At 37.7% G+C, this 57,671-nt stretch carries 46 protein-coding genes, 1 tRNA gene and 1 pseudogene (1 of these 48 running past the window's edge); 5 read left to right on the forward strand and 43 right to left on the reverse strand.

What is annotated here, in order from left to right:
• Window positions 1-271 precede the first annotated feature (271 nt).
• A pseudogene (locus tag GQR54_RS13905) lies at window positions 272-1,653 on the forward strand (MBL fold metallo-hydrolase).
• 503 nt (window positions 1,654-2,156) lie between these two features.
• Here the strand turns inward: GQR54_RS13905 and GQR54_RS19775 are convergent.
• The 21 genes from GQR54_RS19775 to GQR54_RS14010 form a co-directional block, all read right to left on the reverse strand.
• Window positions 2,157-4,106 (reverse strand): SGNH hydrolase domain-containing protein, encoded by a 1,950-nt coding sequence (locus tag GQR54_RS19775; RefSeq protein ID WP_166378361.1) that lies wholly within the window; start codon window positions 4,104-4,106, stop codon window positions 2,157-2,159.
• Between the two features lie 849 nt (window positions 4,107-4,955).
• A complete protein-coding gene (locus tag GQR54_RS13915) occupies window positions 4,956-5,807 on the reverse strand; it encodes a hypothetical protein (protein WP_166378363.1) in 852 nt (283 codons plus the stop codon).
• Between the two features lie 31 nt (window positions 5,808-5,838).
• Entirely contained in the window at window positions 5,839-7,029 is a 1,191-nt protein-coding gene (locus GQR54_RS13920) for a hypothetical protein (RefSeq protein ID WP_166378365.1), read from the reverse strand.
• Window positions 6,989-8,185 (reverse strand): oligosaccharide flippase family protein, encoded by a 1,197-nt coding sequence (locus tag GQR54_RS13925; protein WP_166378367.1) that lies wholly within the window; start codon window positions 8,183-8,185, stop codon window positions 6,989-6,991. Before GQR54_RS13925 ends, GQR54_RS13920 begins: the two co-directional genes overlap by 41 nt.
• Window positions 8,186-8,224: 39 nt before the next feature.
• Window positions 8,225-9,523, reverse strand: coding sequence for a cytidyltransferase (locus GQR54_RS13930; RefSeq protein WP_166378368.1), 1,299 nt, complete (start codon window positions 9,521-9,523; stop codon window positions 8,225-8,227).
• A gap of 1 nt (window position 9,524) precedes the next feature.
• The gene (locus GQR54_RS13935) at window positions 9,525-10,463 is read right to left on the reverse strand and encodes a KpsF/GutQ family sugar-phosphate isomerase (RefSeq protein ID WP_166378369.1); all 939 of its coding nucleotides are present in this window, start codon (window positions 10,461-10,463) and stop codon (window positions 9,525-9,527) included.
• Window positions 10,464-10,656: 193 nt separating this feature from the next.
• Window positions 10,657-11,208, reverse strand: a complete 552-nt coding sequence (rfbC, locus tag GQR54_RS13940) for a dTDP-4-dehydrorhamnose 3,5-epimerase (protein WP_166378370.1) — start codon at window positions 11,206-11,208, stop codon at window positions 10,657-10,659.
• Between the two features lie 13 nt (window positions 11,209-11,221).
• Window positions 11,222-12,097, reverse strand: coding sequence for a dTDP-4-dehydrorhamnose reductase (gene rfbD / locus GQR54_RS13945; RefSeq protein ID WP_166378372.1), 876 nt, complete (start codon window positions 12,095-12,097; stop codon window positions 11,222-11,224).
• A complete protein-coding gene (gene rfbA / locus GQR54_RS13950; protein ID WP_166378374.1) occupies window positions 12,097-12,969 on the reverse strand; it encodes a glucose-1-phosphate thymidylyltransferase RfbA in 873 nt (290 codons plus the stop codon). The genes rfbD and rfbA overlap by 1 nt, the downstream gene beginning before the upstream one ends.
• Before the next feature lies 1 nt (window position 12,970).
• Complete coding sequence (gene rfbB / locus GQR54_RS13955) at window positions 12,971-14,071, reverse strand: dTDP-glucose 4,6-dehydratase (protein ID WP_166378376.1); 1,101 nt, start codon at window positions 14,069-14,071, stop codon at window positions 12,971-12,973.
• 63 nt (window positions 14,072-14,134) lie between these two features.
• Window positions 14,135-16,069: a nucleoside-diphosphate sugar epimerase/dehydratase gene (locus GQR54_RS13960; protein ID WP_166378378.1), complete on the reverse strand. Its 1,935-nt coding sequence runs from the start codon at window positions 16,067-16,069 to the stop codon at window positions 14,135-14,137.
• A gap of 165 nt (window positions 16,070-16,234) precedes the next feature.
• Window positions 16,235-16,783, reverse strand: a complete 549-nt coding sequence (locus tag GQR54_RS13965; protein ID WP_166378380.1) for a sugar transferase — start codon at window positions 16,781-16,783, stop codon at window positions 16,235-16,237.
• Window positions 16,776-17,687, reverse strand: coding sequence for an NAD-dependent epimerase/dehydratase family protein (locus tag GQR54_RS13970; protein ID WP_166378382.1), 912 nt, complete (start codon window positions 17,685-17,687; stop codon window positions 16,776-16,778). Before GQR54_RS13970 ends, GQR54_RS13965 begins: the two co-directional genes overlap by 8 nt.
• 31 nt (window positions 17,688-17,718) lie before the next feature.
• Window positions 17,719-18,534, reverse strand: coding sequence for a glycosyltransferase (locus GQR54_RS13975; protein WP_166378384.1), 816 nt, complete (start codon window positions 18,532-18,534; stop codon window positions 17,719-17,721).
• 57 nt (window positions 18,535-18,591) lie between these two features.
• Window positions 18,592-19,803, reverse strand: a complete 1,212-nt coding sequence (locus GQR54_RS13980) for a hypothetical protein (RefSeq protein ID WP_166378386.1) — start codon at window positions 19,801-19,803, stop codon at window positions 18,592-18,594.
• Between the two features lie 11 nt (window positions 19,804-19,814).
• Entirely contained in the window at window positions 19,815-20,897 is a 1,083-nt protein-coding gene (locus GQR54_RS13985) for an EpsG family protein (RefSeq protein WP_166378388.1), read from the reverse strand.
• Window positions 20,898-21,057: 160 nt separating this feature from the next.
• Window positions 21,058-21,909, reverse strand: a complete 852-nt coding sequence (locus GQR54_RS13990; protein WP_166378390.1) for a glycosyltransferase family 2 protein — start codon at window positions 21,907-21,909, stop codon at window positions 21,058-21,060.
• Between the two features lie 83 nt (window positions 21,910-21,992).
• Window positions 21,993-22,940, reverse strand: coding sequence for a Wzz/FepE/Etk N-terminal domain-containing protein (locus tag GQR54_RS13995; protein ID WP_166378392.1), 948 nt, complete (start codon window positions 22,938-22,940; stop codon window positions 21,993-21,995).
• Between the two features lie 258 nt (window positions 22,941-23,198).
• Window positions 23,199-25,877: an SLBB domain-containing protein gene (locus GQR54_RS14000; RefSeq protein ID WP_166378394.1), complete on the reverse strand. Its 2,679-nt coding sequence runs from the start codon at window positions 25,875-25,877 to the stop codon at window positions 23,199-23,201.
• Between the two features lie 123 nt (window positions 25,878-26,000).
• Window positions 26,001-26,786, reverse strand: a complete 786-nt coding sequence (locus GQR54_RS14005; RefSeq protein WP_166378396.1) for a DUF481 domain-containing protein — start codon at window positions 26,784-26,786, stop codon at window positions 26,001-26,003.
• Window positions 26,787-26,814: 28 nt separating this feature from the next.
• Entirely contained in the window at window positions 26,815-27,633 is an 819-nt protein-coding gene (locus GQR54_RS14010) for a mechanosensitive ion channel domain-containing protein (protein ID WP_166378398.1), read from the reverse strand.
• 263 nt (window positions 27,634-27,896) lie between these two features.
• Here GQR54_RS14010 and GQR54_RS14015 point away from each other — a divergent pair.
• A tRNA-His gene (locus tag GQR54_RS14015) sits at window positions 27,897-27,972 on the forward strand.
• Window positions 27,973-29,017: 1,045 nt separating this feature from the next.
• On the opposite strand, the gene GQR54_RS14020 is transcribed toward GQR54_RS14015, so the two are convergent.
• From GQR54_RS14020 to GQR54_RS14075, 12 genes are all read right to left on the reverse strand, one after another.
• Window positions 29,018-30,445: an NAD-dependent succinate-semialdehyde dehydrogenase gene (locus GQR54_RS14020; RefSeq protein ID WP_166378400.1), complete on the reverse strand. Its 1,428-nt coding sequence runs from the start codon at window positions 30,443-30,445 to the stop codon at window positions 29,018-29,020.
• Window positions 30,446-30,693: 248 nt separating this feature from the next.
• Complete coding sequence (gene fdx / locus GQR54_RS14025; protein WP_007586379.1) at window positions 30,694-31,032, reverse strand: ISC system 2Fe-2S type ferredoxin; 339 nt, start codon at window positions 31,030-31,032, stop codon at window positions 30,694-30,696.
• Window positions 31,033-31,043: 11 nt separating this feature from the next.
• Entirely contained in the window at window positions 31,044-32,906 is a 1,863-nt protein-coding gene (gene hscA, locus GQR54_RS14030; protein WP_166378402.1) for a Fe-S protein assembly chaperone HscA, read from the reverse strand.
• A gap of 41 nt (window positions 32,907-32,947) precedes the next feature.
• Window positions 32,948-33,475: a co-chaperone HscB gene (hscB, locus tag GQR54_RS14035; RefSeq protein WP_166378404.1), complete on the reverse strand. Its 528-nt coding sequence runs from the start codon at window positions 33,473-33,475 to the stop codon at window positions 32,948-32,950.
• 95 nt (window positions 33,476-33,570) lie between these two features.
• Window positions 33,571-33,894: an iron-sulfur cluster assembly protein IscA gene (iscA, locus tag GQR54_RS14040; protein WP_007377674.1), complete on the reverse strand. Its 324-nt coding sequence runs from the start codon at window positions 33,892-33,894 to the stop codon at window positions 33,571-33,573.
• A 12-nt stretch (window positions 33,895-33,906) separates the two neighbouring features.
• On the reverse strand, window positions 33,907-34,290 hold the full coding sequence (gene iscU, locus GQR54_RS14045) for a Fe-S cluster assembly scaffold IscU (RefSeq protein ID WP_007377675.1): 384 nt from the start codon (window positions 34,288-34,290) through the stop codon (window positions 33,907-33,909).
• Window positions 34,291-34,331: 41 nt separating this feature from the next.
• Window positions 34,332-35,549, reverse strand: coding sequence for an IscS subfamily cysteine desulfurase (locus GQR54_RS14050; protein WP_002958425.1), 1,218 nt, complete (start codon window positions 35,547-35,549; stop codon window positions 34,332-34,334).
• A gap of 24 nt (window positions 35,550-35,573) precedes the next feature.
• Window positions 35,574-36,065, reverse strand: coding sequence for a Fe-S cluster assembly transcriptional regulator IscR (iscR, locus tag GQR54_RS14055; RefSeq protein ID WP_008170963.1), 492 nt, complete (start codon window positions 36,063-36,065; stop codon window positions 35,574-35,576).
• Between the two features lie 237 nt (window positions 36,066-36,302).
• Window positions 36,303-37,028: a tRNA (cytosine(32)/uridine(32)-2'-O)-methyltransferase TrmJ gene (trmJ, locus tag GQR54_RS14060; RefSeq protein WP_002958423.1), complete on the reverse strand. Its 726-nt coding sequence runs from the start codon at window positions 37,026-37,028 to the stop codon at window positions 36,303-36,305.
• Between the two features lie 161 nt (window positions 37,029-37,189).
• A complete protein-coding gene (locus GQR54_RS14065; protein WP_166378406.1) occupies window positions 37,190-37,945 on the reverse strand; it encodes a class I SAM-dependent methyltransferase in 756 nt (251 codons plus the stop codon).
• A gap of 141 nt (window positions 37,946-38,086) precedes the next feature.
• Window positions 38,087-40,126: an oligopeptidase A gene (prlC, locus tag GQR54_RS14070; protein WP_166378408.1), complete on the reverse strand. Its 2,040-nt coding sequence runs from the start codon at window positions 40,124-40,126 to the stop codon at window positions 38,087-38,089.
• An 86-nt stretch (window positions 40,127-40,212) separates the two neighbouring features.
• The gene (locus GQR54_RS14075) at window positions 40,213-40,887 is read right to left on the reverse strand and encodes a DUF2461 domain-containing protein (RefSeq protein ID WP_002958413.1); all 675 of its coding nucleotides are present in this window, start codon (window positions 40,885-40,887) and stop codon (window positions 40,213-40,215) included.
• Window positions 40,888-40,965: 78 nt separating this feature from the next.
• On the opposite strand from GQR54_RS14075, the gene gorA reads away from it, so the two are divergent.
• From gorA to GQR54_RS14090, 3 genes are all read left to right on the forward strand, one after another.
• Complete coding sequence (gorA, locus tag GQR54_RS14080) at window positions 40,966-42,327, forward strand: glutathione-disulfide reductase (RefSeq protein ID WP_166378410.1); 1,362 nt, start codon at window positions 40,966-40,968, stop codon at window positions 42,325-42,327.
• A 261-nt stretch (window positions 42,328-42,588) separates the two neighbouring features.
• Window positions 42,589-43,221: a hypothetical protein gene (locus tag GQR54_RS14085; protein ID WP_166378412.1), complete on the forward strand. Its 633-nt coding sequence runs from the start codon at window positions 42,589-42,591 to the stop codon at window positions 43,219-43,221.
• 107 nt (window positions 43,222-43,328) lie between these two features.
• The gene (locus GQR54_RS14090; protein WP_166378414.1) at window positions 43,329-44,165 is read left to right on the forward strand and encodes a mechanosensitive ion channel family protein; all 837 of its coding nucleotides are present in this window, start codon (window positions 43,329-43,331) and stop codon (window positions 44,163-44,165) included.
• A 52-nt stretch (window positions 44,166-44,217) separates the two neighbouring features.
• On the opposite strand, the gene tldD is transcribed toward GQR54_RS14090, so the two are convergent.
• The 10 genes from tldD to GQR54_RS14140 form a co-directional block, all read right to left on the reverse strand.
• Window positions 44,218-45,657 (reverse strand): metalloprotease TldD, encoded by a 1,440-nt coding sequence (gene tldD, locus GQR54_RS14095; protein ID WP_165739311.1) that lies wholly within the window; start codon window positions 45,655-45,657, stop codon window positions 44,218-44,220.
• Window positions 45,654-46,493 (reverse strand): carbon-nitrogen hydrolase family protein, encoded by an 840-nt coding sequence (locus tag GQR54_RS14100; protein ID WP_166378416.1) that lies wholly within the window; start codon window positions 46,491-46,493, stop codon window positions 45,654-45,656. The genes tldD and GQR54_RS14100 overlap by 4 nt, the downstream gene beginning before the upstream one ends.
• Window positions 46,490-50,347, reverse strand: coding sequence for a YhdP family protein (locus GQR54_RS14105; RefSeq protein WP_166378418.1), 3,858 nt, complete (start codon window positions 50,345-50,347; stop codon window positions 46,490-46,492). The genes GQR54_RS14100 and GQR54_RS14105 overlap by 4 nt, the downstream gene beginning before the upstream one ends.
• The gene (rng, locus tag GQR54_RS14110) at window positions 50,347-51,819 is read right to left on the reverse strand and encodes a ribonuclease G (protein WP_166378420.1); all 1,473 of its coding nucleotides are present in this window, start codon (window positions 51,817-51,819) and stop codon (window positions 50,347-50,349) included. The genes GQR54_RS14105 and rng overlap by 1 nt, the downstream gene beginning before the upstream one ends.
• A gap of 1 nt (window position 51,820) precedes the next feature.
• Window positions 51,821-52,390 carry a Maf family protein gene (locus GQR54_RS14115; RefSeq protein ID WP_166378422.1) on the reverse strand — a complete coding sequence of 190 codons (570 nt, stop codon included), beginning with the start codon at window positions 52,388-52,390 and terminating at the stop codon, window positions 51,821-51,823.
• Window positions 52,390-52,869, reverse strand: a complete 480-nt coding sequence (gene mreD, locus GQR54_RS14120) for a rod shape-determining protein MreD (RefSeq protein ID WP_166378424.1) — start codon at window positions 52,867-52,869, stop codon at window positions 52,390-52,392. The genes GQR54_RS14115 and mreD overlap by 1 nt, the downstream gene beginning before the upstream one ends.
• The gene (mreC, locus tag GQR54_RS14125; protein WP_197192527.1) at window positions 52,862-53,704 is read right to left on the reverse strand and encodes a rod shape-determining protein MreC; all 843 of its coding nucleotides are present in this window, start codon (window positions 53,702-53,704) and stop codon (window positions 52,862-52,864) included. The genes mreD and mreC overlap by 8 nt, the downstream gene beginning before the upstream one ends.
• Window positions 53,704-54,747 (reverse strand): rod shape-determining protein, encoded by a 1,044-nt coding sequence (locus GQR54_RS14130; protein ID WP_007586338.1) that lies wholly within the window; start codon window positions 54,745-54,747, stop codon window positions 53,704-53,706. Before GQR54_RS14130 ends, mreC begins: the two co-directional genes overlap by 1 nt.
• 133 nt (window positions 54,748-54,880) lie before the next feature.
• Complete coding sequence (locus tag GQR54_RS14135) at window positions 54,881-56,926, reverse strand: formylglycine-generating enzyme family protein (RefSeq protein ID WP_166378426.1); 2,046 nt, start codon at window positions 56,924-56,926, stop codon at window positions 54,881-54,883.
• A 120-nt stretch (window positions 56,927-57,046) separates the two neighbouring features.
• Window positions 57,047-57,671, reverse strand: the final stretch of a protein-coding gene (locus GQR54_RS14140; protein ID WP_166378428.1) for an H-type lectin domain-containing protein. Its footprint extends 3,116 nt past the window's final position; only the last 625 of its 3,741 coding nucleotides appear in the window; its start codon lies beyond the right edge, outside the window — the gene reads right to left on this strand; the stop codon is at window positions 57,047-57,049.

Here is a 57,671-nt window from a genome sequence, read left to right on the forward strand (position 1 = left end):
ACCCTCATAATCAAAAGATGATAAGGGTATTGTGAAGCAACCAAAAGATCGGTCAACCGATCAAAAATACCTTAACTGATCGGTGTTACCCCCGTAGGCGGGAGTTTACCTCGCGCAGCTCTTATCATTATGCCGCACCAATAAAGCAACTCAACAAGCGCGGCGTAAACCCCGCCTACAAATATAACCCCCCCCCACCCGTTCTTGAATCTTGAACGGTTTGCTTCTACCTTAAACTTACAAGGTAAATTAATAATATAAGGCAATGAAAATGCAAATACTTCATCACGGAGCTGTTAATGGTGTAACTGGCTCCTGCCACGAGCTGGCAATTAATAAGCACACAAGCATACTAATTGATTGCGGATTATTTCAAGGTGAAAACTCTAAAGCTGATTTATCAATCGAGTTTAATATTACTAACATCACAGCGCTTATTGTTACTCATTGCCATATTGATCACGTTGGGCGAATTCCTTACTTATTAGCCGCTGGCTTTAAAGGGCCAATTTTTACCACTCTAGCGTCAGCTAGTTTATTACCACTGGTGATTGAAGACGCATTAAAAGTAGGCGTTACTCGCGATCCTAAAATTATAAAAGCGTGTTTAAGCTTATTAAAAAAACGTATTATTGCTGTAGATTATAAAAGCTGGTTTGAATTACCATGTAAAGGTGAACAAACGGCTAAAGCGAGGTTTCAACGTGCGGGGCATATATTAGGCTCAGCCTATGTCGAAATTGATATTATAAATAAAACAAGCTCGAGCAAAAACACACATCGAGTCGTTTTTTCAGGCGATTTAGGCGCACCTTACACTCCCCTTTTACCTGCACCAAAGCCACCTTACAAAGCCGACACTCTAGTTATAGAATCGACCTATGGCGACAAAAACCATCAAGGCCGCAAAGAACGCACACAAACTTTAAAATCAGTCATAGAGCATGCAGTTGCCGACAATGGGGTTGTGTGGTTCCTGCTTTTAGTATTGGCCGCACACAAGAATTACTTTACGAACTTGAGCAACTAATTCATAAGGCGCCTAAAAATTCTAAGTGGCGAGACATTCACGTAATACTCGATTCCCCCATGGCGGCAAATTTTACCGAGCAGTACAAAAAATTTAAACACCTATGGGATAGTGAGGCAAAGCGCAAGGTTGCTAAAGGGCGCCACCCACTCGATTTTAAAAACCTAACAACAATTGATACGCATCACGAGCACAAAGCTATTATTAATTACTTAGCCACGCACCAAACCCCCGCCATTATTTTAGCCGCTAGCGGCATGTGTAGCGGCGGCCGAATAGTTAATTATCTTGAGCAGTTTTTGGGAGATAAAACAACAGATGTAGTATTTGTAGGTTACCAAGGCAGAGGTACATTAGGGCGCAATATACAAAAATACGGCCCAAGTGGTGGCTATGTGATTATTAACAATACACGTATTACCATAAACGCAAAAATACACACTATAAGCGGTTACAGCGCACATGCAGATCAAAATGGATTAATTAAATTTGTAACAGGTATGCATAAAAAACCAAGTCACATAAAAATAGTGCACGGCGACAATGAAGCAAAAAATGTATTGGCTACCAAGTATAAAGAAATATTGGGAAATGAAGTAAAAGTTGAAGTTGCTAAAGAATAAGTTCGGGCTTCGCCACACGCCGTTTTGGGCTTGAACCGTCAATCACGTGTTGAACCTCATACTCTAAAAGGTAAGAAACGCCTACATAGTTTTTCCAATCACAGAATACATAGGCGCGCTACTTAGAAATATTTAGGTTAAATTAATATCTAGTACCGTTCTGCAATAGTACCTAATCAATTTTAGGGATTGAAGATAACGCTAACTGCGTTAAAAGTCTCTTATCTAAAACAAGTAAATAACGGAATTTCACTTTGTTATCAACACGATTTCCTTACCCCTAAATAGACTGCTTAATTGAGCAGGTTGGTATAAAATCTTTGCTTTTGGTCTCTTTCTTCGAGAGTAGTTTACCCACCGCGGTAATTAAATTGCTTAGTAATCCGATATTAAATTAATACTACGCAGTTTAAAGTTAAAGACTACAACTATCCTTACACTTAGCAATATTGTTTCGAAAGTAATAAGTAAGCCAGCGTCCATAAAAAACTCTCACCTACCACCTACCACACACTATCAAAATAGTGTGAAATAACATTAGCACCTAATGCATTCAAGTGGTTATCGTCGACATACAAAGGCAAGCCATCCCTTTCGCCGTAGTACTTCTCATTTTGTAAAAACTCATTATTAGCATTTATGATGACTACACTACATTGATTTCTAACCTCGTTAAGCAAGTGTTCAGAAAATAAATTACGATTTAGGTACTCTGGTTCGGTGATATAATTATTACTAGAAATGGACAGTAAAGAATTTTCCGCCATTCTTTTAGGTATTGAGAAACCAAATTCAGGTAGCGGCTTTAATATGAATACGGGGTTATTTTTGGATAAAGAGCATATGCTTTTTATGAAGTTTTTTTCATACTCTGCTTTATAAGCTTCATTAAACTCGATTTCATTTAAAAACATGTATGGTTTATTAACATCTCCTTTTTCATTAAACCCTAATGTATATAAATTAAAGCGCGATAGTATTATTATTGGCACCTTTTGATAATGCTTTTTTATCTCTTTATATATATATTTATTATATGTTTTACAGCGATCCCGGCTCTGATCGCTATGATTCATATTCAATAAAGGTACACAGCCATAAGCTCCAGCATTTAGGATTTCCCCATTACCTTTTATTCGTATCAATGATTCATAGACCCCTGTTGCGATTGCTCCTGCATGGCTATCTCCAAGTATTATGGCAGATGGCTTATAGTTAATACTATCTAACTGGGTACAAGCAGGACTCGAATCCATAGCTCTTAAGTCACATCCATTTTTCAATGCTTTTTCTTTATCACTCAATCCATTAACAAGAATCTTATCATAATTTATTATTCTTAATTGTTCCTTCGTCAATCTCTGCGGAAAACCATTGTTAAAAAAAACAAAACTTCCTATACAAAAAATACTAATAGATATATATAGCGGTTTACACTTTAGGTAACCTATTAGATTAGTAAAATCATTCTTAAATCGAATTAATTCAATAAAATTATAGCTAATAAACCCTAAAATAAGAGAGAGAGCCAAACCTAAATAAGTATATACATAATCAAGTGATAAGTAATAAATGGCAACAACAATAGGCCAATGCCATAGATAAATAGAATATGACCAAGTTCCAATTTTTTGAAAAACCATATTTGCGGTTATAAAGCTATTTTCTTGTTGGGCTTGAATAATGAAAAAAGCACCCAAGCTAGGGATTAAAGCTAAATACCCAGGCCAAGGGGCCTCTTTTGATATAAATAAATATGAATAAATCATTAATATCAAACCCGAAATTTCTAATGCTTTTTTATATTTTTGCTTCAATCGAAAAGGGTAAAGGTAAGCGACCCCACCTAACAACATCTCCCAGGCCCTTGAAGGTAAAAGGTAATATGAAGACGTAGGCCAATTGTAAGTAGTAAAAACACACAGAAGAAAGAAAAAAACAGTGCTTAGCAAAACCAATAATTTCATTTTTTTTATAGAAACAAATCTATATGTAAAAGTTAATAATAATGGATAAATAATATAAAATTGCCACTCGACAGATAAAGACCAAGTATGAAGCAACCATTTACTATGTGATGAACTATCAAAATAACCTGCCTCTCTCCAGTAAGTCACATTAGATAAAAAAGCTAGGCTACTTAAAACATGTTTACCTAACTGCATATAATCCGATGGTGTAAAGTAAAACCATCCAAAAAGAAGTAACACAAAACACAATATTGCTAATGCTGGAATTATCCTATTAGCCCTAGCTATATAAAATTTAAGAATAGAAAAATCGGAACTTTCAAGTCCTCTAAAAATTATCCCCGTCATTAAAAAGCCGGAAATAACAAAAAAAACATCTACCCCCGCAAAACCACCAGGCATCCACGATGAATTAAAGTGAAATAATACGACTGCAATCACTGCAAAAGCCCTTAATCCATTGATATCTAATCTAAATCTCACTTAATTTCCTTTTCTAAATTTTGTTAAATGATTACACATATTTTCAACCATTGATAAATATCAGGGCAATATCAATCATAGACGAACGACAAATAACCATGAACTGTCCCAGTGTATAGATCTAAATCCCATACCTTGGATACCTTGCTTAACGTTGGATGCTTTACCGTGGCTATATAGCTCATAAAAAAAGCAATGCACATAAACTTAATAGCCTCTGTTTATGTCTAGTCATTAAATGACGCATCAAATTTTTAAAGCATAATACAAAAGCAACTCAGAAACACGCTGGCGCGTCCGTTTTTCAGTTCTAAAACAATAAGCGGTGGATGCAAATATTATACAGCGACTTACCCCCACATAAAATTCAAGCGAGAATATAATATTCTTTCTATTAAGGTTTTTAAGTGACCACATTAACTCAATGAAAACCATTGACTTGATAATCACGCAACTAGAAAAATAAACTTCCCGGCATTAATTAGCGCTTAAGCTTAGATTGTACTAATGTAATACCTTTTAACATGATAATCTTTAAGCATTAAGAGCATACTAATATCATTAGAAAACATGCTCATTCTATCGCATTAAATAGCTTACTCACTGCGTTAAAAACTATTCTTATAAAACAATTAAATGTCATAATTTCACCTTGTTATTACGCTAATTTCTTAGCGCTATGATAGCTCACTAATTTAATATAATTGGTGTAATAAACATATGATAAAAAAATAAACCTGTACGTATTAAAAAATAAAATTTAACATTTATATTGAAAGTTTAACCTTATTGCATTGTGATAACATAGCATTTTCAAGGTTCCCCCTATATATGGAGCTCTACAGCTCTCTATATTTTATTTTTATAGTGGCGACCTGTAAGGAAAGCTTTAAATATAATTGATAAATAAAGACCATTTTTTTTATTTATTAAGTAATTAGACATATGTCTTATAGTGAATTTAGTTAATTTCAATAAAGCTATACTTTTCGTATTGTAATACCTCAATTGCAAGCCAAAATCATAAGATCTTTCAAGTTTACGAAAATGCTTTTTTACATCGCTTTCTTTCTCTAGTTTAGATAATTTATGGTTAAAACCCGCAATAACTTTAACTTTTGAATTTAATTTTAATAAATTTAATCTATAGCAAAAAGTAAAATCAACGCCGTAGAAATAAAAATTTTCATCAAAAATATTATCGAATTTATTTTTTATTTTTTCCCCAACTTTAGAGCCAACAACCAAACCACTCCCTATAGTTAATATATATTCATCACTTAGTACAAGTTTAGATGTTTTCTTATCTACAGGAACACCATTAATGATGGGGTAAATAACATCTGAATTACATGTAATAATAGGCATACCAACTTCATTGTCACGTAAAGCAAGTACCCTTTGTATATAAGCTAATGAGATTTCTGAGTCATCATCAAGAATTATGTACTTTTTAGCATCAATACCTGATATAAACTCATTATAAATTTCAGAGAGTGATTTATTATTAATTGTTTCTATAAAATCAAATTGAAACTCTAGGTTTATTAGCTCAGTACCATAAAGAGATTTAGGTCCATTATTCCAAATTACCACTTTCGAATCATACAAATGAACACTCAGATCATTTAAGGAATTAACAGTTGACGAGTCTCTAATCTCTTTCCCATACAACAATACTAAAAAAGCACAGTCAATCATTTTGCCACCTTATTATAAGCATTGTTGAGTATTATAATACCCAATTTAAACCTTCAAACTCTTTATAATAACTTAATTTACTAGAATTATTTTTAATCTCTTTTCCTAGTAAATTATTCAATTCACCTACGCTTTTAAACGAATTAAAACCCGCTAAATCAAGTTCAGTATTACGCTCAAAACATAATAGCTTCTGTTCTTGATGCACTGCTTGGAAAACCATTGTAGAATTAAAAGCTATCACGGCTCGAAATGTCAATTTACTCATCATTTCAATACCAGATTCACTAGTATCAAGTGTCATGTTCTTTGAAGACAAAACACATTCTTCAATATTTTCCTTGATACTTGGATGTGGCCTTATTAAGTATTTAAAATTATCAGGCAGCATAGACAGCAACTCTAATGACTCAGTTAAATATATAAGTCTTGGTAATAATACATAGATCGATTCAGATTCATGATTCCTTTTCAGTGGAGGGCAAACCAAGGGGTTACCTACAACAATAGATTTGGTATCACTATACTTAAATTTATCAATAACATTTTGGCTATATTCACCCCAACAAAAAATATACTGGGAACAAATATTCTCATAATTGATTATATCTTTCGGTACATTGTCTATGGGGTAATTAAAATACATCCCATGTTGTAAGCTATACGTAGGGATGTGTCTTTTCCTGAAATAAAAAGATAGAAATGATTCAAGTTTATATGAGCTATTAAAGGCAATATATCGCTTACATTTTATTTCTTTTTTCTCCAAGTTATCAATAACTCTTATACTATAAGCAAGTAAGAGCAATTCTTTATAATTAAACTTTAAAAAGCAATTATTTCTTTTAAGAAAAACAAAAGTAGAAAAAAAAGACATCATGATAGGCATATAGTATTTTTTAAGTTGAGCCTTTAATGAAGTAGAACTTGATAAACATTGAAAGCGTCCTTCTGGGAAGTACGCCTTCATCAACATTTGGTAATCTATTCGTTCCGTCGTGTAAGTAATTAATAAGTCATCGTTAGTTAAATTAACTTCAGCATTTGAAAATAATGTCCTCATTGCAAACTCCCTCCCCCCTTCATACTCCATATGAATGAGGTAGCTACCAAGAACACGATCTAATGGGTACCCTTTATAGCTTAAACCTTTAAATTTATTTTTATAGTTTTTATAGTTTTTATAGTTTATTGACACAGAACACCCCAAATTTTTTCGCATAATATAACCTAGACAGCATACCTATCAAATCAGCAAAAAATATACAAAGTACTAATTGAATTAAGCCCATGTGATTCATTAAATAAAAGAAGGTCACACTAAGAAAGTAACCTACTGATGACAAGAAAATACCTATGTGAGCATAGTTATCTTTATTAATAGCTGATAGTGCTGGATAACCATAATAAGAAGAAAATACAACGAATATTAACGATATATATAAAATTTCAACTAACGTTCCTAAGATCTGAGTGTCTAATGTCAGAAAGAAACCTAAGATCACATTAGAAAATAATAAGACAACTATCAAACCCAAAGAATAAATAGCCAACGTTATTTTTGTGTAAGTAAATAAAACCTTAAAATCTTTCGATTTTACTATAGTCGTTAGTAATACCCTTGAAACAGCACCTATAAATGACTGACCTACCTTATATAACTGAATCGCAATTGAGTACAATGCTACAGATTCTAATGACAAGAACATAGACACGATATAAGTACTTGATTGCTGGTATATATTTACAAATAACTTAGATATATAATAACCGAATGCCTCTCTAATGATTAATATTGTTTTTTTAATATTTAAGTTAAAACTTACGATTTTACTCACGATAAAAAAGTTCATAATAAAAACAATAAATTGTGTCACTACTTGTATAACTATTATTTTAAATAACCCATCACTTTGAAAGTTAAAGTAAAAAATACTAAAAACGAAAACTAACTTACTAACAACCGTAGTAATCACAAGCTTACTATAAAGCTCTAAGCCATTCATAATAGGTGTTAGATTAAAATTTATAATAGCTAAGTAAAATAAGAAAAAGATAGAGTAATTACTTTCCGTCTTATTAAAATATAAAAAGGCAATAAATAAAATAAGTGGCAAAACAAGTATTTTTACCGCAAAAAAACTTGTTACAATTTGAGATTTTTCAGACAAGCTTTCGCTTTGTGCCAATATTTTAGGTAAAAACATTCCAAAGCCTAAATCACTCAATACTACAAGTAAAAGAATAAATGACAAATCGGCCATATATTGACCGTAAACACTTAGTCCTAAACCATTAGTTAAAATTGGAATAGAAAACAGAGGAGGGAGCAATGTGATTATAATTATAAAAACATTGCTATAGACATTTTTTTTCACTCGTGAACCTAAAGGCAATATTTTGCCTTAATTATTATATTAAAAGAAGCCGTATTTTTTAGTTATCTCTGATATTTCAACGCCACTAGCAATTTCAGATAGTATTTTCTTTTCATTAGCAGTGCGCTTGTAAACCTCTTCTATTACTTGGTTTTCAATTAGCTTAGGGATTATTATTACACCTTCATCATCAGCAAAAACTAAGCACTCAGGCTCTACAGCGATACCATTTAAGTTTATTGTTTTATTAAAATTATCGAGCGTTGCTCTTTTTCGTACATCCTGGCAACTATAACCTTTTGAAAAAACAGGCAGCCCTGTACTCATGACCTCCATCCCATCTCTTGTCTTCCCATTGACAATTACACCCGATGCACCAGAACGAATAGCCAGATTAGCATTTAACTCTCCGAAATATGCGAATTCATCAGTTTCGTTTTCAACTAAAATAATATCATCTGGTACGATTGTATCGTAACTATATAACGCATCATAAATACCTTTAAAACACTCTCCATCTTTAAGCTTGCGCAGTCTCAGAGTTTTTGCTCGCCCCAATAGCTTCGTACCGTTGAAATTAGGGGTTAAACCTTTTATAACTTGGTCTGGGTAACCTAGATCATCTAATAAATCAGATAAAATGCAACTTGTTAGATGGTTTTTTATATTACCTAATAGCTTTCTTGTACGCTCTCTTTTACCTGCAGCAATCAATTCAGCCAACAAAAAGTCATCTGGCCAATTTACGTCAATAGCTTCCAAAGGGGATGCTTCTAGCTGAAGTGGTGTGTTACCTATACGCCTTTTAGTTTTCAGTGCAGCTTCTTTTTTGACGATATAAAGCCCCATTGTTTCTATAACCGTATCATCTAAGTCCACACTATTAGGTATTTTTTCAACATTATATTTGGGTCCATTATGATCCCATGTATAAATTTTTTCTTTTCTAACAAGGACAGCTGAGTCATAGTCATCATTATTTTTTAAGACATCTATACCTTTAGCTATTGTATCCATGCAAATAAAAGGGCTTGTACATAAAACCTGTACATAAATATCAGCCTCGACTTGACGCACCTCATTCATAAACATCTGATTACCATCAGTTTTATTGGTTGCAAGCTCTTGATCTCTTCTTAATATTTTGCAGTTAACTTCTGAGGCAGCTTCAATTACATCATCTGACTCTGTATCAAGGTATACATCATCAAAAATATTTGAGTCGACTAATTTTTCTAATGTATGTAAAAATAAAGGTTTCCCATCCATTAATCTCATATTTTTGCTTTCGATTCTTGAACTCGAACCTTTTGCTGGTAAAAATGCCACTACCTTCATATTATTTATTCCTGTTTAAATTATCGTATACGCCGACAATATTGTTATTACTTTCAACTAATAAAGAGTTAATTCCTAAACGCTCCATCTCGAGATCTGCAAAAGCACACTTTGTACCAATAGGTATTGCATATGGTTTTTTTGTCATTAACTCGTGAGCTTTAATATCTCGAATGCTTTGATGTTCTGTATTCATTAGGAACTTACGTATATCACCATCAGTGATAATACCCAGGCAATTATTTTCACTACCTACTACCACAAGACCTGCTAAATGTTCTGCCATAAGCTGCAAAACCTCTATCAAGTTCATAGATTCATTTGCAAAAATAGGATTACGACAAACATCCTTCACTGTTAATAATAACTTACGGCCCAAACTTCCACCGGGATGATACTGTGCAAAATTTTCAGCTTTAAAGTTTTTTGCTGTCATAAGTGATATTGCAATTGCATCACCTATAACTAAAGATACTGTAGTGGAGGTTGTTGGTGCTAAATTTAATAAGCAAGCTTCTTTAGAAACACCTATGCTGATGTGGTAATCAGACGCCAACCCTAAAGTAGAGTTTTTATCACCAGTCATTGCTACCAACGTGTTACCATTTGCTTTTATAAACGGCAATAACTGAGTGACTTCAGGAGTCTCCCCTGAATTAGAAATAGTAAAGAAAACATCTTCACTTTTTATCATTCCTAAATCACCATGAAATGCTTCGGCTGGATGCATAAACATACTAGGTGTACCAGTACTAACTAAAGTAGCAAATATCTTTTTTGCAATATGTCCAGACTTTCCCATACCACACATTACAACTCGACCACTTGATTGGGCTATAAACGTTATTAACTTCTCAAATTCATCATCAAGATTAGCTTGAACCTCTCTAATGCCTTGAATTTCATTTTCGATGACTTCATTAGCAATTTTTAAAAACATAACCTACCTTTAAATACATAATCCAATCACTAAAAAGCTCATTATAAAATTTAAGTTGCATATAAAAACAATTAATTAAAAGAAGTGTAACTTCTTCCAATTAATAAAAAGTACAACTATCTATAAAACTCATCTATAACAAACTTTTAATAGGGCTTACTTATGCTCTATACCATTTTATTTAATACTAAAATCAAATTTCCAAAGGGGATATTGACGCTAAAGTTAAGCCCTTACTATCCTTATCTGATAGTAAAGGCGAACTTAACATAGGCCAATTAATATCAATTTGCTTATCATCCCAAGCTATCGTAACTTCAAATTCCGGGTTGTAATAATCGGTGCACTTATATACAAACTCAGCTTCTTCACTTGTTACATAGAATCCATGAGCAAAGCCCTTTGGCACCCACAACTGTCGTTTATTTTCTGCCGATAAATACACACCGACCCACTGCCCGTATGTTGGAGAACCTTCACGAATATCCACTGCCACATCAAATACTTCACCAGATGTTACTCGCACTAATTTGCCTTGAGTGTTTTCAGTTTGGTAATGTAAGCCACGTAAAATACCTTTCTTAGATTTAGAGTGATTATCTTGTACAAAAAAGGTCGGCTTACCTGTAACTAGCTCTTCAAACTTTTTTTGGCTCCACGTTTCCATAAAAAAACCACGCTCATCCCCGAATACAGCAGGCTCTATAATTTTAACATCTGGAATAGTGGTATCTATTACTTTCATACTTTCAGCCTGCTTATTTATATTGTTGAATAGTGTTTAATGCGGCGTTCCAGTCACTAGGTTGTATAGTGAAATCTATTATGATTTTACTACAGTCTAATTTTGAATTAGCTGGGCGTTTAGCGGGAGTTGGGTATTCGGAGGTTGAGATTGCATTAACTGTAATCGGTCTTTCAATCACTTGCTGTGACAATCCTTTGGCGAAAATTTCTGATGCAAATTGTTGCCAACTAACATGTGGATAACCGGAATAGTTATAAACACCGAACTTAGTACTACCCTGGTGAAGTTGTTGTATTATGCTAATTATGGCTTTGGCTATATCACCTGCGTATGTAGGGCCGCCAAATTGGTCCCCTACAACACCGAGAGTGTCGCGTGTTTGCGCTAAACGAAGCATCGTTTTTACAAAATTATTTCCATACTCACTAAAAACCCATGCTGTCCGCAAAATAATATGGGCATCACACTCTTGTGCAACGCTTTTCTCACCTGCTAACTTTGTTTGGCCATAAACGCTTTGTGGATTTACTTCATCAGTCTCTGTGTACAGACCATCTTTATTGCCAGCAAAAACATAGTCAGTTGATATATGAATAATTACAGCATTTACTTGCGCCGCTGCTTTTGCTAAATTTTTAGGTCCAACGTTGTTAATAGCATTTGCTAACTCAATCTCAGATTCTGCTTTATCAACCGCCGTATATGCCGCTGCATTAATAATAATGTTCGGCTTATGCTCATTTACGACTTCATTAACTTGTTCAGCGTTAGTTATATCAAGCTCATCGCGGCCTAATGCTAAAAATTCAATAGAAGGTATATCACTCAGTTGTGATACCAAGGAGCTTCCGACTTGACCATTTTTACCAGTAATAAGAACCTTCATTACTTTGCCTCTGACGCTAAACGAGTTAAGTATTGGCCGTATTCATTTTTCATCATTGGCTTAGCTATTGCAAGCAACTCATTCTTACTTAACCACCCGTTGCGCCATGCTATCTCTTCTAAACATGCTACCTTTAAACCTTGAACGTTTTCGATAGTCTGAACAAATGATGAAGCCTCATGGAGACTTTCATGGGTACCAGTATCGAGCCAAGCAAAGCCTCGTCCCAGTAATTCAACATTAAGCGTACCATTATTTAGGTACATCTCATTTAATGTTGTTATTTCAAGCTCTCCACGATGTGATGGTTTTACTTGTTTAGCTAACTCAACCACTCGATTATCGTAAAAATATAACCCTGTTACTGCATAATTAGACTTTGGCTTTTCTGGTTTTTCTTCTATAGAAATAGCCTTCATTTTTTCGTCAAACTCTACAACACCGAAGCGCTCAGGGTCTTTTACTTGATAACCAAATATCGTCGCGCCCATCTTTCTGCTTGCAGCACTTTTTAGCATTTTGCTAAATGATTGCCCATAATAAATATTATCACCAAGCACCAAGCACACATTGTCATCACCAATAAAGTCTTCGCCAATAATAAATGCTTGTGCAAGTCCATCTGGCGACGGTTGTACAGCATAAGTTAAATTAATGCCGTAATCACTTCCATCTCCCAATAGTCGCTTAAAGCTATCGCTATCTTCTGGTGTGGTGATTATTAATATGTCGCGTATACCAGCTAGCATTAATGTCGAGATTGGATAATACACCATTGGCTTATCGTATACTGGAAGCAGTTGCTTTGATACACCACGAGTTAATGGATAAAGGCGAGTGCCGGAGCCGCCCGCAAGGATAATTCCTTTCATGCTACTCTCCTTGAGTTTGCGTATTTATTTCACCAAGGCGTTCGCGTTGGTATGAACCATCTTGCACATTTTTACACCACATTTGGTTATCTAAATACCATTGAATTGTTTTTGTAAGCCCTGTTTCAAAGGTCTCAAGTGGTGTCCAGTTAAGTTCGTCACTCATTTTTGATGCATCAATTGCATATCGGCGATCGTGCCCGGGGCGATCTGTAACATAGGTAATTTGCTCAGCATATTTAACTTTTTTAGGGACTAATGTATCTAAAATACTGCAAATAGTTTGTACTACCTCAATATTTTGCTTTTCATTATGGCCGCCAATATTATACGTTTCGCCTACAACACCTTCACTAACTACTTTGTATAACGCACGAGCATGATCTTCTACATAAAGCCAGTCACGAATTTGATCACCTTTACCGTAAATTGGTAGGTCTTTACCTTCAAGGGCATTTAGTATTACTAATGGTATTAGTTTTTCAGGAAAATGATACGGACCATAATTATTAGAGCAATTGGTAATAATAGTCGGAAAGCCATAAGTTCGTAACCAAGCACGTACTAAATGGTCACTCGATGCTTTACTGGCAGAATATGGGCTACTGGGTGCATACGCAGTTTGCTCTGTAAATAAAGGCAATTTATCCTGCGCATTATTTTTTTGCTCATCTGGATGCAGTAAATCACCATATACTTCATCGGTAGATATATGATGAAATCTAAATGCGGCTTTAGCTGTATCTGTTAAGGTGTTCCAGTATTGGCGAGCAGCTTCTAATAAATTATAAGTACCCACTATATTTGTTTGAATGAAATCGCTTGGCCCTGTTATTGATCTGTCAACATGGCTTTCTGCCGCTAAATGCATTACTGCATCTGGTTTGTGCGTATTAAAAACACGATCAAGCTCAACACGGTTACATATATCAACCTGCTCAAAAGTATAACGCTTGTTATTACTTACCGATTTAAGCGACTCTAAATTACCTGCATAGGTTAATTTATCTAGATTAATAACTTCGTCTTGAGTGTTATTCATAATATGGCGAATTACCGCAGAGCCAATAAAACCCGCACCACCTGTTACTAATATTTTCATAAGGGCCTTTAAAAACTCTATACAATGCCTTTAATTATATTAAGGCATTATAAATTTTAATAATTAGTTCTCATTTAAATTCGATAATACAACGATATTTGATCGTTTACTGGAAGCTTCTTTCCAGTTTAGATCGCAAATACCATCAGTTGGAGAAAATGCTGTAGGGGCTGATAATAATAGCAGCCTTATTTCTGTATGATTAGATTCGTCACACGCTATCTTTAATTTATTTAAAAGTTTATCAAGATCTGCCCATGGCATTTTCACTTCTTGCGCACTCAATATCCTTGGATGATCTGTGCCAATTACATTATCACCAATTAAAAGCTCTTCAAAAAGTTTTTCACCAGGTCGCAGGCCAGTACATTTTATTTCTATATCACCATCAGGGCGTTTCTTATGTTTAACTTCGAGCCCTGATAAGTGCACCATTTTAGTTGCCAAATCTTTTATTTTTACAGGCTCCCCCATATCCAGAACAAATACATCACTACCAACTCCCATTGCGCCTGCTTGAATAACTAACTGAGCAGCTTCTGGAATCGTCATAAAATAGCGAGTGATGTCTTGATGAGTTAGCGTTATAGGGCCACCTGCTTTAATTTGCTTTCTGAATAATGGCACAACAGAACCTGACGACCCTAAAACATTACCAAATCGCACCATGGTAAAGCGAGTCGTACCTTGAATCTCAGACAAACCTTGCAGAACTAACTCAGCCATACGCTTTGTAGTGCCCATTATATTTGTTGGACGAACCGCTTTATCTGTTGAAATTAATACAAAAGTTTCTACTTTTGTATTAATTGCAGCAGTGGCTACATTATATGTACCATAAACATTATTACGCACACCTTCAACAACATTATGCTCCACTAGAGGGACATGCTTATATGCAGCAGCATGGTATACCGTTTGAACACAAAACGTTGAAAACGTTGATTCAACTAATTTTTTGTTCTGAACCGAGCCCAAAATTGGCAGCACTTCAATATTTAAATTATTTGTAATACAGTACTCTGATAACTCTTTCTCAATTGCATATAACGCAAATTCAGACAGCTCAAATAATACTAATTTAACTGGGTTATTTTTAACTATTTGCCTACACAACTCTGAACCTATTGAGCCCCCAGCACCCGTTACCATAACTACTTTATTAGCTATATTTGCCGACATTAAATCTTCACGTGGTTGGACTGAATCCCGACCTAGCAAATCGTCTATTTCTACATCTTTAATTTCATCAAGATTAGTTATTCCAGAGACAATATCTGCCATGCCAGGTATGGTCATAACTTGTAGTTTAAATTTCTCTATTGCGTTTAGGACTTCTTTTCTGCGGCTTCTTGATGCACTAGGGAGCGCAAGAAGAATTTTACTAGCACTTTTTTGTTTTGCTATTTCAGCAATTTGTGAAGGTGCATGCACACAAATACCTTGTATTAACGATAAATGTTTTTTAGGGTCGTCGTCTATAAATGCCACAGGGGAGTATTCGGGGCCATTTGCAAGCGCGATAGCTAATTGGCGGCCGGCCGAACCTGCACCATAGATAATAACCCCCGCTTTACGACGCATATTTACTTGGCCAACCAATGCTCTTACCGTCAACCTCGCCCCACCAACAAATAAAATACAAAAACTTGCGTAAATAAAAGGAACAGTTCTTGGTACTGGAGCGCTCAGAAAAAACGATAAAACAGTCAAAAAAGCTGTTGAGAGCAAAACCCCTGCAATAATTGCCCACATTGCTTGCGTATTCATATAACGTAAAACGGCTCTATATAGCCCAAGCTTAACAAAGCTCAGTAAGCTAACAGGTAACAGTGCAGCAAGTAAAACCCAAGTATGTGCATTTTTTAAAACAGCTGTACTGTCAAGCCTTAGTAAAAAAGCGAGCCAAAAAGCAATTATGATAAAAATGCTATCAACAACAAGTGATACAATTCTTTTTTGAGGGCGAGATAAATTAACTAATAGTTTAAAAAACACAACACATTTCCCTGGAGCAAGCAGCAATAGTACTATTCTGTTACATTCAATTTTACTACAAGATGAACAGCTATTGCACTTAATTATTTAATACTACATACACGAACTAATACAGCCATTATATATTAGTTTTTTTCTTGTAAACCTCTGTATTGCTGAAGCCTATTATTTAACCCTATCCCCGCTCCCTTTTCCTACTATTGTTTGGAGTATATAGCTAAAATAGTTTTTTATATTTAATGTGATAATCATTTTGCTATCTGTTTCAGCTAGTAATTCAGGTGTAGACATGTCAATTTCGTTAACTTGCGCTAAACCCGTAATTCCTGGGCGAACGGCGTATATATTTTTTGCATCGCGGGCTTTTGTTAATTCGTCTTGGTTAAATAAACCTGGCCGTGGCCCAACAATACTCATCTCGCCTTTTAAAACATTCCACAGTTGCGGCAGTTCATCTAATTTAGTTTTACGTAAAAAACCGCCAAAGCGAGTGATAGATGCAGTGTTTGCTAGGTGGCTGGCAACCGATGCTGTATCTACCTTCATTGTTCTAAACTTAACCAAATTAAACGGTTTTTTGTGTCTTCCTACTCGCTCTTGTACAAAAATTGGAGAGCCGGTATCAAATAAACCTATTATGTATAAAATCATTAAAAATGGCATTGCTAAAGCTAAACCAAACAAAGCAAAAATAAAATCGAGTGTTCTAATCATGTGTTTCTCTGTTTAGTTGGCGTATAGCTGAATTCATAGTATAAGGCGGTGTCCAATTTAATAATTGAAACATATTGCTCGAATCCACTTCTAAATCATCAAATAATTGTTTACTTAAAGCTGGCTTACCTAGCAAATTAATAGCAAATTTCATTAAAAACACAGGGACAGGAAGCTGCAAAAGCCTTTTATTAATGCCCTTGGCAATTGAATTCGAAAACGCCTTAGTAGACACCGCTGTACCATCTGACGCTAAAAATATTTGCCCAGCAGCTTTTTCGTGTTTTAAACACAAAACAATAAAATCGGCTAAATTTTGAACTGCAATAAAACTTCGCTTATTTTTTACAAAACCAAAAGGTAATATACCAAATTTACTAATCATTTTTAATAGTAAACTAAAACTTCCCGGCGCCTCCTTTCCATATACCAATACAGGCCGAATTATAACAACTTCTAGTCCGGTATCTTTAGCTATAGTCTGTAACTCTTGCTCAGCGTTATATTTTGACCTTGCGTAATCATTATGTGGGTTTCCACTGTCTGTAGGTTTAAACGGTTCTTTGCCCGAATTTAAGCCATTTACACCTATAGTACTAATAAATATAAACCGTTTTACATTTGCCTTAACAGCTTCGTTAGCTAAGTGCGCAACTAATTTAGTATTATATTGAGTATACGTGTCTGGGTCCGTAACAACTGTGTGGGCTACACCAGCTAAATGCACAAATGATTCACACCCTACTAAATGTTCAGCTTTAACATCAAATAAGTCATCATATTTGATGTACTTATTTGTTTTTATGCTTTTTCTTGTCAGTGCTAATACTTCAATGTCATTAGGGCAGCCTATAAGTAGCTCTTTACCTATAAAGCCTGTGGCACCTGTAATTGCTACTTTCATATTGACTCTCTATTTTTAATAACATTAATCACTACTTTATTTTTCGAGAAAAAAGATAGACTAGATAAAGCAATTTTTGAGGCAGTAATCTAGGTAATGAGCGCACTATAAAATAAAAATACGATTTTAAAGCATACTGAGGAAATAATTTAGCTTTTTGCTTAGCAAGCTTAGCCTCGTATGTTACGTACTTAAAGCCAGTGCGGCGCGCCATCATTTCTTTACCTGCACGTGCATGAACTAGTGTTTGTTGTATGTTGTATCCCTTATAACCGCTACTAAGTAGACGTAACCACAAGTACCAATCTTCCATTGACACCATGTGCTGATAACTACCAACAGACACAACAGCACTTTTTTTAAACATTACGCTAATGTGGTTAAACGGGTTTCGTGAAATGCCGCTTTTAATAATCTCGTCGTTAAACTCTTTTACATAACGAGTCGCTATATAATTTGTGCTTTCGCATTCTATTTCATCAATAAACGATCCGCAAAATGCAAGTGATGGCTGTGCTTTAAATACAGCTAATTGTTTTTCAAAACGCTCTGGTAAACATAAGTCATCAGTGTCCATTCTTGCAATAAGCTCGTATGAGCATGCTTTTAACCCTTCGTTTAAAGCATTCCCAAGCCCTACGTTTTCCAGTAAAGGAACTAACACCATATTCAGTTGGAGTTTCCAGTTATTTATTATATTCATCAAGCTTTGCTTTATAGGGCCGTCTAGCACAAGTATTACCTCTGTTGCTCTAATCGTTTGATTATGTAAGCTTTCAAGGCACGCATTTAAATATATAGGGTTTTCTTTATCATAAATTGACATTAAAACCGAAAAGTCAGTCATTCATTTTTCCTATAAATACACAAGGGGTAGAACACAATAAGGCACGGATTGTGAATTTTATTTACTCGCTAACAGCAGCAGTTTGTTAAACTCTTTTTCACTTATTAATTCATCTGAAAAATAGTCAAAATCAACAAGGTAATTATGTATGTAGCTAAGCACCCTTGAAAAATCGAAGTCGCTATAAATTGCTCGCCCGTAAACGCTTAGCTCTTTATTGTAGATAAGTGCCTCAAGCCCAACTGTAGAGTTTATAGTTACTACCACTTTGGCCTTTTTTATCAATTCAGTTGTATTACTATTGACGATTAAAAAATTGTATTTTTCTTTAAGCGCTGCATAATCTTTTAAAATCTCGGGATCAGTTTCCGCAGGGTGAATTTTAACATACAGTTGGCAACTGCGCTCTTTAGCCAACGCAACTGCTTTTTCAATAGCTTGTTGGTTGTTTATATCGCTATTTAAAATTAACTGAGAGTCGTACCTTACTTGCGTAGGGAAAAAAATATAATCACAGCTCAAGTCTGCATCATCAAAAATCAGATCTGAACTAGATTTAGACTTAAATAATGCTATAACAGAGATTATTTTTTTTATTAGCGAAACGTTATCTTCTTCTCTAGTTCCTTTACCTAATAAGCTACTAAAATAATCTAACACATAAGCTTTAATAAATTTGGGCTCTAGTTTTCCTTGCGGAATTGGATTGTTTTTATAATTTTCGTAAACATTAACCCAACGCTGATGCTCTTCTACATCTACAGCATTAAATGTATCTAGCTGTTGTGCATTAAAAAATAAGCTTGATTTGGCATTAACTCCTAATCGGTCAAAAATTACTTTTCCTGGTAAATTACTTATTTCACAAAACAGAGTTTTTACCTTTTTATTAGAAAAATGATCTATAAATGCTTTTTGCGATGCTGAGTTACCATTAAATACTATTGCAACTTCAACCTCTTGATAGTTCAATTGAGTCAAAGCAAGGTTATTTCTTATCATCGTATAAACTTTCTTTGCGTGCATTACTGATTGACTACCACGGTAAACATAGGTCAGATTCAAAAAATCAGTTTCTGGAGGCATATCATTGCAATTGCTGGTTTGTTTCTCGTTTTCATTAAATAAAACAACTTCAAAGTCTTTTTTTAAAAAGCGGTAAACAGAGTACTTTGTGGTATAAAAAAGAAACTGCTTGCCTTTTATACCCTTTGCTAATCGGTAAAAAAATGTAGCTCTATCAAAGTTGTCAACATAAATAACTATCATTTCAGTTCCCTTTATAACCTGCCAACAGGCGGAGGCGCTTTTTTATATTCTTCATATAATAATTCATACATATTATTCGACAGTGAGTCCTGCGTAGTTGATTTAAGTACGAGTACACCAAATACAACTACATTTTGTGGTAACAAAAATATTGTAAATACCATTGAGTAAACAAAAAATCGATTAATAAAAATTCTCATGTATTCGGCTGCAAGTATTACAACGGGTAAAAAGAAAAACATGCCAAAGTAAATGTAGCGCTCGGCAAGCGTTCTTGAAAAAACAGCTAAAAATAATACAGGAAACATATATAAACTTACGTTGTACAGCATTTTTATTGCATATTCTTTTTTGTCTACTAGCTCTTTATTTCCGTATTTAAGTTTAAATTTACGAATAAAAACTTGTCGTATTCTATACATTGCAAAAACAAAAACGACTAACTTAATAAGTGCAATAATAATAAACTCAAAATCTCTTCGCTCTATGTACTCACTCCACGGGCCTGTTAAAAATGTTATCAGCTTTCTTTGAATATGATCTAAGAAAGGTAAAACACTTGCCAGTGGAATAAATAAAAAACCGACAATACCAGCAATCAACAACACCGAAAACAATACTTTATATTTATAAAAACGTTTTTTAAATAAAAGTACAGGAATAAACATAATAGAAAAAAGGATTGCGGCAGGATGTATAAAAGGAGCTAAAATAACAAACACTAATGCAGATTTTTTTCGTTGTGTACATATCAAATACAAAGCTATATAGCTAAACGAAAAAGATAATATAGACTCAAAATTCCCGATTGCAGAGCTTGGTAAAGTTACAATAGTAAGAACAAAAACCAACAGTAATTTTTTATTGGTATTAAATGAAAATAAAATAGCAAACTTCAAACTTACAGCCAGCATTATAAAGTAGTTTAAAAAAAGAGATAAGCCGGTATAAAATTGAGGCCCCATTTCAAAGTATTTTAATATGCTAAATACACTGTAGCGGTACAACTTTCCTGTCGCAAGAATATACATATCTGGTTTATAAAAAGATAAGTAGTATCTAGAGTAATCGCCAATGTACGAAACGGGATCCATTGCCATTCCATAAAAAATAAAAAACATTGAAAATGCAAAAGAAATAAATAAATAGTTTTTCTTATTAATTAAAAAAGGAACTGCACATGAGACTAAAATAAAAGCAAAAACCGGATAATAAAAGCTTACGACTATGAATAATACGTATAGAAAAAAGCTTTTAACGTTTGAATTGAGCATAAAGACCTGCTAAAAATACTAAGATATTTTCATACCATGTATATGAAATATCATTTTCAGCTAACATTTTTTTATCGCATTTACTTAAAAGGTAAATTTTATTTTTAAGTAAGTATAAGTGCTCCGATAGGGAAAGCGTGTAAGTGCTTTTCATGTATTCTTCAAGAGTAGTAAACGCCTTTAATCCTCTGACATGTTGCTGTGTAGTTTTTAGATCAGTTATCTGCCCTTCACCGTGATCTTTATTCCAAAAAGCGACTGGATAATCAAAATATTTAACTTTTTTGGATTTAATTACTTGCATATGTAACTGTGTATCTTGATATTTTGGTAGCGATTCTAAAAACTTTATTTTATCGAATTCTGTTTTTTTTATTAACGAACCATTTGTGTGCAACCCACCAATTGCTTTAAAGCTAGTAATTAATGTATTTTCTAGTAACAGTTTTGGCTTTAGCCCACTTCCTTTTACATGACCAAAAGCAGCAATCAGCTCAGGTTGTTCTAGTAATTTCCCCATTAAAAAGTCAATTTTATCTTCAAAGTAGTAATCATCATCATCTAAAAAAGATATATAGGTACCATTAGATAACTCAGCACCTCGGTTGCGTGAAGCGGCCCCACCTAGCCTTTCTTGGTTTCTTGAAATAGTTAGTGAACATCTCCCTTCATAAGTGTCTAGCTGTACAGGAGTGTCTGAGCAGTCATCTATAACTATAATCTCTATATTTTTATAGGTTTGTTGGCAAACAGATTCTATAGCTCGCGTCAGCATTTTACTTCTATTCAACGTTGGAATTACTACGCTTACTAATGGTTCTTTAATGCTCATAATTTTACCTACAATAATACATAATACAGCAAGCGTTTTGCTAAACACTCACAAAAGTATAGCCCTAAGCTTTTACAAGTACTTTAACTTCGCTTTAAAAAGAAACGTAACACTAAAAAGAAAAAACTTAAAATTATTCCTAAAAATGTACCAGCAATACAGATAATTGCTCTTCTAGGTTTAAACCTCTCTTCTGGAATGATTGCAGGGTCTATAGTTTTAAATACATATTCATCACGGACGTTAGCAAACATAATAGTTTTAGTTTGCTCCTCAACCAAGTTATAAAGAACACTTCTAATATCCGATACTTTTGTTTTTTCTAACTGCTGTGTTAAAAATTCAGTACTTTTTATCGCTTCACTCACATCTCGCTGTTTCACTTCAATGTTTATATCTTCAATTAACCAGTTAACCCATTGCTGAGCTATTACAGGTGAAATATGCGCGACAGAAAGTGTAATGGTAGAGGTTTCTGGATCTGTGTTTGTATCAATTATTTTTGAAAATACTTTATACGCTTCTTGCATTGATGGTTCAGCTTTTTTCGGAGCTTTTGCTTCGCGTAACCACGTATTTGTATCTGGGTTATAAACGTCTGTATCATACGTTAAACTACCAGTGGCTAAATCCCACGACTCAACGGCCATTAAATCGGGCAGTATTGAGTGTTTTTCTATAAAGTTACTGGTAAATTTACGCGATTTTAGTATCTCAAGTGCTAATTGAGTTTTATCACCACCACCACCAATATCAACGCCAGCTAGCCCTGCTAAACCACCAAATTGACCTGCTAAAGCACCTAACCCGCCACCTTGTTGCTCTTCAGCCGGGGCTAGTAAAGCCTCCGATTTATAAATATTAGGCTGATTAATGGCGTAAAAAACTGAGGCGACAGCAAATAACGTAGTGATCGCGATAATAATCCATTTACCTTGCCAAATAGCAGTAAATAATTCTCGTAAATCAATTTCTTCGTCAGCGACTGTGTGTTCACTTGTTTGTTTTGGGTTGTTTAAATTATTTTCCATGTAAATCCAGCTCATCCGCGCGGCATAAAGCCGTGCCTAATTAATTTTTTGAATATAAGCACGGTGTAAAGCCGTGCCAACAAACAAGCGCGATGTGAAATCCCGCCTACAAATAAGCACGAGGTAAACTCCCGCCTACGAACAAGCGCGATGTAAAATCCCGCCTACAAACAAGCGCGATATAAAACCCGCCTACAAACAAGCGCGGCGTAAAGCCCCGCCTACAAATAAACGCGCGGTAAAACCCGCGCATAGTTATTAAATACCGCTTATTGCTGCTACTGCCACACCTAGTTGATATAGTATCTGTGTAGCTGTGCTCCAAAGCGTTAACTTGTCCATATGGCCAGCGTCCATTGGTATAACTATTGTATCGCCTGGTTCTAACTGCTCAGAACTATTAGCTGCAAACCAGCCACCGGTATTAGGTATTTTTACCGAGCCATTTGCTTTTATAATGTAAATGCGATCTTCGTCAGCGCGCTCTTTTAAGCCACCGCTTAAGTTAATGTATTCGTCAACGCTTATACCTTGATTATACAAATGCGAGGTAGAATAGTTAACCTCACCTATTACACTAATTGAATCGCGCTTGCTTGGCACATAAAGTGTGTCGCCATCTTGCAGCACTAAATTTTGTTTACTATTAACTATTAGCGGTAAGTCAATTACTAAGCGCCCTACAGCCTCTACGCTGGCTAAGTCGTTAAGTAAATTGTTCATTTCTTCATACGAGAGTGCATTACTACTCACTGAACTTTCAAAACTTTTTGAAGCTATATCACGGCGTAATTCAGTAGATAATCGAGCTAGTTGTTTTTGCTCTTGTTCTTTTATTGAGGTACGAGTAAATACGGCCGCTTTTTGCTCTGCAAACGTTGAAAAACCACCTGCTCGCTCTAGCAACTCAGTAAGCGTTTCGCCACGGCGTATTGTGTAAATACCAGGGAATTTTAGCTCGCCCTTTAATTCTACTTTTACGTTTTCTTGCCAGTTTGGAATAGCAAATACGTTAATGCTATCTTTGCTTTGTAATGTAATATTACTTTGCAGGTCGCCTTGCATTGCGCTTTCAAGGTCGAGCCTTAGGTGCTCTATTTTAGAGGCATCACTTGCTACAATACGTGTAATTTCAGCTTGCTTTACATAAGCCGACTCTAACAGGCCACCGGCTGCTGTTATTAAATCTCGTACTTCGCCACCAACCATTAATGGATAAATACCTGGAAAGGTCACGTTGCCATTAATTTCTACTAGTTGCATAGCTTGCTGTACTGACGCTTGATGCTTAAACTTAGCTATAATTGGTGCCAATAAGTTATGGCGACTAAATAATGCATAGTCTTCAGGCTTAAGCTCTTGGTCTTCTTCTTCTTTAGCTTTGCGTTTAGAAATTTCAGCAATTGTTAGTATTTTATTGTCTTCAAGAACAAACTCTTCGTCTTCTTGATTAACGCCAATATATTTTTCGAACTCTTTTTGCTCAAACTTGTGCCATTGCTCTGCTTTTTGTTGTTGCTCTTGTTGCTCTTGGCTAAGCGCCATATTTGCTAAAGCCGATTGCTCTGCTTCTTTTTCTTCAAATCGGCTAAACACAACAATTTTGTCATTTGCTTTAAGCTGTAAATTATTTTCTGGATTTTTAATAATAGCTTGAGCCACATCAAATTGATGCGCTTCTATATCGCCATTTATATTAATTTCTCGAATAACCAGCCCGTAGCTTAAATCGGCTTGAGGTAGTAAATCGCCACGTACTGATTTAAGTACGTCTGAAATACGCTTTCCTTGATGCCACTGATAGTTACCAGGGCGCGCTACCGCACCAATTAAACTAATCGTATTTTGATATTGAGAGCTAACTGAATTAAAACGAATACGATCGCCATCTTGCGGGATATAGTTAATTTGTGATTTTGAGAAATCTACCGACAGCACTTCTTTACGATCGAAATTAAAACGCTCTACAACTACATTTTTTGCATATGCATTAGGCTTAAGGCCACCTGCCATCATTAGTAATTGCTTAGCCGACTCACCTTTTTTAAGTTCGAATATAGCAGGGCGTTTTACAGCGCCCTCAACAGTTACTTGAGCACCAACCGATGGCACAAATACCACATCGCCCGGTTTTAAAACTATGTCGTTACTGCTATCGCCCTTAATAAGTAAGTCATACAAATCAAAGTTAGCAACCACATTGCCGGCGCGTTTAACTTGAATATTACGTAACGATGCAATATCCGACACACCACCACTTACGAATAGTGCATGCGATACCGTTGTTAACGAAGAAACACTATAGCTACCTGGTTTATAAGCTTCACCTAGTACTAAAATACGCATACTACGAAGCTGACCAAGCGACACAAAGGCTTTTACACCTATCACTTCTTGTTCTACTTTTACTTTTATTAATTCTTTAATTTCTGCAAAGGTTAGCCCTGCAACTTCTACTGGGCTCAAGTCTGGAATATTTAAGCGCCCTTCGCGGTCAACAATCACCTCAAAACTGTCGCTTTCTTTTCCGTAGAGGTTAATTTTTAATTGGTCCCCCGAGCCTACTATATATGTGTCGGGCACTGCGGCATTTTCACTGGGCATAAATGAGGTTGGTTCACCTGCAAACAGCTCGTAACCGTATGGTTTTAATTCATCCGTTTTAGGTTTAAATCGCTCTTCGTCGGTTAGCTTTTTTTCTTCTGTTTCAGGGCGTTCACCAATAGTTGATTGCTGCTGGGCACCATCTTGAGTATTAGATTGGTTTGTACCAGTAATTGTAGATACATCTACACCGTACTGTTTAGCTAGGGCTTCTTGTTGAGCTTTTGGCAGTTTTTTAAATTGCTCAATTTGAGAGGCGGTTGGCGTAAAAGCCAAAGTACTTAAACTACAAAGCAATACAAAAGCACTAAAAAAATAAGTTAAAACTTTCACAAGTAGGTATATCCCTAGATCTACAACCAAAATCGGTCGTCATAATACATTAGTTTTGCACAAATAAAAAAGGGACTTTCGCCCCTTTTTTCATTTTAATGTCATTTAAATTCGTTAGTGTAGTTAAAAACTATAAACTAGCGTTAATGACGTTTCTGTATCTGTTCTTTCTTCGTCATCTGCAACGTCTGAGTTGTTAATAATATTAAAAGCAACTTTCATTTGTAACGAGCCATTTATTTTAGCAAGTAATGCAGTTTCTGAGCGCGTTTTAGTGTTTGATTCACCATATTCAACGGCAACTAATTGGGTAAAACGTGCACTTTCTGAAATTTGCCAATTGTAGTCAAGCTTACCTAAAGCAATTACTTCACTTTCTCTTTCGCCAGCAAGTAAATTACCATTGTCGTCTTCTTGAGTACTCTCGTCTGAGTATTCAAAAAACTTGTAACCAGGACCAACTTCAGCATTTAACCACATAGTTTTTTCGCTTAGTAAACGCAAACCATAACCAGCTGATATTACAGATTCAGTTCTATACGCACCAAAATAATCTGATACGTGTGAACCATAAATGAATAAATGAGAATATTTTTCATTTAGCTTATAGTTGCCTTGCGCAGAAGCTGAGTACTTTTCATTGGTACGTTGCTTGTTTTTGTCGCCATCAGCATCTTCAATTTCATCTTCTTTGTAGATGCCATCAATTTTATATTCGTTATTCCAGCTATCTAGGTTGTGTAATACCTTAATGCCACCTTTTAAAGTAGTTGTTTCGGTATTACCACTAGTTACAATTGCACCTAGCTCACTGGTAACTTCCCACGTTTTTCGCTCTACAGTTTCTTCAGCGAATGCGTTAGTTGCAGCAGAAGCCGCAACTAAAATTGATAAAAGCTTTAATTTCATTAAAAATAACCTATCTAAGTGCTAATAATTAGTCTTGCTTGTGTAAGTGAACGTCCATTTGTGGAAATGGGATTGTAATATTTGCATCATCTAATGCAATTTTAATATTTTCCATTAATGACCAGTATGTAGGCCAGTAATCAGCAGAGTTAACCCAAGGTCGAACAATAAAGTTAACACTTGAATCGCCTAACTCATTTACAGCTACTGTATACGCGGGATCTTTAAGTAAACGAGTTTCTGCATCTAACACCGATTTTAATACTTCTTTTGCTTGACGTAAATCAGCATCGTAGCCAACACCAATAACTAAATCGATACGACGAGTAGATTCTCGAGAAAAATTAGTAATAGCACCCGACATTATTTGAGAGTTTGGCACAATAATTACTTTGTTGTCTGGAGTGCGTAGTTCAGTTGAAAATATTTCGATTTTCTTAACAGTACCCATTTTATTACCAGCTTCAACAAAATCGCCAGATTTAAATGGACGAAGTAAAATAATAAGTACGCCAGATGCAAAGTTAGATAACGATCCCTGCAACGCTAAACCAACAGCTAAGCCTGCAGCACCTAAAATAGCAATAAATGACGTTGTTTCAATACCAATTTGTGAAAGTGCCATTAAAATAGTGACTGCAAATACAAGAGTAAATACAATGCTTGCGACAAAAGACCCAACTGCTTTATCTACTTTCTTTTTAGCAAAACCTTTTTCGGTTAAGTTAGAACAAAACTTAGCAACACGACTACCAATTAAAAAGATAACAAGCGCAACAACAGCTTGAATACCGTAGTGTAAAATTAGGCCTGAGTTATCATTAAGCCAATTAAGTACTGAATCCATATTTACTCCAAATGTTTTTTATTAAGCGTTTTTCGATCATTATTATACATTAATTTACAATTTACTCTCATCGAATAATGAATTAATACTATAAACAAAAAGTAAATTTAGTTTTTTAGGTGTATTTATGCAATTAAATAAACTGATAAAATTTAGCTGCTTGATGTTTATTTAATTAATTTAAGTTTTTTTCACTTTTGGGCTTCACAAAATTTATTATTTTATGTATTATGCGCGCCACACCAAACAAGGTGTGTGTAGTGGCGGTTGTAGCTCAGTTGGTAGAGCCCCGGATTGTGATTCCGGTTGTCGCGGGTTCAAGCCCCGTCAATCGCCCCACTTTTTCTCTTCTTGATTTTATTACCTTCTAAAAAAATTAAAATCCCTTAAATATATTCGAAATTTTTAATACACTATTTAATCAATATTAAACAATTATTTAATATTCTTACTCCCTATTTAATCGCTCATTTTAATTACTCAGCTCACCTATCTAAACAATTAAAATACCTAAGACTATTTAAGTTTAATACATTACATTGCTAGTGTACTTTTTAAGTTAAAGCACTAAAAACATTTACTATATACACCCGCCAAAAACACTCTAAACTTGAGTGCCCGCAAGATAAATCCTTTATAAACATAAATACTCAATATAAGAGAGGGATTTTATACCTGCTGTTAGCTTGTGTAACTAATAAATCAAAAATACAACAAAAATAAAAGCCTAATCATGGGTACCCACAAGATTAAAGCTATATAATAAAATTAGAAATGACCTCCATGATAAGAGCTGCGCGAGGTAAACTCCCGCCTACAGGGGCGGAGTTATATTTGTAGGCGGGGCTTTATGCCGCGCTTTTATGTTTGAGATGTTTTATTTGCGCGAGGTAAACTCAACTATAAGAGCTGCGCGAGGTAAACTCCCGCCTACAGGGCGAGTTATAGTTGTAGGCGGGGCTTTATGCCGCGCTTTTATGTTTGAGCTGTTTTACTTGCGCGAGGTGGACTCAACTATAAGAGCTGCGCGAGGTAAACTCCCGCCTACATGGCGGTGTTAAATTTGTAGGCGGGGCTTTATGCCGCGCTTTTGTGTTTGAGATGTTTTATTTGCACGAGGTGAACTCTTGCATGTAATTTATAATAAATTATAAAAAATGCCACCTTAAATAAGGTGGCATTTACACACGGGGTTATTTCTACTTATAGAAATCCTTTTACTTTTTATTTGTTTTTTTATGTTGTTTTATTAACAAAAAATATGTTCCCAAAGGTAGCATTTAGCGCTTTGGGTAGCAACAGTAAAAGGTAAAGTTCATATATCTGCCATATTAATGTCATAAAAAAGCGCGGAGTAAATTCGCGCTCATATACTTAACTGCCGTTATATTTTAATACACACGTATTTTTCTTCTAGGTACTCATCAAGTCCTTGATGCCCGCCTTCGCGGCCCAAACCAGATTGTTTAACGCCACCGAAAGGCGCGACTGGGTTTGATATAACACCTTCGTTTACACCTACCATACCAAATTCAAGCCCTTCACTAATTCGGTAAATTTGCTTAATATTTTGGCTGTAAAAGTAGGCTGCTAGACCAAATGGTACATCGTTAGCAAGTGCAAGCACTTCACTTTCTTCATCAAAAGGAATAACCGTTAATACTGGACCAAATACTTCTTCGTGGTAAATATCCATCTCTGTCGTTACGTTGTTTACTATTAATGGGTTTTGAAAGCTGCCACCTAAGTCACTATTATCGCCAATCAACGTAGCCCCTTTATCGAGTGCCTCTTGTACTAACTGTTGTACTTTATCTTTGGCTTTAGGGTAAATGAGTGGGCCAATATCAACATCGTCTTCAAAACCATTTGCCACTTTTAGCGCTGCAACCTTAGGCGTGATTTTTGACAGTACTTTGTCGAGAATATTACGCTGTATAAAGATACGGTTTGCAGCAACACATGCCTGCCCACTATTTCTAAATTTAGCCGCCATTAGCCCTTCTACAGCTTCATCTAAATCTGCATTATCAAAAATGATAAAAGGCGCATTGCCGCCAAGCTCCATCGAGGTACGTTTAATTGTGTCTGCACATTGCGACAGCAACTGCTTACCTACACCGGTAGAGCCGGTAAATGTAAACTTACGCACGATTTCTGAGTCAGTCAGCATTTTACCTACTGTTTTGGCATCTTGTGAAACCAGTACATTAAATGCACCTTTAACAAAACCAGCTTGATCGGCCAGATAAGCAAGTGCGATAGCGCATAGTGGCGTATGTTCAGAAGGTTTAAGTATAAAGCTACAGCCCGCAGCGTAAGCTGGAGCTACTTTACGAGTAACCATAGCAACGGGGAAGTTCCATGGCGTAATACCAGCTACAACACCTACAGGCTGCTTAAAGCTAGTTAAACGATGCGAGTCATCTGTTGGCGGAATTACATCGCCGTAACTACGTTTGGCTTCTTCTGCAAACCATTTGATAAAACCTGCACCGTAGTTAATTTCGCCAAGCGATTCTTTGAGCGGCTTGCCTTGCTCTTTGGTCATTAACTCTGCAAGTGTTTGTTTGTGTTTTATAACTAGCTCATACCAGCGCATCAACGTTTCGCTTCGCTCGGTGGCATTCGTTGATTTTAACTTAGTAAAAGCCCCTTGAGCTGCGCTTATTGCGCTATTTACACCCTGCTCGTCAATATCGCTTACTTCAACAATACTTTTTTCGGTAGCGGGATCGTTAACGCTAAAGCGCGTATCCGTTTTATAAAATTCGCCGTTAATAAATGAGTCAGAAAAAATAAGATTACTCAAAATAAACCTCCAAAATAGATTTTAGGGATTGGGTTGAACTCGTAGCAGCGGGTTTACCCCGCGTTTATATAATCTGAAAAATACGTGATCATTTTGATGTTCAAGTTTGAGATTAGAAAAAATTAACTTAAAACGTTTGAGATTTAAAAACGCGACATAAAGTCGCTGCTACGTGTTTATAAATGCTTTTTTGAAACAAAAAAGCCGCTGTATCAAACAGCGGCTTTTAATATATACATCGTTAAAAACTAGTGCTCTTCATTAACGATATTGAGATTGTACTTAGGTATTTCAACCACTAGGTCTTCATCTCTTATAATTGCTTGGCAACCAAGGCGTGACTCAGGCTCTAAGCCCCATGCTTTATCTAGCATGTCATCTTCTAGCTCATCACTCTCTTGTAGTGAATCAAATCCTTCACGAATCACTAAATGACACGTAGTACATGCACACGACTTTTCGCAGGCATGTGCAATGCTAATGCCATTTTTAAGTGCAGCGTCGAGTACCGTTTGGCCTGTAGGAGCTTCAATTGCAGCGCCGTCAGGACATAATTCAGGATGTGGAAGAAAAACAATTTGTGGCATTCTAATCTCTCTTAAATGTTGTCTACTGACTGCCCTGTAAGGGCCTTTTTAATTGATGCATCCATTCTACGCGATGCAAAGTCGCTACTCGCATTATCGACTTTTTCGATAGCTGCTTTAATTTCGCCAGGCTCTTGTGCATTTTCGCGCACTTTTACCAGTTCTGCAATTTCAGCGCGTAAGTTAGCAAGTTGCATATCGTCAAGTAATGCAGCATCGGCTGCAAGTGATGCATTAAGCGCTTCTATTACGCGTAACGCTTCTACTTGTTGCTCTTTAAGCATACGTGCTTGCATATCGCCTTTAGCGTTGCTCATTGACTCTTTTAGCATGTTAGCTACTTGGTCGTCAGATAAACCAAACGAAGGCTTAACCTGAATCTCAGCTTGTACACCTGTTGATTTTTCCATAGCTGAAACACTTAATAGGCCATCAGCATCAACTTTAAAGGTTACACGAATATGCGCAGCGCCTGCCGCCATTGGTGGAATACCTTTTAAGCTAAACTTAGCAAGCGAACGACAATCATCAACAAGCTCACGTTCGCCTTGCAGCACATGTAATGACATGGCTGTTTGGCCATCTTTAAACGTTGTAAATTCTTGTGCGCGCGCTACCGGAATCGTTGTATTGCGTGGAATGATTTTTTCAACCAAACCACCCATCGTTTCAAGACCTAGCGACAACGGTAATACATCAAGCAATAGCATGTCAGAATCTGGCTTATTGCCAATTAGCACGTCGGCTTGAAGCGCAGCGCCTAAAGCCACAACGCGATCAGGGTCGATTGAAGTTAGCGGTTCTTTATCAAAAAAGCTTTGTACTTGGCTACGTACCAATGGCATACGGGTTGAACCGCCTACCATAATAACTTGCAGTACTTCGTCGTTTTCTATGCCAGCATCTTTTACAGCACGGCGACACGAACGCAGTGTTTTTTTAACGAGTGGCATAGCCATTTCGTCAAATGTTTCGCGTGTTACTTCTACTGTGTATTTTTGATCGTCAAACTCAAGGCCCACGTTTACTTTAGCGTATTGGCTTAGTGCTTCTTTACACGCTTTTGCTTTATTAATGAATAAACGTAAAACCGAAGGTGACAACGCTGACACACCAGTTTGCTGCTTAAAGTAATCAACAAGTAGTGAGTCAAAGTCATCGCCGCCGAGGCTTGAGTCGCCACCGGTTGCCATTACTTCAAACACACCTTGGTGTAATCTAAGTACTGATATATCAAATGTACCACCGCCTAAGTCGTAAACAGCAATAATACCTTCTTGACCTGAATCTAAACCATAAGCAACCGCTGCTGCTGTTGGCTCATTTAATAGACGTAGTACGTTAATACCAGCCAGCTCTGCGGCATCTTTAGTACCTTGGCGCTGTGCGTCATCAAAGTACGCTGGTACTGTAATTACAGCCCCTAAAATTTCTTGGTTGCCAAAACTTTGCTCAGCTCGTGCTTTTAATGCAGCTAAAATATGGCTTGATGCTTTAATTGGACTGATTTTACCTGCCGCAGTTTCTATTGCTAGCGCACCATTGTGCTCACAGAACTCATACGGTAGTTGCCCATAACTTTTCTCTATTTCAGCCTGAGTTTTACCTAAAAAACGCTTAATCGAAATAAGTGTATTAACAGGGTCTTGCGTTGCTGCTTGTGCAGCCTCTGCGCCAACAGTAATACCGCCTGCTTGATAACGAACAACCGACGGTAACATAGCCGCGCCAAGATCATCAGTTAACGTGCGGGCTTCGCCACTTTGTACTGTTGCAACTAATGAGTTAGTTGTACCAAGATCAATACCAATAGCTAGTTTATGTTCGTGTGGTGCCGCGCTCTGCCCCGGCTCAGCAATTTGCAATAATGCCATAATGCTCTTTAAACTCGTGTTGCTCGCTTTGCAGCAAGTAATTAATCGTCAAATAAACTGTCTTCAATGCGCTCTAGTTCGTCACGTAATTTATAAACAAATTTCAGTTTACGAATATTGTCTGCGGCAAGTTGATATTGCTGCTCATCGTTACTTGCTAGTTGCTCTGCAAGTTGTGCACTGTACTGCGTGTTTAGTTGCTTAATTTGTTTTTCAAAATTTGCAATGGCGGTATCAGGATCGCTCGACGATGCTAACTCTTCAAGCTCTTCGCGAAGCTCCATTTGTTGCATTAAGAACATTGGATCTTGCAAGGTTTGCTGCTCGGCTCGAATATCAACGCCTAGCTCGCTCAACATATATTCAGCACGCTTTACTGGGTGCTTTAATGTTTGTAGCGCATCGTTAATTTCGGCGGCGCTTTGCACTGCCATTAACTTATCGCGGCTGCTCGCATTGGCGTGGCGATCGGGATGTACAGTACGCTGTAATTCCAAGTAGTGCTTGTTAACCGTTGCTAAATCAATATTGTAGTCAACTGGTATTGCAAATAATTCAAAGTAACGCATAACTTCAACCAATAATATTCAGAAATTAATTTCAAAAATAACAAAGCCCTACATTAACTGGCAGGGCTTATTTATACTACAAAGATATTTTAAGCTTAAACGGTAAAGCTTTCGCCACAACCACACTCATCTGCTTGATTAGGGTTTCTAAATTTAAACCCTTCATTTAAGCCTTCTTTAGTGTAGTCGAGCTCTGTGCCATCGATGTAAACTAAGCTTTTAGCGTCAACAATTAATGTTACACCTTTAGCCGCAAAAGTTTCATCGTCTTCGTTTAAATCGTCAACAAACTCAAGTACATAAGCAAGACCTGAACAGCCCGTCGTTTTAATGCCAACGCGCAGGCCTAAACCTTTACCGCGGTTTGCTAAAAATGATTGTACGCGGTTTGCTGCCGCATCTGTCAATGTCACTGCCATGAGTTTCTCTTCTTACTTCGCTTGTTTGCTTTTGTAGTCTGCAATTGCTGCTTGAATTGCGTCTTCGGCTAAAATTGAACAGTGAATTTTCACTGGTGGTAATTCAAGCTCTGCACTGATATCAGTGTTTTTAATTGTCGCTGCTTCGTCTAGCGTTTTGCCTTTAACCCACTCTGTTACAAGTGAAGATGAAGCAATTGCGCTACCACAACCGTAGGTTTTGAATTTTGCATCTTCAATAACGCCTTCGGCAGATACTTTAATTTGCAATTTCATTACGTCACCACATGCTGGTGCGCCTACCATACCCGTTGCCACTGACGGATCATTCTTATCTAGAGTACCTACGTTACGTGGGTTTTCTACGTGGTCGATTACTTTATCACTATAAGCCATTATTCTATCCTCATTACCTGCTAGGGTATGTGCTCACACTATTAGTGGTGAGCCCATTCAACTGAATCTAAATCAATACCTTCTTGATGCATCTCCCAAAGTGGAGACATCTCACGTAGGCGACCGATAGAGTTTTTCATTAATTCGACGGTGTAATCAATCTCTTCTTCGGTAGTAAAGCGACCAATACTAAAACGAATTGAGCTATGTGCTAATTCATCGTTACGGCCAAGTGCACGTAATACATAAGAAGGCTCTAAGCTTGCAGATGTACAGGCTGAACCTGACGATACTGCAATGTCTTTTACTGCCATAAGTAACGACTCACCTTCAACAAAGTTAAAGCTGATGTTTACAATGCCAGGTACTGATTGGTCTTGCGTGCCGTTAAAGTATACTTCGTCCATATCAGCCATAATACCGTCGATTAAACGATTACGTAAGGCGCTGATGTGTGCGTGATCTTTTTCGAAATCTTGCTTAGCAATTTTAAACGCTGTACCCATACCCACTAATTGGTGAGTAGCTAGTGTACCAGAGCGCATACCGCGTTCATGTCCGCCACCGTGCATTTGCGCTTCAAGGCGAGCACGTGGTTTACGACGAACGTAAAGTGCACCAACACCTTTAGGGCCATACACTTTATGTGCAGAGAACGACATAAAATCAACTTTAAGCTGTTGCACGTCGATTAATACTTTACCCGCGCTTTGCGCTGCATCTACGTGGAACATAATTTTACGTTCGCGACACATTTCGCCAATAGTCGCGATATCTTGAATTACACCTAGCTCGTTATTAACGTGCATGATGCTTACAAGTACTGTGTCGTCACGCATTGTGTCGGCAAGTTTTTGTAAATCAAGTAGGCCGTTTTCTTCAACGTCCATATAAGTTACTTCAAAACCTTGGCGCTCAAGCTCACGACATGTGTCGATTACAGCTTTATGCTCAGTTTTAGCGGTAATAACGTGCTTACCTTTTTTCTTGTAAAACTGTGCTGCACCTTTAATAGCAAGGTTATTTGATTCTGTTGCACCCGATGTGAAAACAATTTCACGTGGGTCTGCATTAATTAAATCAGCAATATCTGTACGTGCTTGGTCAACAGCTTCTTCTGCTTGCCAACCAAAACGGTGTGAGCGTGACGCAGGATTACCAAACTTACCGTCCATTGTCAGGCATTGCATCATTTCTTTAGCAACACGTTCGTCAACAGGCGTGGTCGCTGCGTAATCTAAATAAATCGGTAACTTCATTTCTCTCTCCGCTGCAGGTCAACCTTAAAGTTGACAGCTTACTTGAATGTTTTCCAACTGCTTAATTGCATTATTAATACTGTTATCTTGGCGCGATGCTATTTCTTTCACATCTGATTTTTCCACCAATTCAGCAAGGGTAATATTATTCAAAAATTCTTCTATGCGTGCGCTTAGGTCTGACCACAAATTATGTGTTAAACAACGCATACCACTCTGACAGCCGGTATCGGCACCTTGGCAACGTGTTGCATCGACCGATTCGTCTACGGCGCTAATAATATCGCCAACAGAGATAACGCTCGTTTCACGTCCTAGTAAATAGCCACCACCAGGTCCACGAACAGAACTTACTAGGCCATTTTTACGTAGGCGAGCAAATAATTGTTCAAGGTAAGACAAAGAAATTTCTTGTCTTTGTGAAATATCAGCAAGGGCTACAGGACCTACACCTGTGTGTAGTGCAACATCCAGCATAGCTGTAACGGCATATCTGCCTTTTGATGTTAACTTCATAACGCCCCCTGCACAAAAGAGTGCAAATTTTAATTACCAGAGTAAATTAGTCAAGTATTATCACTTGATAAAAATTTGATTTATAAACTCTTACTTTTTAAATTGTAGAGTTAACAAACTTTCAATACTTGACCTCTTTGGTCAAGTATTACAGCCATTGTAATTACCTGAGTAATTTAGTCAAGTATTAGCTAGTTATTTACCCATTGATTTTTATAACTAATAGCTATACCTAAGTTACTTAGGGATAGACTTATTAATTGAGGTGAGAATACCGCGTAAAATATTCATTTCGGCATCTTCAGGGTGAGCTCGGTTAAATAAACGACGTAATTTAGTCATAACTAAACCAGGGTGCTGTTTGATAATAAAGCCGGTTTTGAAAAGCGTCTCTTCAAGGTGCTCATAAAACAGTTCTGTTTGTTTTGAGCTTGGGTAAACAGCATCGTCTTCTTCAACCTTTTTAGGTTGTTGATTTAAAAACGCCATACGTGTTTCGTAACTAAGTGTTTGTACGGCCATAGCTAAATTAAGCGAGCTGTACTCTGGATTAGCAGGAATACATACATGGTAATTACAAAGCTGTAATTCTTCATTAGTTAAGCCGCTGTTTTCACGACCAAATACTAGCGCTACAGGACCATTTACAGCTTCAGCAACGAGTTTTTCACCACATTCACGTGGTTCAACCATTGGCCACGAAAGCGTACGAGAACGCGCACTTGTGCCAATCGTTAATGTACAGTCAGCGATAGCTTCTTCAACGGTACCTACAATAACTGCATTGCCTAAAACATCAGTTGCGCCTGCAGCTAATGCACTTGCTTGGCTGTCTATTTCGCAAGCAGGATCAACTAAATAAAGTTTTGATAAACCCATGGTTTTCATGGCGCGAGCCGCCGAACCAATATTGCCCGAATGTGACGTGTTAACTAAAACAATGCGAATATCATCTAAGATCATTACTGTGCTACTTTGCTATGCCAAAAAATTGCGCAAATTCTAACATGAAAATGTAATAAGATCCTAGATCCTAATAAAAGCGCGGCATAAAGCCCCGCCAACAAATATCCCGTAGGCGGTAGTTTACCTCGCGCAGGCTTATATAACGCTAATAACGCTTTTTAAACCATTGCCGCCTTTACATAAACATCAAAACGGTTCTTTTTGGTTTTGATCTGCATACTTGGGGTTTTTTCGTTTAAGAATGGGGCGTAATCGGGGCGCTTTACAACGACACGCTTACTTGCAAGTGGATAGGCAAAATCAAGTAGGTCGTCAGCGTCGTTGTCTGCACCAACAAGCTCTTGAAACACGCGCATTTCTTTTTTAACTAATGCTGATTTTTCGCGATGCGGGAACATGGGATCTAAATAAACAACATCAGGCATGCTTTCGCATTGAGAGAGTAAAGTATGGCTTGAGCCAAATATTAGGCTCATGTTTTCTTTCATCCACAAACCAATTTCAATATCACTATAGGCTCGCTTTAAACCATCGTATAAAAGTGCAGCTACAACTGGGTGACGTTCATGTAATATAACTTTGCACCCTAGCGAGGCAAGTACAAAACCATCTCGCCCTAAACCTGCGGTAGCATCAAGCACAACAGGCGTAGCTCCTTTATTTAAGCCTACTGCTTTGGCAATGGCTTGGCCTTTACCACCGCCAAACTTGCGCCTATGGGCGGCAGCACCGGTTACAAAGTCAACGTTAATTGCGCCTAGTTTAGGCTCGTCGGTTTTAAATAGGCTTAACCCTTTATCGTCGTAATGTAAGCTAAAACCACTGCAATTTTGCGCCCATTGGGCTAAACCAAAGCGTGTTTCTAATTCATTTAAATAAGGACGACACTCTTTAAAAGCACATTGAATAACCACAAATAACTCCGACGATAAAATACGCCTGTAGTATATCAACCGCTTTACTTTAAAGCACTAAAATAGCTTTAGAACATTATGGTGGGTAACAAAAAAGCGCCATATAGGCGCTTTAATTTGGTTTGTGCTAAATATTTTATTTTAAGCTGCAATACCGCTGTGACGTAGTAAGGCGTCAACATTAGGCTCACGACCACGGAACTTTTTAAATAATTCCATTGGCTCTTCGCTACCGCCTTTTTCTAAAATATTTTTTAAGAATGCTTGGCCTGTTGCGGCGTTAAAAATACCTTCTTCTTCAAATTTAGAATAAGCATCAGCAGAGAGTACTTCAGCCCATTTATACGAGTAGTAACCTGCACTATAACCACCGGCAAAAATATGGCTAAAACCATTTTGAAAACGGTTAAACTCAGGCGGTTTAACGATTGATGTGCGGCTACGTACATCGTTTAGTACTGCTTGAATTTGGCATTGCTCACCCACTTTGTAATCGTTATGGATTTTAAAATCGAATAACGAAAACTCAATTTGACGTAGCATTTGTACGCCTGAGTTATAGTTTTTAGCAGCAAGTAACTTATCAAGTAGCTCTTTAGGTAACGGCTCGCCCGTTTCATAATGACCTGAAATAAAGCTCAGTGCTTCTTCTTCATAACACCAATTTTCTAAAAACTGACTAGGAAGCTCTACCGCATCCCACGCTACACCATTAATGCCAGCCACTGGCGCGGCATCAACTTGTGTAAGCATGTGGTGAATACCATGACCAAACTCATGAAATAAAGTAGTTACTTCGTCATGAGTAAACAGCGCCGGTTTATCGCCAACCGCCTTATTAAAGTTACACACTAAATAAGCCACTGGAGTTTGTAGTTCGCCGTTAGCGCGTACTTTACGACCCATACAGTCATCCATCCACGCGCCGCCACGTTTGTGGTCGCGTGCATATAAATCGAGATAAAAACGTCCGCGTAGAGTATTGCTACTATCTACAATTTCAAAAAAGCGTACATCTTTGTGATAAGTATCAAAATCGGTAACTTCTTTTACGTTGATACCAAATAAACGGTTAACAGTTTCGAATAAGCCACTTAATACTTTATTTGCTGGGAAGTAAGGACGTAGTACTTCATCTGAAATAGCGTACTTTTCTTGCTTAAGTTTTTCGCTGTAGTAACCAAAATCCCATGCTTGTAATTCAGAGATACCATGTTTTTGCTCAGCATATGCTTTTAGCTCTGCGACTTCTTGTTCTGCTTGTGGTTTTGATTTAGCTGCTAGGTCTTCTAAAAATGAGAATACTTGTTCTGGTGTTTCGGCCATTTTAGTCGCTAGTGACTTTTCAGCGTAGCTGTTGAATCCTAGTAACTGTGCAAGTTCATGACGAAGCGCAAGCTCCTCACTCATAATCTCTGAGTTATCAAATTCACCAGCGTTAGGGCCTTGATCTGATGCGCGCGTAGAAAACGCGGTGTAAGTTTCTTTGCGTAATTCGCGGTTATCTGCGTAAGCCATTATTGGTAAGTACGACGGAAAATCGAGTGTAAATAACCAACCATCTAATTCTTTACTTTTTGCAGTATCAGCTGCAAGCGCTAAAGCAGACTCTGGCAAGCCAGCTAAATCGCTTTCATCAGTAATATGTTTGCGCCAAGCAAGTGTGGCATCCATTACGTTGTTGCCAAATTTTGAGGCAAGTTCTGATAAACGCGCGCTAATTTCGCCGTAGCGTGTTTGCTGCTTCGGCGCTAATGCAATACCCGATAATTTAAAATCGCGTAGCGCATTAGTAATTGTTTTTTGTTGTGCTGTCGTCAGCGTTTTAAATTCGTCACTGTTATAAAGCGTATTATACGCGTTGTATAAACCTTGATGCTGACCTACAAATGTTGAATATTCAGATATTAACGGTAAGCACTGCTCGTAAGCTTCACGTAATTCGTCGTTATTCATTACTGAATTTAAATGCGATACAGGGGAGAACATGCGCGATAATTTATCGTCAGCTTCTTCAAGGGGTAATACTAAGTCATCCCACGTATACGAGCCTTTAGCTAACACGTCATCAATGGCTTTACGACAAAGCTCGATACCGTCTTTTAGTGCTGGTACTACGTACTCAGGCTTTATTTTTGAAAATGGTGGTAAGCCTTCAAGGCCAATTAATGGGTTGCTCATAAATACTCTCTTTGCGTTAATGCATTACGTTTTAAATTGGGTCTAAAAGTAAAAAAACAACTCAGCCGCTTTTAAGTTGTTTAATTTTAATAAGGTTGCTCTAAAGCAAAACACAAATAACCCATTAATGAGTCGGCCACTTTATAACGTTCTAACACCGTATCAACTAGGTTATTACTACATATTTGCTTTTGAGTAAGTGGGCTAATGGCTATAAAGTCTTTTCGTTTGAGCTCATCTATTAAGGGGTGCTCTTTTTCAAAACCTCTTGGTGGGCGTTTTAGCGACTCTCCTGACATTTCAAATATAGATTTAAATTGCTCATCATAAATTGCTTTTTTATAGCTATTTGGGTTTTCATCTATGCAGGTTCTAATTGCATTAAGCGCCTTTGATTCTGGTCGCCAAATACCAGCACCTACAAAACATTCGTCATTTGCTAAGTGAAAATAAAAACCAGGGGCGTGTACGTCTTTTCCCATAAAATGGCGAAATTGAATCCCTACATTAATTTTATATGGGGTTTTATCTTTACTAAAACGCGCGTCTTTATGGATTCTCATTAAACTACCGCCGACTTTTTTATCTGATGCGACAAAATGGCTAGAAACCTCAGCAAGTGGTGCTTGCATTTGCCTAATGAAATCTAAAGCGGGCTCTCTTACGTATTCCTCATACTGTGATTTATGGTCGTTAAACCAGTCTCTATTATTGTTTTGATCAAGCTGAGCAAGAAATTCGAATGTTTTTTTACTAAACATAGGTCACCTAAACACTCTTTATTTTTAAAACTTAATGTTATGCTAATGCGCATAAAACTCAACGCCTAAGGACATAAAATGACACAACACTTTGATTATATTGCAATCGGTGGTGGCAGTGGTGGTATTGCCTCTGCAAATAGAGCGGCAATGCGTGGCGCTAAAGTAGCACTTATAGAAGCAAAACACATGGGCGGCACGTGTGTAAACGTGGGCTGCGTACCTAAAAAAGTAATGTGGCACGGTGCTCAGGTTGCTGAAGCAATTAATTTATATGCCCCAGATTACGGCTTTAATGTTGAAGTTAAAGGCTTTGATTGGAGCAAGTTAGTAGAAAGCCGTGAAGCCTACATAGGCCGAATTCATAAAGGTTATGACAGTGGCCTTGCTAGCAATGGCGTTACTGTAATTAAAGGCTTTGCTAAATTTGTAGATAATAAAACAGTTGAAGTAAACGGCAAGCACTACACAGCCGACCATATATTAATTGCAGTAGGTGGACGCCCAAGTATTCCGCATATTGAAGGTGCTGAACACGGTATCGATTCAAATGGCTTTTTTGAGCTAAAAGAGCAACCTAAGCGCGTTGCAGTTATTGGCGCAGGCTACATAGCCGTCGAGCTTGCTGGTGTATTACATGGTTTAGGTACTGAAACACATTTATTTGTTCGTAAGCATTCTCCACTTCGTAACTTTGACCCATACATAGTTGAAACACTTGTTGATGTTATGGCTGCTGAAGGCCCTACTCTTCATACAGAATCTGTACCTCATAAATTAGTTAAAGAAGATGATGGCTCTGTAACGCTACATTTAGATAATGGCAAAACTCATAACGTTGACCAAGTAATTTGGGCCATTGGCCGCCAGCCAACAACAGATGCAATTAATGTAGCCGCTGCTGGCGTAGAAGTTAACAGCGATGGTTTTGTTAAAGTTGATGAGTTTCAAAATACCACAGCTAAAAACGTTTATGCTGTTGGTGATATTATCGAAAACGGTATTGAACTTACGCCTGTAGCAGTTAAAGCAGGGCGTACTTTATCAGAGCGTTTATTTAATAAAGAACTACCTGATGATTTAAAAATGGATTACAGCCTAGTTCCTACTGTTGTATTTAGTCACCCACCAATTGGTACTATTGGCCTTACTGAACAAGAAGCTATTTCTCAGTATGGCGAAGAAAACGTTAAGATTTACCAATCTGGTTTTACGGCTATGTACACAGCGGTAACTAAACATCGCCAGCCTTGTAAAATGAAACTTGTATGTGCCGGCCCAGACGAAAAAGTAGTTGGCCTACATGGTATTGGTTTTGCAGTTGATGAAATGATTCAAGGTTTTGCCGTTGCCATGAAAATGGGCGCAACTAAAGCTAATTTTGATGCCGTTGTTGCTATTCACCCGACTGGTTCGGAAGAATTTGTAACGATGCGCTAGGCTTTAAACTCTAGAACCTGACTTATATAAGCCTTTGCTATTTTTAGTAAAGGCTTTTTAATGCTTGTTATATTTTGCACAACAAATCACTTAAAATATCACTTTAAAAACATCCACCCAACATTAAACAAACATCTAAGCCATTATTTTAACATAAAAAATCTTAGACTAATAAAAACATTAAAAGTTTAAATTTTGTTTTGGCTTTAAGGCATTTTTACAATTAGAATCTCGCGCATTTATAGTGTTCTCTGGTTTTTTATGTTTTTACTACGGTCATTTATTTACTTACTGTGTCTAGCGGGTGTTGCCTCTTTAATTCAACTTGAAGGATTTGAGTTACAACAAAACGCACTTTACAGTGAAGAAACGCTCACTGAACATATGCAAGATGTTTTAACTTTTTTAAGCTGTATTTTGTTTTTCTATGCTTCGCGAATTAACTTTCAACTTAGAATATCTGCGATATTACTTGCTGCATTGTCGGCAATGATGTTTGTAAGAGAGTTTGATACCTACCTCGACTTATACTTATTTGATGGAGCTTGGCAAAGTATTGTCTATTCAATTTTGGCTGGCGTACTTGTTTATTTAATAGCAAAGAGAGGGAGTATTTTTAACTCTTTAAAAGCCTATAGCCTCACCCCTAGTTATGGGGTTTGTTTATCCGGTATGGTTACTTTACTCGCGTTTTCACGAATTATGGGCAAAGGTGCATTTTGGCATTCAGTAATGGGCGATGACTATGTACGCGTAGTCAAAAACATTGTTGAAGAAGGAGTAGAAACACTTGGCTATACTCTAATTTTTATTTCAGCCATTGAGCTTGTACTCATATGCCGAAAAAGAATGGCTAAAAATCACAAACATTGTACTGATGAAGCAACTCAATAACATAGCTCCATTTTTATTAGTTACTTTTTTTGCGCTAAGTTTGCTAATTGGTTTAATAAATCAATATACTGAGTCTGTTTTTATCAACTCGCGTTTAATTGGATATTATGACTAAAGATATATTGCTGCATCCGTTTCTTCTTTCAATTGTAATGATCACAATTGCATTTGTACTAAAAGTGCTTGTTGATAAGCTCGCTAAAAATCGCGCAGAAAAAAAAGAAAAAGATATTCGTTACATCGCACACAATATTAAGCATTTTATTAATTTTGTAATGATGATATCGCTGCTGTTTGTGTGGTCTACCGAAATTCAAAACTTTGCACTTTCAATTGCTGCTTTTGCAGTAGCTATTGTGCTTGCAACGCGCGAGTTTATTCAGTGTGTGATAGGCTTTTTTTATCTAGTAACAACTCGCCCATTTAGAGTCGGTGACTGGATACAAGTCGGTGATTACTTTGGTGAGGTTGCTGAAACCGATTGGATAAAAACAACCATGCATGAAATTGATATACATACTTATCAATTTTCAAGAAAAACTATATATATACCTAATAATAAGCTGATTACCAGTTCTATTAAAAACTTAAACTTTGTAAAACGCTTTGTTACACATCATTTTATTATTGTCCGAAGAGAGAGCTTTAACCCGTATCCTATTCACGACACATTGACTGAAAAAGCTAAACTGTACTGCGAAGAGTTTCAAGAAGTAGCCAGTCGTTATAATTCGATGATTGAGCGTAAACTTGATGCAAAAATATCAGGTCCAGAGCCGGTAATTCACTTTGGTACAACTGATTTAGGTGAATTTAAAGCAAGTTTCACCTTGTTTTGTCCTACAGAAAAAGCGCTTGAGATAGAACACAAATTAACAGAATGCTTTTTTGCGTTATGGTATAAAGAGGCTGAAAAAAATAAGGAGGATGAAGACGAGGCATAAACCCCACCTTCATTAAAACAAAAAGCGCGAACTTACTTCGCGCTCATATTGTTTATGCTGTACCGCCCACTGTTAGCTTATCTATTTTTAAGCTTGGTTGGCCTACGCCTACGGGTACACTTTGACCATCTTTACCACAAACACCAACACCTTTATCAAGCGCTAAGTCGTTACCAACCATAGATATTTGCTGCATTACTTCTGGGCCATTACCAATAAGCGTTGCGCCTTTAATTGGTTGAGTAATTTTACCATTTTCAATTAAGTACGCTTCTGATGCGCTAAATACAAACTTACCTGAGGTAATATCAACTTGTCCGCCGCCAAAGTTAGGCGCGAATACACCTTTTTTAACTGAGCTTATAATATCGGCTTGGCTGTGCTCTCCGCCTAACATGTAAGTATTAGTCATGCGAGGCATTGGTAAATGTGCATACGACTCACGGCGTGCGTTACCGGTAGGGCTTACCCCCATTAAACGCGCATTTAGCTTATCTTGCATATAGCCTTTTAAAATACCGTTTTCGATAAGTACGTTGTAAGCGGCTGGCGTGCCTTCGTCATCTACATTTAGTGAACCACGGCGATCGGCCATTGTGCCATCATCAACAACTGTACACAGCTCAGATGCTACTTTTTGGCCAACCTTACCGCTAAACGCAGACGCGCCTTTACGGTTAAAGTCGCCTTCAAGTCCGTGCCCTACCGCTTCGTGTAAAAGCACACCTGGCCAACCATTACCAAGTACAACTTCCATAGTACCTGCAGGGGCATCAATAGCCTCAAGATTTACTTTAGCTTGACGTACAGCTTCTTCGGCAAATTCCATCCAACGCGGTTTACCATCAACAAGCTCTTTAAAGTAACCATAATCTAAACGTGCACCACCACCTGCGCCACCGCGTTCACGGCGACCATTTTTTTCAAGCAGTACTGAGCAGTTTAAACGAATAAGCGGGCGAATATCGGTGGCAAACGTACCATCACTTGCTGCGATTAATACTTCTTCGTATACCGCTGACATTGAACTAATTACTTGCTCTGCATCGGGTGCTAGCTCACGAATATAGTTTTCGAGTTCGCGTAATAAGCTCACCTTGTCGGTATCGCTCATACTCGAAATTGGCTGATGAGGTGCAAACTGCTCTTTAGCTTTAACATCACTAAATACTTTAATCGCTCTATCTTCGCCAGCATCTGCAATGCTACGTGCTGCTGTTGCCGCTTTATTTAGCGCTTCGAGGTTTATTGCATCAGAGTAAGAAAAACCCGTTTTTTCGCCGCTTACAGCACGTACACCAACGCCACGTTCAACGTTATAAGAGCCTTCTTTAACTAAGCCGTCTTCAAGCACCCATGATTCGTGGTGGCTTGATTGAAAATATAAATCGGCGTAATCCACTTTATGCTGATGTATGTAAGCGAGCGTTTTTTCGAGCTCTTCTCTATTTAGCTGGCTGTCGTGTAGTAAATGCTGTTCAACCGAATTCATAATAAATGCTCTCTAAATCGTTGATGAGACTGCACGGGCATATCTCGTCTAATTTTTTGTAACTGGTCTAAAGCTGCGTTGCAGCTTATAAAACCGGTGCCTGTTGGCAATTCACTCAGGATATTCCCCCAAGGTGAAATAATAATACTGTGCCCATATGTTTGTCGGCCATTTTCATGTGTACCGTACTGAGCTGCTGCAACTACATAACATTGTGTTTCTATTGCGCGAGCTGCTAATAATGGCTGCCAATGCGCTTGCCCTGTGACGACTGTAAATGCACTTGGTACTAAAATAATATCGGCGCCTTGGCGTACTAGTTCGTTGAATAAGCCACTAAAGCGCAGATCATAACATACTGTTAAGCCTATTTTACCAAAGGGAGAATCAACAACAACCACATCGCTACCTGCTTGGGTAAAATCTGACTCTCGATAGCTACCTGTTTGATCATCTACGTTTACATCAAATAAATGTATTTTGTTATACGTTGTAACCAGCTCGCCTTGATTATTATATAAGTGCGATGCTGCATAATATTTATGTTTGTTAAATGGCTCAGGCATTGTCCCTGCATTTAACCAAATATTATGGTGTTGGCACAATTCACTAAGTTGTAGTTTGTATCGCTCAACTTGCTTAGCAACACGTAACGTATCGTTACCACTTTTACTAAACACTAAAAAAGCCTCAGGCAAACAAACAAGTAATGGTCTTGTTGCGGGGAGTGTTTTAAGTGCACGCTTTAAGCTTGCTATGTTGTCATCAGGGTTTAGCCCTGAACACATTTGCAGGGCAACTATTGTGGGAGTGCTTAGTATTTCAGTTTTGTTCATTGCGTTACTGTTACTTGTGCATCTTTAAGTTTTAAATCGACTGATGCTTGTGGCTGATTTTGCGCAGCTTGAGGAAGCGTAACTTCACGACTTTTTCTGTCGAGTTCTTGAACAATAGGATCGTTCATTTTACCCGTTACTTTAAAGTTGATCTCTGAGATGACGCGCGCAGAATGAATAACTTTATCAATTGCTAAGGCAGCAAGCCCTGTTACTGGGTTTACCATCCATGCAACTATAACCGGAATACTCGAGGTTACTTGTGGCGCTACAGCAAGGTCATAATCTATATCAAGCGTGTTTAAATTTGCATAACCTTTAATGGTTAAATCAGCGGGTACACCGTCCATTTTGGTATCTTTAGTGTAAGCAATACCGTTTTTTAACTGCATAGAGCCTTGCATGCTGTTGTAAAAAAAGCCCTTTGAAAATACATCTCTAAAATCAAGCTTCAGTTTGCGCACGAGTGAATCAAGGCTCAACAGCGAAAATACGCGTGCACCGCCATCGCTTACTTCAGTTAAATGACCTTCTCCTAAATCCCAGTCCACCTCACCGCTTAAAGTTTTCACATCAAAATCATAAGGCGCTGCTTGCCAAGTAAGATCATAATTTAGATCGGCTTTTGAATCCTTAATAGCGGAGGTTATATCAAACTCGCCAAACAGTGCGCCTATGTCATCACTTTTAAGCTCGCCATTTAGCGTTGTTAAGCCATTTTGCCACTGCCCTTTAGTGCGCAGCACATGATTTCCTTTATCGACCACAAGCTCTGATATTGATAAGCGCTCACCATCACCCAATAATGACGCACTTACTTTATCAAGTTGATAGCGGTCAATTTTGCAATCACTACATTCAAACTCAATGGCAGGTATTTTAGTAAGCCAGCTCAAGTCTTCCTCAGGAAGCACATCTGTTATTTCAAGTACTTGCTCATTGTGCGGTGCAAAATTAAGCCTTAAGTAATCGGCATTAATTCGTATGGACTGGCTAGGCTGTGATATAGGGATAAAAACCCCAGCTCTAAGTTCTTTAGCATTTAGCTTTAGGTATAAATCGTCTTTTGATGGTGCTAAACGCATTTCAAAACCATTAAAAATGATGTTACTCGCATCAAGTAAACCTATATTTGCGACCACCTCATTAAGCGGTGGCATAATCCCTTTTGATTCTTGATCTGGGTTTGCTTTACCAGCTTTAATTATTTGATCAATCAGATCAAACCAAGGCACTAGTTCACTCTGTTCAAGATTTATATTTACGCTTAAGTCTTTTTGGTTTAATCCTAAATCTTGTTTTCCGAGCACAAAATGGACATTACTAAACTGTGATTTTCCATTTTCTAAAATAGCATTAAAGTAAAACTGTTGATTAGCGTTTGCTGTAATGAGATTAGAAATGTCATCACCTTGTACTATGGCATCAAGCGCCCAAACCTGTTCGCTATTTTTATTATAAGGTGTAGGTAAGTTGCTCGTTAAGCCAAGTAGTTCTGAGTTTACCTGTGCACGGTAATTAAAGCCTTGCTCGGTAAAGTTAAGTACTAAGCCAATATCAACATCACTTTGCCCGCTTAAATAATTTTTTAATATACCTTGTCCACTATCTATTAGTGTATCGGCGTCAATTTTGGCGTTTATATCTATGTTTGCTTGGTAATTTTTTGCATCACTTTTACTGCTGTAATTAATAGTTAGCGGCATGCCCAACCATTTCGCAGTCGCATTTTTAAGTGTGATATTGTCGTTTTTAAAATTAAGCTCGCCAGTTAGATTTTTAAACTCAATTCCTGGCGTTGCTATAAATACTGGCAAGTCATTTAAATTAACTTTGCCGCTAACACTGGCTCCACCTTTAAATTTTGAGCCTACTAAAAGCTCAATACTGGCATCGGCTTCGCCTTTGCCCTGTACAACTTTAAAAATTTCAGCAAGAGGTTTAGCAATAGGTGTCGCTGCAAAAAAGTCATGTAACTTTTCCATTTGTGCTTTTTTATCAATTTGCACAATAAGTTCATCAGCATGCATTAAATCTGCAATGCTTACCTGTACACTATTACCAATATCTAAATTAACCAACTTACCTTGCTGGCTATATATGTCCATACGCTCATTATCAAAATGTAGCTGTACGTCGGTATTGGTGACCAAAGGCCAATCAGGATCAAACTCATAGGTTGCGTTGTCTATTTGCGCTAGTACACCAAACTGGCCACTGCCATCGGTGAATGGAAAACCAGATAAAGGTCCTGCAAATAAGACTTGTGCTTTAGATATTTCTCCGCCTTTAATTGCGCCATTTAAATAGCTAACGAGCTCAGCGCTCATTGCTTTTAATGGGAAATAATGACCTGCAATTTTAGCATCTGGGGCGAACGCTTCAGCGTAAAGATCTAATCGAGGATCATCTGTTAGACTAATTTGTAATTCTGCAGCAAGAGTAACTTCATCATTATCAAACCATATATTGTCACTACTTATATGCCAGCCATCATCTCGCTCAGCTAAATCTAGCTCTACATTTAGCTGATTATAATTTATGTCGTTACTAAAGCTTTCGCCTGTAACTAATGTGCCATTTTCACCAAATAAATTTATTCGACCACTACTTTGATTAAGTAAACCATTTACTCTAAGTCCTTGTGCTGCAGGTACCGACCTTAATTCTTGCCAACCAATATTGTCGGCTTCAAACCATAGTTGCCATTGCTGTGCATTAGAGAAATTTAAATAAGCTTGATCTATTTGCCCGCTAGGTCGGCGCTCTAAAAATGGTTCAAGTGCATCAAAATTACTTAGCCCTGCTAGGTTACCCAGTAATTCAAAATCAACTTGATGGAGCCACACTTCATTTGTCGCACCTAGTTGAGCTTCAAACTCTAAACTTGGCCATGCTTTATCGTTACTATTAAATGTTAAACCGGTGCTTTTTAAGTGCCAGCTATTTTGCTCGGGATATAGATGGAATCCACCTTCACTCAGGCTGACTTGTTGGCTTTGCTCTTCTCGCTGCCAACGCACAAAGCTTGGTAGCCACTGCATTTTTATATCGCTTACAAAACCTTTATCTAGTTTTAGCCACGCTTGTAAATTAATATCGCTATGCAGTTGTTGCTTTTGCGTATTTATATATTGCGCTAACCAGTTAGATACATCGACTTTGTTAGCCTGCACATAAATGTCGCCCGCAACTTGCTCTAGGGTATCGCCAGTGAGTGCTATGCGCGCATCAAAATCACCGACCGAAATACCCGGCAGTGCTAAGCTCCCACTACCAAGATGCTGCTCATCTTCATTTTGCCAAACAATATTTTTGAGGAGTAACTTACGCTCTTTACCGTCTTCTAGAACAAAGTTAATACTGGAATTTTCTATTGCAAAATGACCCGTTTTACCCAAAAACAGTTCTTCAATTAGCTCTTTTTGCTCAAAAGAGACTCCGTCGTTGTTACCGGTTTTAAATAAGTTGGTGATATTTACACTGGTATGAAAACCATTAATAACAAAATAATTAGATCTAAGTTGCAGCGCTTTTAAGCTTTCCCATAAGTTTAGCTCTAAGCTGGTTTTAGCAATGGTGAGTGATATTGGTGCAGTTTCGTTATCTTTAAACGATAAATTCTCTAATACTAATGCAGGACCACTGCCCTGCCAACTAGCTGATATTTCACCTATAGATAAGCTTATTTCAAACTTTTCGTGTAAATAGCTTTCTATATTCCCTTTGTATTCGTTTGCATACGGAAGGGTATATTTTAAAATTGAAACAATAACGGCCAGTAATACCAAAATTATGGCGCAGGTCTGCCATAACTTTCTAAAACAAAAAAAACAGACCGCTTTTGCTTTCATTACATCATTACCACATCAAACTGTTCTTGGCTGTATAAGCTCTCTGTTTGAATATTGACTTGCTTACCAATAAATAGCTCAAGCTCGGCAAGGTTATGGTACTCATCGTTTAGTAGGGCTTCACTTACAGCAGGCGCTGCGTACACCATAAACTTATCGGCAGCGTATGCTCGGTTAACACGCACTATTTCACGTAGTATTTCGTAGCAAACCGTTTCAACTGTTTTTTGCGAACCACGACCAGAACACGCAGGGCATACATCACATAAAATATGTTCTAAGCTTTCGCGTGTACGTTTACGCGTCATTTCAACAAGCCCAAGTGCTGAAAGCCCATTGATATTTGTTTTAGTGCGATCTTTTGCGAGTGCTGATTCAAGTGAGTGTAATACTCGGCGCTTATGATCCTCACTTACCATATCGATAAAGTCGATAATGATAATACCGCCTAAATTACGCAGCCTAAGCTGGCGAGCAATTGCAGAGGTTGCTTCTACGTTGGTATTAAAAATCGTTTCTTCTAAATTACGATGTCCTACAAATGCACCCGTATTAACATCAACAGTCGTCATCGCTTCTGTTTGATCAATAATTATATAACCACCGGATTTTAGCGTAACTTTACGATGTAGTGCTTTTTGAATTTCGTTTTCAACGTCAAACAAATCAAATATAGGTCGCTCACCTGGGTAGTATTCAAGTACTTGAGAAAGCTGTGGAACAAACTCTTCAGTAAATAACTTTAGTTCTTCATGAGTAAGTTTAGAGTCAACGCGAATGCGTTCCATATCTTCGCCCACGTAATCACGTAGGGTTCTAAAGGCAAGCGTTAAGTCTTCATGTAGGATACTGGCTTTACTGGTTTTTCTACGACGAGCCGTAATTTTTTCCCACAGTTTTCTTAAAAAACCGGCATCGTGTCGTAATTCAGCTTCGCTAGCACCTTCAGCAGCTGTACGTACAATAAAGCTGCCATTTTCATCGCCATATTCTGCGACTATTTTTTTAAGGCGTGAGCGCTCTTCTTCAGTTTCAATACGCTGACTAACCCCTACATGGGTCGCATCTGGCATAAACACTAAATAGCGAGAAGGAATGGTAATATCAGTGGTGAGTCTTGCACCTTTAGTGCCTAGCGGATCTTTTACCACTTGCACCATAATGTATTGGCCTTGACGAACTAACTCTCTAATGTCTTGTACTTTTTTTATTGGTACGTCGTCTACGCCTTCAACAATAGAGGCACTATTTACAATATCGGATGCATGCAAAAATGCCGCTTTTTCAAGGCCGATATCAACAAAAGCAGCCTGCATACCTGGAAGCACACGGCTTATTTTTCCTAAGTAAATATTGCCTACAATACCTAGGTTACCAATTCGCTCTAGCTGTATTTCTTGCAGTACACCGTTTTCTATTAGGGCAACACGGCTTTCGCTCGGTGTGACATTGATCAGTAATTCTGTACTCATGTTACCTTCTTAAGAATGTTTTTAATAATTGTTCGGTTTCATATAAAGGTAAGCCTACAACAGAAAAATAGCTACCCGCAATGTGAGTTACAAAGCGACCACCTAAACCTTGGATACCGTAGCCACCGGCTTTATCTTGTGGCTCACCTGACTCCCAATAAGCATTAATTTCTTCATCAGTTAAAGTTTTAAAGGTGACATCTGTGCTTACAACACAGCTAAGCACATCATTTTGCGTCGCAAATGCAACTGCGGTAAGTACTTGATGTGTGTTACCTGATAGGCGTTTTAATGTGTGTATAAAATCATTTTTATCGCGAGGTTTACCCAATGACTCGTTATCGATGACAACCACGGTATCACTACCAAGTACAGGGCGATCAGTATACCCAAGCTCTACACCGCTTTGGGCTTTCAAGCGCGCTAAACGATCTACAAGTGCTCTAGGTTGCTCGTTTGGAAGTGGGCTTTCATCTGCATCAACACTAAATTGTGTAAATTCGACACCTAGTTGGCTTAATAACTCTTTACGACGGGGAGAGGCTGATGCCAAATATACTGCGGTAGTCATTACCTGATCCTAAAATGTCTGCGATATTTGCGAAGTAGTAAAAATACCCAAAACCAACTAATCATTCCGGTTGCTACTGGCCATAAATACTGTGGATTAAAGTAAACCCCTAACAAAAAGTGATTTAGCCAAAACTGCATTAAATGATATAGCGTTAAAAACAAACCAATTAATAAGCTTTGTTGCCAAAGTGAAAAGTTACGAATTTTTTGAAAGTTGCTCGCAGTGACAAATATACATACAGAAAATGTAAGTGAATTCACACCCAGCGGCGAGCCAGATGCTAAATCTATTAATAAACCAACAACCCAAGCAGTACCAATATTTAAACGATGCGGTACTGCCAACGACCAATACATAAGTACAAGTAAAACCCAGTCAGGTCTAAATGGTTCAAACGAAAAAGGGAGCGGCATTAATGCCATTATTAACGCAAAAAAAATGCTTAGCGCAATTAACAATGAATAACGGTTAATCATCGCTGATTTGCTCCTGCTGATTACGCCATAAAATAACAAGTAAACGTATGCGATCTAATTGCGCAATAGGTTCTGCAAAAACTTGTGCGAACGGGCGACCTTCATCACGGTTTATTTCAGTTACTACTGCTACCGGATATCCCTCAGGGAATGTGCCACCTAATCCTGATGTAACGAGTACATCACCAATTCGTACATCTAAGCTATGTGGGACGTGCGAGAGCTTAACTACGTTAATTTTACCAATGCCTTCTACAACTGTTCGCACATCGTTACGAAGTATACGAACAGGTGTGGCATGCGTAGTGTCGGTCATTAGTAATACACGTGAAGTCATTGAACCAACTTTTGTAAGCTGTCCTACTACACCCATTTCATCAATTACAGCTTGGCCTTCACTAAGCCCGTCTGTAGTACCACGATTTATAACAACTTGATGGCTATACGGGTTTGAATGCACAGAAAGTACTTGAGCAATAATTTTACGATTTGATTGCTTTGCAGATGAGCCTAATAAGGCGCGTAGTTTTTGGTTTTCTCTGGCTAGAAATTGATACTGCTGAAGTTGCTCGCTTTGTAGCATTTGCTTTTTTTTCAGCGCTTCGTTTTCAGTAAGAAGTTGCTCCCGCGTATGCAGGCTTTTAGCACTTAAGCTAAATAATTCGTAGGGTAAATTAGCAACATAAATTAGTGGGCTAACTAAAGTATTAAGGCTGGTACGAACAACGGTACCACCTTGCGTATATCTGTCTCCAACAATGAGTACGATACTCAAAAGCACTGCGACAAAAAGTCGCAGTTGCAAAGAGACTGTGCGTCCAAACATTAATTTCATTAGTCGTAACTAAAAACGTCACCACCATGAACATCGATCATTTCAAGTGCCTTACCACCACCACGTGCAACACATGTAAGTGGATCATCAGCAACAACAACCGGAATACCCGTTTCTTCCATTAATAAACGGTCTAAATCTTTTAACAATGCGCCACCGCCAGTAAGTACCATGCCGTGCGCAGAAATATCTGATGCCAGCTCTGGTGGTGATTGCTCAAGAGCAACCATTACTGCACTCACAATACCCATCAATGGCTCTTGTAGAGCTTCTAGGATTTCGTGAGAATTAAGGGTGAACGAACGCGGGACACCTTCTGCAAGGTTACGGCCACGTACTTCAATTTCGATTGGCTCATCAGTTTTAAACGCAGAACCAATTTGATGCTTAATATTTTCAGCTGTCGCTTCACCGATTAAACTACCAAAGTTACGACGCACATAATTAATAATAGCTTCGTCAAACTTATCGCCACCAATACGGACAGATGATGAGTAAACAACACCGTTAAGTGAAATAATAGCAACTTCAGTTGTACCACCACCAATATCAACAACCATAGAACCGGTTGCTTCTGACACAGGTAAGCCTGCCCCAATGGCTGCTGCCATTGGTTCTTCAATTAAGTAAACTTCACGAGCACCTGCACCCATTGCAGATTCACGTATTGCACGTTTTTCTACTTGAGTAGCACCACACGGTACACAAATTAGTACACGTGGACTTGGGCGCATAAAGTTATTGTTGTGCACTTGTTTGATGAAGTGTTGTAACATTTTTTCTGTTACAAAAAAGTCAGCAATAACACCGTCTTTCATTGGACGAATCGCTTTTATATTACCCGGTGTACGACCTAACATAAGCTTTGCTTCTGTACCTACAGATGCAACACTTTTAGGTCCACCAGCACGCTCTTGGCGGATAGCAACAACAGAAGGTTCATTTAATACAATGCCTTCGTCTTTTACATAAATTAGGGTATTGGCTGTACCCAAGTCGATCGATAGATCGTTAGAAAAAATACCACGGAGTTTTTTAAACATGAGGCTGGATGACCTTTGAAATACGTTCTTATATTAGCTGCCTCACTTTAACATGCTCAACTATATGAGCAATATAAAGCGCAGCGCCTTTGTGAATTTATGAAAAAGGAAGCTAAGCTTCCTTAATTGAGTTTTATCGTTCGCGAACTAAGCGAAAACCAATGTAGTTAGATCTAAAATCAGGCGCTAATATTAAACGCGTAGATGCACGAGCAAGGCTTGGTGCAAAGTTCCACGCTCCGCCTCTTACAGCTACATCTGACTCACCTGATTCTTTATCTGTCCATTCCCATACATTACCTACGGTATCGTATAATCCAAATGCATTTGGAGAAAAAGAACCCACTGGTGAGGCGCGTCTGTTTGACCATTCACTACCACACCAACCACAGTTAGCTAGGTTTTTACCTATTTCGTTACCCCAAGGGTATTCTGTTTCGGTTCCTGCGCGAGCTGCGTATTCCCACTCAACTTCATTAGGTAAACGAAATTGCTGCCCCGTTTGACCCGATAACCACTCAGCGTAAGCTTTTGCGTCATTGTGAGTTAAACACACAGCCGGAAAATCACTACTTTGCTCAAAACCAGGATTACGCCAATTTAAATCTGCTTCCCATACTGGTTCGCCATTTAAATAATACGCACACCCTTTATTTTTCTCTGCTTGCGTTTTATAACCTGTATTTGCTACAAACTTTTCGTAAGCACCTACAGTTACTTCCTTGCTTTGCATAGCAAAAGAGTTTGCTATTACTTTTTCAATTACTGGGCGTTCATTAGCTAGACCATTGCCGTTAATATCGCCCATTTTAAACTTTCCTGCAGGAATAACCACGACAGGTGTTTCAACGTTTGCATTTAAAACATTGACGTTTTCACTAACCTGACGTGTTGTTACTTCTGGTTGCTCTCGGGTGTAGGTCGGTACAGCAATCGACTCAGGCTTTTTTACTAAGTTTGCATGAATAGTTTGCGCTTTATTCAAATCAACACGAACTTGGTAAGATTTATAGCCTAATTTACGTACTTCAACGTTGTGAACACCACGCGGTAAACTCGTTACTAAGCGTGTAGAACCAAAGCTAACACCATCAATAAATACTTCATCATCGTAAACATTAGAGCGTAATGTTAACTCTACAGCTTGATCTTGTGTGTTGTTGTTCGTATCAGAGTAATCTCTTTTTACCGGTGTTGTATTAATCGAATAACTACCTGGCTGGTCGTTTAAACGCGAAACTGATACGGTATTAGCATTATCCTTGGTATTACTGAATGTTAACTGACTATCAGTAAATGTATTATTATACGCTGGTTGATAAGCAGCCGTAAGTGGCGTGCCGTACTCAGAACAATAACGATTGTCTATATTTAATAAGCTACATAAACGGCTACTATTAACTTCGCCGCGCATAGTTACGCTTAAATTAACGTTGTAATTACCTTGTCCGCTAAATGCACTGTTAACTACATGGCTACTTAATATTTGTACTTGAGCGCCCGCCAAATTACGTTTTGGCTCAACAATTCGCTCTTCTGTTAGATTTGCAAAAATTTGATCAACAAAGCGTTTAGTTGCTTTTTGTAGACCCATTTGCTGACCGCGTTGCTCACACGCTGCTAGCGTTTCTGTTCGCTTACAGTTAATAGTGTGGTTAACCTCAAGCGTACCTTCACGTGTAAACTCGTTACGTAAACGCTCTACGCGGGCTGTCGTTAACTGCTCTTTTAAACTTTCTAAAGTATTTAAAAGCGCATGTTTAGCAACACGAATTTGTTCTATGTCTTTACGGTGGGATGCAATTGCCGCCAACTGCATAGAGATATCATCTTTATTTTGCTTATGATCAATCACCGCTTTTTGATAACGTGATTGAGCGGCACTAATATTAATAGTGGGATCATCAATTAAACGACGGTACATTTCGTTCATGGCATCGAGCGCTTGGTTTTTTTCTTTATCTAGCTCTGTAGAACGAGAACGAAGTAAGTCTAATTGATTTTGTAACTGACTTTCTTCTTTAAGATGTTTTTCAAGTATTTTTGTCGAGTTATCGTATTCTGTTTGTTTAACACTAATCTCTGAGTCAATTCCAGTCACTGTAGCTGTGTCTTGTGCAAATGCACTACTAGCTAACAAACTAGCTGAAATTAACAGAGATAAAGGAGTAATTCGCATATATTCCAGTCCCAAAAGCGGCAATTATTTGGTCGTTATTATTTTTTATAATTAAAGCCTTATGCTATGTACTTGCAGCACAAAACACAAGCTTTGTTCAATTATTATCTTAGTTTACAACTATTCACGTGTTTCACGCCAGTAAATAACCCGATCATTTCCTCTAAAGCGGCCAAATCGTAATATAGTACGAGGATCAAGCTGTGTTCCATCGCCTTGCCAATCCCACTTTAACCAACCATAAGTATTATATTCTAAGGTAAATTCACCCAAACCATTTGGCTGTGCATAAATACCGTTATCTGCCGGATACACTCCCGCTTCTAGCTGGCCAGATACACCAGTCCCATATTTATAGGTTAATTGTGGGCTGCTAGGTGATATTTGAGTGATTTGGATATAATCAAACACACTACAGTTATCTTCAGCGTTATTTACAAATCCACTGCCGTTGTAATACTGAGCCTGCATAGGAATAAGTAAAGGGTCGAGATCGGAGCCTGCGTTATTACCAAGTACTAAACGTCCAAACCTAAACTCTATTGGTAAGTCATTTAGTCTTACGCTATTACAACCACCCGAACATGCTGCTTGTGTGTTTGGTTTATCGTTTGCATCAACAAATGTTGCCCCTTCTATATCAGAAAGCGTTGCCATCAAACTGACCATGGAAAATGGCCCGTCAGGTTGCCCTACACCTAATCTTTCGAGTGTCGTGTTGAGTTGGCTCATTTGCCACTGGCCG

The sequence above is a fragment of the Pseudoalteromonas sp. Z9A4 genome (assembly GCF_011378845.1).
Classification (GTDB): Bacteria; Pseudomonadota; Gammaproteobacteria; order Enterobacterales; family Alteromonadaceae; genus Pseudoalteromonas; species Pseudoalteromonas arctica.

Excerpts from the sequence above, each read along its gene's own strand:
- GQR54_RS13915 (WP_166378363.1), bottom strand. The coding sequence starts at position 5,807 with ATGATTGACTGTGCTTTTTTAGTATTGTTGTATGGGAAAGAGATTAGA.
- GQR54_RS13920 (WP_166378365.1), bottom strand. The coding sequence starts at position 7,029 with ATGCGAAAAAATTTGGGGTGTTCTGTGTCAATAAACTATAAAAACTAT.
- GQR54_RS13930 (WP_166378368.1), bottom strand. The coding sequence starts at position 9,523 with ATGAAGGTAGTGGCATTTTTACCAGCAAAAGGTTCGAGTTCAAGAATC.
- GQR54_RS13935 (WP_166378369.1), bottom strand. The coding sequence starts at position 10,463 with ATGTTTTTAAAAATTGCTAATGAAGTCATCGAAAATGAAATTCAAGGC.
- rfbC (WP_166378370.1), bottom strand. The coding sequence starts at position 11,208 with ATGAAAGTAATAGATACCACTATTCCAGATGTTAAAATTATAGAGCCT.
- rfbD (WP_166378372.1), bottom strand. The coding sequence starts at position 12,097 with ATGAAGGTTCTTATTACTGGTAAAAATGGTCAAGTCGGAAGCTCCTTG.
- rfbA (WP_166378374.1), bottom strand. The coding sequence starts at position 12,969 with ATGAAAGGAATTATCCTTGCGGGCGGCTCCGGCACTCGCCTTTATCCA.
- rfbB (WP_166378376.1), bottom strand. The coding sequence starts at position 14,071 with ATGAAAATATTAGTAACAGGTGGTGCGGGTTTTATTGGCTCTGCGGTA.
- GQR54_RS13965 (WP_166378380.1), bottom strand. The coding sequence starts at position 16,783 with ATGATTAGAACACTCGATTTTATTTTTGCTTTGTTTGGTTTAGCTTTA.
- GQR54_RS13970 (WP_166378382.1), bottom strand. The coding sequence starts at position 17,687 with ATGAAAGTAGCAATTACAGGTGCCACAGGCTTTATAGGTAAAGAGCTA.
- GQR54_RS13975 (WP_166378384.1), bottom strand. The coding sequence starts at position 18,534 with ATGACTGACTTTTCGGTTTTAATGTCAATTTATGATAAAGAAAACCCT.
- GQR54_RS13980 (WP_166378386.1), bottom strand. The coding sequence starts at position 19,803 with ATGATAGTTATTTATGTTGACAACTTTGATAGAGCTACATTTTTTTAC.
- GQR54_RS13985 (WP_166378388.1), bottom strand. The coding sequence starts at position 20,897 with ATGGATCCCGTTTCGTACATTGGCGATTACTCTAGATACTACTTATCT.
- GQR54_RS13990 (WP_166378390.1), bottom strand. The coding sequence starts at position 21,909 with ATGAGCATTAAAGAACCATTAGTAAGCGTAGTAATTCCAACGTTGAAT.
- GQR54_RS13995 (WP_166378392.1), bottom strand. The coding sequence starts at position 22,940 with ATGGAAAATAATTTAAACAACCCAAAACAAACAAGTGAACACACAGTC.
- GQR54_RS14005 (WP_166378396.1), bottom strand. The coding sequence starts at position 26,786 with ATGAAATTAAAGCTTTTATCAATTTTAGTTGCGGCTTCTGCTGCAACT.
- GQR54_RS14010 (WP_166378398.1), bottom strand. The coding sequence starts at position 27,633 with ATGGATTCAGTACTTAATTGGCTTAATGATAACTCAGGCCTAATTTTA.
- fdx (WP_007586379.1), bottom strand. The coding sequence starts at position 31,032 with ATGCCACAAATTGTTTTTCTTCCACATCCTGAATTATGTCCTGACGGC.
- hscA (WP_166378402.1), bottom strand. The coding sequence starts at position 32,906 with ATGGCATTATTGCAAATTGCTGAGCCGGGGCAGAGCGCGGCACCACAC.
- hscB (WP_166378404.1), bottom strand. The coding sequence starts at position 33,475 with ATGCGTTACTTTGAATTATTTGCAATACCAGTTGACTACAATATTGAT.
- iscA (WP_007377674.1), bottom strand. The coding sequence starts at position 33,894 with ATGGCAGTGACATTGACAGATGCGGCAGCAAACCGCGTACAATCATTT.
- iscU (WP_007377675.1), bottom strand. The coding sequence starts at position 34,290 with ATGGCTTATAGTGATAAAGTAATCGACCACGTAGAAAACCCACGTAAC.
- GQR54_RS14050 (WP_002958425.1), bottom strand. The coding sequence starts at position 35,549 with ATGAAGTTACCGATTTATTTAGATTACGCAGCGACCACGCCTGTTGAC.
- iscR (WP_008170963.1), bottom strand. The coding sequence starts at position 36,065 with ATGAAGTTAACATCAAAAGGCAGATATGCCGTTACAGCTATGCTGGAT.
- trmJ (WP_002958423.1), bottom strand. The coding sequence starts at position 37,028 with ATGATCTTAGATGATATTCGCATTGTTTTAGTTAACACGTCACATTCG.
- prlC (WP_166378408.1), bottom strand. The coding sequence starts at position 40,126 with ATGAGCAACCCATTAATTGGCCTTGAAGGCTTACCACCATTTTCAAAA.
- GQR54_RS14075 (WP_002958413.1), bottom strand. The coding sequence starts at position 40,887 with ATGTTTAGTAAAAAAACATTCGAATTTCTTGCTCAGCTTGATCAAAAC.
- gorA (WP_166378410.1), top strand. The coding sequence starts at position 40,966 with ATGACACAACACTTTGATTATATTGCAATCGGTGGTGGCAGTGGTGGT.
- GQR54_RS14085 (WP_166378412.1), top strand. The coding sequence starts at position 42,589 with ATGTTTTTACTACGGTCATTTATTTACTTACTGTGTCTAGCGGGTGTT.
- GQR54_RS14090 (WP_166378414.1), top strand. The coding sequence starts at position 43,329 with ATGACTAAAGATATATTGCTGCATCCGTTTCTTCTTTCAATTGTAATG.
- tldD (WP_165739311.1), bottom strand. The coding sequence starts at position 45,657 with ATGAATTCGGTTGAACAGCATTTACTACACGACAGCCAGCTAAATAGA.
- GQR54_RS14100 (WP_166378416.1), bottom strand. The coding sequence starts at position 46,493 with ATGAACAAAACTGAAATACTAAGCACTCCCACAATAGTTGCCCTGCAA.
- GQR54_RS14105 (WP_166378418.1), bottom strand. The coding sequence starts at position 50,347 with ATGAAAGCAAAAGCGGTCTGTTTTTTTTGTTTTAGAAAGTTATGGCAG.
- rng (WP_166378420.1), bottom strand. The coding sequence starts at position 51,819 with ATGAGTACAGAATTACTGATCAATGTCACACCGAGCGAAAGCCGTGTT.
- GQR54_RS14115 (WP_166378422.1), bottom strand. The coding sequence starts at position 52,390 with ATGACTACCGCAGTATATTTGGCATCAGCCTCTCCCCGTCGTAAAGAG.
- mreD (WP_166378424.1), bottom strand. The coding sequence starts at position 52,869 with ATGATTAACCGTTATTCATTGTTAATTGCGCTAAGCATTTTTTTTGCG.
- mreC (WP_197192527.1), bottom strand. The coding sequence starts at position 53,704 with ATGAAATTAATGTTTGGACGCACAGTCTCTTTGCAACTGCGACTTTTT.
- GQR54_RS14130 (WP_007586338.1), bottom strand. The coding sequence starts at position 54,747 with ATGTTTAAAAAACTCCGTGGTATTTTTTCTAACGATCTATCGATCGAC.
- GQR54_RS14135 (WP_166378426.1), bottom strand. The coding sequence starts at position 56,926 with ATGCGAATTACTCCTTTATCTCTGTTAATTTCAGCTAGTTTGTTAGCT.